The organism is Thermomonas carbonis, from assembly GCF_014396975.1.
Taxonomy (GTDB): Bacteria; Pseudomonadota; Gammaproteobacteria; order Xanthomonadales; family Xanthomonadaceae; genus Thermomonas; species Thermomonas carbonis.
On record NZ_CP060719.1, the window covers coordinates 3,059,229 to 3,115,544 of the forward strand.

At 65.1% G+C, this 56,316-nt stretch carries 51 protein-coding genes (2 of these 51 running past the window's edge); 27 read left to right on the forward strand and 24 right to left on the reverse strand.

The window, feature by feature from the left end; genetic code table 11:
* Positions 1-24 carry the final stretch of a vWA domain-containing protein gene (locus H9L16_RS14215; protein WP_187552304.1) on the forward strand. The gene continues 1,155 nt to the left of window position 1, outside the view, so only the last 24 of its 1,179 coding nucleotides appear in the window; the start codon falls outside the window, past its left edge; it ends in the stop codon at positions 22-24.
* A gap of 75 nt (positions 25-99) precedes the next feature.
* Positions 100-1,197, forward strand: coding sequence for an OmpA family protein (locus H9L16_RS14220; RefSeq protein WP_229796472.1), 1,098 nt, complete (start codon positions 100-102; stop codon positions 1,195-1,197).
* A 177-nt stretch (positions 1,198-1,374) separates the two neighbouring features.
* Here the strand turns inward: H9L16_RS14220 and H9L16_RS14225 are convergent, their stop codons facing one another.
* Entirely contained in the window at positions 1,375-1,800 is a 426-nt protein-coding gene (locus tag H9L16_RS14225; protein WP_187552305.1) for a helix-turn-helix domain-containing protein, read from the reverse strand.
* Between the two features lie 225 nt (positions 1,801-2,025).
* On the opposite strand from H9L16_RS14225, the gene H9L16_RS14230 reads away from it, so the two are divergent.
* A complete protein-coding gene (locus H9L16_RS14230) occupies positions 2,026-2,883 on the forward strand; it encodes a family 43 glycosylhydrolase (protein WP_229796473.1) in 858 nt (285 codons plus the stop codon).
* A gap of 143 nt (positions 2,884-3,026) precedes the next feature.
* Here H9L16_RS14230 and H9L16_RS14235 read toward each other — a convergent pair whose 3' ends face one another.
* From H9L16_RS14235 to H9L16_RS14245, 3 genes are all read right to left on the reverse strand, one after another.
* On the reverse strand, positions 3,027-3,551 hold the full coding sequence (locus tag H9L16_RS14235; protein WP_187552306.1) for a hypothetical protein: 525 nt from the start codon (positions 3,549-3,551) through the stop codon (positions 3,027-3,029).
* A 71-nt stretch (positions 3,552-3,622) separates the two neighbouring features.
* Entirely contained in the window at positions 3,623-4,381 is a 759-nt protein-coding gene (locus H9L16_RS14240; RefSeq protein ID WP_187552307.1) for a tetratricopeptide repeat protein, read from the reverse strand.
* A 71-nt stretch (positions 4,382-4,452) separates the two neighbouring features.
* The gene (locus tag H9L16_RS14245; protein ID WP_187552308.1) at positions 4,453-6,231 is read right to left on the reverse strand and encodes a tetratricopeptide repeat protein; all 1,779 of its coding nucleotides are present in this window, start codon (positions 6,229-6,231) and stop codon (positions 4,453-4,455) included.
* 245 nt (positions 6,232-6,476) lie between these two features.
* Here H9L16_RS14245 and H9L16_RS14250 point away from each other — a divergent pair, with 245 nt between their 5' ends.
* The gene (locus H9L16_RS14250) at positions 6,477-7,565 is read left to right on the forward strand and encodes an alpha/beta fold hydrolase (protein ID WP_187552309.1); all 1,089 of its coding nucleotides are present in this window, start codon (positions 6,477-6,479) and stop codon (positions 7,563-7,565) included.
* A 193-nt stretch (positions 7,566-7,758) separates the two neighbouring features.
* Here H9L16_RS14250 and H9L16_RS14255 read toward each other — a convergent pair whose 3' ends face one another.
* Positions 7,759-8,586: a peptidoglycan-binding domain-containing protein gene (locus H9L16_RS14255; protein WP_187552310.1), complete on the reverse strand. Its 828-nt coding sequence runs from the start codon at positions 8,584-8,586 to the stop codon at positions 7,759-7,761.
* A gap of 266 nt (positions 8,587-8,852) precedes the next feature.
* Between H9L16_RS14255 and H9L16_RS14260 the strand changes: the two genes are divergently transcribed.
* From H9L16_RS14260 to H9L16_RS14270, 4 genes are read left to right on the forward strand one after another with little or no spacing between them, the layout of a single operon-like run.
* Entirely contained in the window at positions 8,853-9,662 is an 810-nt protein-coding gene (locus H9L16_RS14260; RefSeq protein WP_187552311.1) for an N-formylglutamate amidohydrolase, read from the forward strand.
* Positions 9,659-10,675 carry a hypothetical protein gene (locus H9L16_RS16275; RefSeq protein WP_233449394.1) on the forward strand — a complete coding sequence of 339 codons (1,017 nt, stop codon included), beginning with the start codon at positions 9,659-9,661 and terminating at the stop codon, positions 10,673-10,675. Before H9L16_RS14260 ends, H9L16_RS16275 begins: the two co-directional genes overlap by 4 nt.
* Positions 10,573-11,571, forward strand: coding sequence for a tyrosine/phenylalanine carboxypeptidase domain-containing protein (locus H9L16_RS14265; protein ID WP_233449430.1), 999 nt, complete (start codon positions 10,573-10,575; stop codon positions 11,569-11,571). The genes H9L16_RS16275 and H9L16_RS14265 overlap by 103 nt, the downstream gene beginning before the upstream one ends.
* Positions 11,565-12,617 (forward strand): glutathione synthetase, encoded by a 1,053-nt coding sequence (locus H9L16_RS14270; protein ID WP_187552313.1) that lies wholly within the window; start codon positions 11,565-11,567, stop codon positions 12,615-12,617. The genes H9L16_RS14265 and H9L16_RS14270 overlap by 7 nt, the downstream gene beginning before the upstream one ends.
* 165 nt (positions 12,618-12,782) lie before the next feature.
* Here the strand turns inward: H9L16_RS14270 and H9L16_RS14275 are convergent, their stop codons facing one another.
* Positions 12,783-13,109, reverse strand: coding sequence for a four-helix bundle copper-binding protein (locus H9L16_RS14275; RefSeq protein WP_187552314.1), 327 nt, complete (start codon positions 13,107-13,109; stop codon positions 12,783-12,785).
* Between the two features lie 247 nt (positions 13,110-13,356).
* Between H9L16_RS14275 and H9L16_RS14280 the strand changes: the two genes are divergently transcribed.
* Positions 13,357-13,635: a hypothetical protein gene (locus H9L16_RS14280; RefSeq protein WP_187554241.1), complete on the forward strand. Its 279-nt coding sequence runs from the start codon at positions 13,357-13,359 to the stop codon at positions 13,633-13,635.
* Between the two features lie 105 nt (positions 13,636-13,740).
* Here H9L16_RS14280 and H9L16_RS14285 read toward each other — a convergent pair whose 3' ends face one another.
* The 3 genes from H9L16_RS14285 to H9L16_RS14295 form a co-directional block, all read right to left on the reverse strand.
* Positions 13,741-14,307 carry a DUF1453 domain-containing protein gene (locus tag H9L16_RS14285; protein ID WP_187552315.1) on the reverse strand — a complete coding sequence of 189 codons (567 nt, stop codon included), beginning with the start codon at positions 14,305-14,307 and terminating at the stop codon, positions 13,741-13,743.
* A gap of 33 nt (positions 14,308-14,340) precedes the next feature.
* Positions 14,341-14,760, reverse strand: a complete 420-nt coding sequence (locus H9L16_RS14290; RefSeq protein WP_187552316.1) for a VOC family protein — start codon at positions 14,758-14,760, stop codon at positions 14,341-14,343.
* Positions 14,761-14,906: 146 nt separating this feature from the next.
* The gene (locus H9L16_RS14295; protein WP_187552317.1) at positions 14,907-15,827 is read right to left on the reverse strand and encodes a hypothetical protein; all 921 of its coding nucleotides are present in this window, start codon (positions 15,825-15,827) and stop codon (positions 14,907-14,909) included.
* A gap of 171 nt (positions 15,828-15,998) precedes the next feature.
* Between H9L16_RS14295 and H9L16_RS14300 the strand changes: the two genes are divergently transcribed.
* Positions 15,999-16,703 carry a transposase gene (locus H9L16_RS14300; protein ID WP_187552318.1) on the forward strand — a complete coding sequence of 235 codons (705 nt, stop codon included), beginning with the start codon at positions 15,999-16,001 and terminating at the stop codon, positions 16,701-16,703.
* A 420-nt stretch (positions 16,704-17,123) separates the two neighbouring features.
* Here the strand turns inward: H9L16_RS14300 and H9L16_RS14305 are convergent, their stop codons facing one another.
* From H9L16_RS14305 to H9L16_RS14330, 6 genes are all read right to left on the reverse strand, one after another.
* Complete coding sequence (locus tag H9L16_RS14305; RefSeq protein ID WP_187552319.1) at positions 17,124-17,969, reverse strand: hypothetical protein; 846 nt, start codon at positions 17,967-17,969, stop codon at positions 17,124-17,126.
* Between the two features lie 213 nt (positions 17,970-18,182).
* Positions 18,183-18,860, reverse strand: a complete 678-nt coding sequence (locus H9L16_RS14310) for a hypothetical protein (protein WP_187552320.1) — start codon at positions 18,858-18,860, stop codon at positions 18,183-18,185.
* A 259-nt stretch (positions 18,861-19,119) separates the two neighbouring features.
* The gene (locus H9L16_RS14315) at positions 19,120-20,043 is read right to left on the reverse strand and encodes a protein kinase domain-containing protein (RefSeq protein ID WP_187552321.1); all 924 of its coding nucleotides are present in this window, start codon (positions 20,041-20,043) and stop codon (positions 19,120-19,122) included.
* Between the two features lie 161 nt (positions 20,044-20,204).
* Positions 20,205-21,011, reverse strand: a complete 807-nt coding sequence (locus H9L16_RS14320) for a pPIWI-associating nuclease domain-containing protein (RefSeq protein ID WP_187552322.1) — start codon at positions 21,009-21,011, stop codon at positions 20,205-20,207.
* Between the two features lie 2 nt (positions 21,012-21,013).
* Positions 21,014-21,562, reverse strand: coding sequence for a hypothetical protein (locus tag H9L16_RS14325; RefSeq protein WP_187552323.1), 549 nt, complete (start codon positions 21,560-21,562; stop codon positions 21,014-21,016).
* 172 nt (positions 21,563-21,734) lie between these two features.
* Positions 21,735-25,289, reverse strand: coding sequence for a methylmalonyl-CoA mutase family protein (locus tag H9L16_RS14330; protein ID WP_187552324.1), 3,555 nt, complete (start codon positions 25,287-25,289; stop codon positions 21,735-21,737).
* A gap of 84 nt (positions 25,290-25,373) precedes the next feature.
* Here H9L16_RS14330 and H9L16_RS14335 point away from each other — a divergent pair, with 84 nt between their 5' ends.
* Both H9L16_RS14335 and H9L16_RS14340 read left to right on the forward strand, forming a co-directional pair.
* Positions 25,374-26,960 (forward strand): tetratricopeptide repeat protein, encoded by a 1,587-nt coding sequence (locus tag H9L16_RS14335; protein WP_187552325.1) that lies wholly within the window; start codon positions 25,374-25,376, stop codon positions 26,958-26,960.
* Complete coding sequence (locus H9L16_RS14340; RefSeq protein WP_187552326.1) at positions 26,960-27,766, forward strand: ChaN family lipoprotein; 807 nt, start codon at positions 26,960-26,962, stop codon at positions 27,764-27,766. The genes H9L16_RS14335 and H9L16_RS14340 overlap by 1 nt, the downstream gene beginning before the upstream one ends.
* A 36-nt stretch (positions 27,767-27,802) precedes the next feature.
* Here H9L16_RS14340 and H9L16_RS14345 read toward each other — a convergent pair whose 3' ends face one another.
* On the reverse strand, positions 27,803-29,512 hold the full coding sequence (locus H9L16_RS14345; protein WP_187552327.1) for a serine hydrolase domain-containing protein: 1,710 nt from the start codon (positions 29,510-29,512) through the stop codon (positions 27,803-27,805).
* Between the two features lie 433 nt (positions 29,513-29,945).
* Here H9L16_RS14345 and H9L16_RS14350 point away from each other — a divergent pair, with 433 nt between their 5' ends.
* A complete protein-coding gene (locus H9L16_RS14350; protein WP_187552328.1) occupies positions 29,946-32,954 on the forward strand; it encodes a ligand-binding sensor domain-containing diguanylate cyclase in 3,009 nt (1,002 codons plus the stop codon).
* Between the two features lie 45 nt (positions 32,955-32,999).
* On the opposite strand, the gene H9L16_RS14355 is transcribed toward H9L16_RS14350, so the two are convergent.
* From H9L16_RS14355 to H9L16_RS14370, 4 genes are read right to left on the reverse strand one after another with little or no spacing between them, the layout of a single operon-like run.
* Positions 33,000-33,512 (reverse strand): group I truncated hemoglobin, encoded by a 513-nt coding sequence (locus H9L16_RS14355; protein WP_223158152.1) that lies wholly within the window; start codon positions 33,510-33,512, stop codon positions 33,000-33,002.
* A gap of 14 nt (positions 33,513-33,526) precedes the next feature.
* Positions 33,527-34,534 carry a DUF3034 family protein gene (locus H9L16_RS14360; protein WP_233449395.1) on the reverse strand — a complete coding sequence of 336 codons (1,008 nt, stop codon included), beginning with the start codon at positions 34,532-34,534 and terminating at the stop codon, positions 33,527-33,529.
* Positions 34,527-35,606: a hypothetical protein gene (locus tag H9L16_RS14365; RefSeq protein ID WP_187552329.1), complete on the reverse strand. Its 1,080-nt coding sequence runs from the start codon at positions 35,604-35,606 to the stop codon at positions 34,527-34,529. Before H9L16_RS14365 ends, H9L16_RS14360 begins: the two co-directional genes overlap by 8 nt.
* Positions 35,607-35,609: 3 nt before the next feature.
* Positions 35,610-36,521, reverse strand: coding sequence for a cupredoxin domain-containing protein (locus tag H9L16_RS14370; protein ID WP_187552330.1), 912 nt, complete (start codon positions 36,519-36,521; stop codon positions 35,610-35,612).
* Positions 36,522-36,844: 323 nt separating this feature from the next.
* Between H9L16_RS14370 and H9L16_RS14375 the strand changes: the two genes are divergently transcribed.
* Together H9L16_RS14375 and H9L16_RS14380 are read left to right on the forward strand one after the other, a co-directional pair.
* Positions 36,845-37,945: a Glu/Leu/Phe/Val dehydrogenase gene (locus H9L16_RS14375; RefSeq protein ID WP_187552331.1), complete on the forward strand. Its 1,101-nt coding sequence runs from the start codon at positions 36,845-36,847 to the stop codon at positions 37,943-37,945.
* A gap of 138 nt (positions 37,946-38,083) precedes the next feature.
* Entirely contained in the window at positions 38,084-39,241 is a 1,158-nt protein-coding gene (locus H9L16_RS14380; protein ID WP_187552332.1) for an isovaleryl-CoA dehydrogenase, read from the forward strand.
* Between the two features lie 116 nt (positions 39,242-39,357).
* On the opposite strand, the gene H9L16_RS14385 is transcribed toward H9L16_RS14380, so the two are convergent.
* Positions 39,358-42,303 (reverse strand): S8 family serine peptidase, encoded by a 2,946-nt coding sequence (locus H9L16_RS14385; protein ID WP_187552333.1) that lies wholly within the window; start codon positions 42,301-42,303, stop codon positions 39,358-39,360.
* A gap of 191 nt (positions 42,304-42,494) precedes the next feature.
* Between H9L16_RS14385 and H9L16_RS14390 the strand changes: the two genes are divergently transcribed.
* The 6 genes from H9L16_RS14390 (at position 42,495) to H9L16_RS14415 (ending at position 47,522) form a co-directional block, all read left to right on the forward strand.
* Positions 42,495-43,670, forward strand: a complete 1,176-nt coding sequence (locus H9L16_RS14390; RefSeq protein WP_187552334.1) for a thiolase family protein — start codon at positions 42,495-42,497, stop codon at positions 43,668-43,670.
* 140 nt (positions 43,671-43,810) lie between these two features.
* Positions 43,811-44,173: a hypothetical protein gene (locus H9L16_RS14395; protein WP_187552335.1), complete on the forward strand. Its 363-nt coding sequence runs from the start codon at positions 43,811-43,813 to the stop codon at positions 44,171-44,173.
* Between the two features lie 207 nt (positions 44,174-44,380).
* Positions 44,381-44,761 carry a hypothetical protein gene (locus H9L16_RS14400; protein WP_187552336.1) on the forward strand — a complete coding sequence of 127 codons (381 nt, stop codon included), beginning with the start codon at positions 44,381-44,383 and terminating at the stop codon, positions 44,759-44,761.
* 130 nt (positions 44,762-44,891) lie between these two features.
* The gene (locus H9L16_RS14405; RefSeq protein ID WP_187552337.1) at positions 44,892-46,502 is read left to right on the forward strand and encodes a carboxyl transferase domain-containing protein; all 1,611 of its coding nucleotides are present in this window, start codon (positions 44,892-44,894) and stop codon (positions 46,500-46,502) included.
* Between the two features lie 118 nt (positions 46,503-46,620).
* Complete coding sequence (locus H9L16_RS14410; protein ID WP_187552338.1) at positions 46,621-47,169, forward strand: bactofilin family protein; 549 nt, start codon at positions 46,621-46,623, stop codon at positions 47,167-47,169.
* A complete protein-coding gene (locus tag H9L16_RS14415; protein ID WP_187552339.1) occupies positions 47,166-47,522 on the forward strand; it encodes a hypothetical protein in 357 nt (118 codons plus the stop codon). The genes H9L16_RS14410 and H9L16_RS14415 overlap by 4 nt, the downstream gene beginning before the upstream one ends.
* An 87-nt stretch (positions 47,523-47,609) precedes the next feature.
* Here H9L16_RS14415 and H9L16_RS14420 read toward each other — a convergent pair whose 3' ends face one another.
* From H9L16_RS14420 to H9L16_RS14430, 3 genes are read right to left on the reverse strand one after another with little or no spacing between them, the layout of a single operon-like run.
* Positions 47,610-47,843 carry a DUF6587 family protein gene (locus H9L16_RS14420; protein ID WP_187552340.1) on the reverse strand — a complete coding sequence of 78 codons (234 nt, stop codon included), beginning with the start codon at positions 47,841-47,843 and terminating at the stop codon, positions 47,610-47,612.
* A 3-nt stretch (positions 47,844-47,846) separates the two neighbouring features.
* Positions 47,847-49,706, reverse strand: a complete 1,860-nt coding sequence (feoB, locus tag H9L16_RS14425) for a ferrous iron transporter B (RefSeq protein ID WP_187552341.1) — start codon at positions 49,704-49,706, stop codon at positions 47,847-47,849.
* Positions 49,703-49,966 carry a FeoA family protein gene (locus H9L16_RS14430; RefSeq protein WP_187552342.1) on the reverse strand — a complete coding sequence of 88 codons (264 nt, stop codon included), beginning with the start codon at positions 49,964-49,966 and terminating at the stop codon, positions 49,703-49,705. Before H9L16_RS14430 ends, feoB begins: the two co-directional genes overlap by 4 nt.
* 129 nt (positions 49,967-50,095) lie before the next feature.
* Between H9L16_RS14430 and H9L16_RS14435 the strand changes: the two genes are divergently transcribed.
* The 6 genes in view from H9L16_RS14435 to H9L16_RS14460 are tightly spaced (at most 4 nt apart) and all read left to right on the forward strand, a layout consistent with a single transcriptional unit that may run on beyond the window.
* The gene (locus H9L16_RS14435; RefSeq protein WP_187552343.1) at positions 50,096-50,881 is read left to right on the forward strand and encodes an enoyl-CoA hydratase-related protein; all 786 of its coding nucleotides are present in this window, start codon (positions 50,096-50,098) and stop codon (positions 50,879-50,881) included.
* A 4-nt stretch (positions 50,882-50,885) separates the two neighbouring features.
* The gene (locus H9L16_RS14440) at positions 50,886-51,281 is read left to right on the forward strand and encodes a VOC family protein (protein ID WP_187552344.1); all 396 of its coding nucleotides are present in this window, start codon (positions 50,886-50,888) and stop codon (positions 51,279-51,281) included.
* The gene (locus H9L16_RS14445) at positions 51,281-53,275 is read left to right on the forward strand and encodes an acetyl/propionyl/methylcrotonyl-CoA carboxylase subunit alpha (RefSeq protein WP_187552345.1); all 1,995 of its coding nucleotides are present in this window, start codon (positions 51,281-51,283) and stop codon (positions 53,273-53,275) included. Before H9L16_RS14440 ends, H9L16_RS14445 begins: the two co-directional genes overlap by 1 nt.
* Complete coding sequence (locus H9L16_RS14450; protein WP_187552346.1) at positions 53,272-53,916, forward strand: hypothetical protein; 645 nt, start codon at positions 53,272-53,274, stop codon at positions 53,914-53,916. Before H9L16_RS14445 ends, H9L16_RS14450 begins: the two co-directional genes overlap by 4 nt.
* A gap of 1 nt (position 53,917) precedes the next feature.
* Entirely contained in the window at positions 53,918-54,814 is an 897-nt protein-coding gene (locus H9L16_RS14455; RefSeq protein WP_187552347.1) for a hydroxymethylglutaryl-CoA lyase, read from the forward strand.
* Positions 54,814-56,316, forward strand: the 5' portion of a protein-coding gene (locus H9L16_RS14460; protein ID WP_229796476.1) for a sensor domain-containing protein. The gene runs 1,065 nt beyond the window's last position; the window shows 1,503 of its 2,568 coding nt (coding positions 1-1,503); the start codon lies at positions 54,814-54,816; its stop codon lies beyond the right edge, outside the window. The genes H9L16_RS14455 and H9L16_RS14460 overlap by 1 nt, the downstream gene beginning before the upstream one ends.

The following is a 56,316-nucleotide window of genomic DNA, read 5'->3' on the forward strand; positions in this document are numbered from 1 at the left end:
ATCCGCGTGGTCGCCAAGCCCTGACGCCTTTTTGCGGATGACATACTCCGGATTCCGCGCCCGCCGCATGCGCGCGCGACATCACCAGGGAGCAGCGAGATGAGCGAGCGGACGATGACGCAGCGGGTCTGGCCGAGGCATGCATTGCCGGTTGCCGCGTTGGTGTGGGTGCTTGCCGGGTGCGGCGCAGACAAGCCGCCGCAGGCAACGGCACCGACGCCGGCCGACCCGATGGTGGCCAGCCAGGATGCGGGCACCGACGACAGCACGGCTCAGGCCGTCGCGGAGGAATCGGCGGCACCAACAAGCGCGGCGAACGTCAATGCCGAGCCTGCCGGCTTCGACCCGGCATCGCTGGCGGTGAGCACCGCCGCGCTCGGCGCGTTCCCGTATTTCTCGCTGCCGGACGGCTATCTGGCCAAAGGCGAGAAGATGCTCGATTTCGGCCAGATGGCGGTCTGGACCGGCGAGCGCCATGAGATCGTGGAAGGCAAGGTCGCGGTGATCGGCATCGTCCACGATCGCAAGGCCGGCAAGGCGTTCTCCCTGCTGGAGGTCACCCGCAACTTCGAGCAGGTGATCAGCGAGGCCGGCGGGGTGAAGGTGTTCTCGGGCAAGGTGCCCAACGAGCACCGCAACGACGCCGATGCCAAGGCCGCGATGGCCGATTACCACCCGCAGGCGAAGTGCTGGCCGAATGACGACGTCCACGTGTACGCACTGCGGCGGCCGGACGGGCTGACCTGGGTGCGGCTGTGCGGCAACCGGGGCTTCGCCGGCCTGATGGTGGCCGATGTCGGCGCACTGAAAACGACGGCGGCGCTGCTGCCGGCGTCGGCGCTCAAGCAGCAACTCGACGGCACCGGCAAGGTGGCCTTGCAGGTCAACTTCGCCACCGACAAGACCGACATCCTCGCGGACTCGCTGCCGCAGATCGATCAGGTGGTACAGCTACTCAAGGACGACCCCGGCTTGCAGCTGGCGGTGAATGGGCATACCGACAACACCGGGGATGCCGCCCGCAACAAGCGCCTGTCGGAAGGCCGTGCGCAGGCGGTGGTCAAGGCGATCGTGGACAAGGGCATCGACGCGACCCGACTCGACGCCAAGGGGTTTGGCGATACCCAACCCGTGGCCGGAAACGACACCGATGCGGGCAAGGCACAGAACCGGCGCGTGGAGCTGGTGAAGCGCTAACCACGACGGCGCGTTCGCCACCGGTGACCGGCACAGCGCGATCGGCCGGCGTGCGCTGACGGTCGACACCCTGCGCTACAACGCCGACGGCACCATGAAGTCCGTCGTGCAGAAGGGGCCGGTGTCTCGGTTCCTTCGGATTAAAACGGGGTCGGCGCGAACCGACCCCTGTCTTGCTTATTGCATGGAGGCGAGGCGCTTCGCTGCCTCACGCTTGCCGATGCCTCGCACAGATGCCAGGGCCGGGAGCTGCGAGGCGCGGGGAACGCCCTTGCCGGTCTCCCACTTGTAGATCGACTGCCCGCTGGCGCCGACCAACAGGCCGAACTCCCCGGCAGACAGACCCAGTTTTGCCCGCAACGACTTCAGGCCCTTGGCCGAGAACCGCGTGCCTGCCGGCGCTTCACCTTCTTGCTTCACAACCTTGGAAGGCTTGAGCGATGCCTTCAGGTCTCGCTGCAGGGCCGCCATCTGGCGCTTCAGCTCGGCGATCTCTTTTCGCTGGCCGGCATTGGCTTTGCGAACCGGATCCACCGCCGCCTTGATCTCCTTGCGGGCCAGGCGGGTGATCTCACCCTTGAGGATCGTGCTGAGATTGGGCATGAGCGGCTCCGATGAGTGTAAATATTTCACATCGTAGCAGCGCTGGCCCGCCCCATTAAGGGCTCAGGCCAATTCGAGCGTTGCGGGCAAACCGGGACGAAGGCAGTGAGGCCGGCATCCCCACCGCGAAAATGGTCCCGACCGCTCTCGCGGCCTTGCCACCCTCAACCATCTGGTTTGCGAGGGCACGCCATGCAGCACACAGCTCGGCGCGCGGCGCCACTGATGGCGATGCTCCTGTCCACATGGATGCTCTGGCCGCATGCGGCCTGCACCCAGGCGGCCGCGCCCGGCTCGAATCCCATCATCCGCGACAAGTTCACCGCCGACCCTGCCCCGCTGGTCGTGGGCGACCGGCTGTATCTCTACGTGGGGCATGACCAGGCGCAGCGCGACGAGATGTTCGACATGCGCGAGTGGCTGGTCTATTCCACCACCGACATGACGACCTGGACCGAACATGGGCCGATCATGACGGTGGCCGATTTCAAGTGGGCGAAGGCGGACGCCTGGGCATCGCAGGCCATCGAGAAGGACGGGCGGTTCTGGTTCTACGCCGCGGTCGAGCACGATGCCAGCCATCCCGGCAAGGCGATCGCCGTCGCCGTGTCCGACCGCCCGACGGGCCCGTTCGTGGACGCCAAGGGGTCCGCGCTGATCACCAACGCGATGACACCCAAGGGCACGCACAGCTGGGAAGACATCGATCCGACCGTGCTCACCGACGACGACGGCAGCACCTGGATCGCATGGGGCAACCGCCAGTGCTACATCGCCAGGCTCAAGCCCAACATGATCGAACTCGACGGCCCGATCACCGAGATCACCCCGCCGCACTTCGAGGAAGGTCCGCGGCTGCACAGGCGCGGCGACCTGTACTACCTGACCTACGCCTCATTACCGAGCGACGCATCGGGACGAAAAAGTGTCCTGCGCCACCGCGCCCTCGATCCGCGGGCCGTGGACCTATCGCGGCGAACTGACGGGCTGGGGCAAGTACAGCTTCACCATCCATCCCGGCATCGCCGAATTCAAGCGCAACTGGCACCTGTTCCTGAACAACGCCGCGCTCGCCATCGGTGACCAGCACGGTGCGATCGGACGGTGTGCGGTAATGGTCGAGCACCTGCACTACAACCCGGACGGCACCTTGAAGCCCGTGGTGCAGACGGAGGCGGGTGTCTCGGTTCCATCGCCATGACACCTTTCTTCCTGCTCCGCGGCACTCAGCGTTTCGCGCGTTCCTCCGCCAGGCATGCCTTGATCCACTGGTAGGCCTGCCCCGGCATTCCGAACTGGACGCTGCCTGCCTTCTTGCCCGCGATGAAAATCTCCGCGCTGTTGTTCCCGCGCAACATCTCGAATGCGTCCAGCGAATCCTGCTCGACACCCTTCTTCTTGCTGTGCCAGGTTCCCCAAATGCCCTGCGAGAACCCATCGGTGTAGCCACCATGGCGCGACGTTGTCTCTTGTCCGTCCGCAAACCTGATGGTGACCGGCTTGTCCGTAGCGTCGGCGTCCTGACCGTCAGCGATGTCCCAGCTCGGACGAGTGGCCGCCAGGGTGAACGTGTTGTCGGCGATCCCCAGGCCGAACATGACCTTGGTACCGTCGTCGGTCTTGCCCCCGGCCATGCAGTCGTTCTTTCCCGTATCGACGCTCATCGACGAAGAACTCGCCGTCTGGCGCACCGGTTCAGCCTGATGTGTCCCGAGTGCCATCAGTGCAGCGATCACGATTGTTGAATACACGGCTTATCTCCTGTGGTTGATGCATCTGGATCGACAAACTTGTTTCGAGAACCTGCCTCCAGGCCCGTCTTTCACAACGCGCTGTACGCACGCTCCAGTGCATTCGCGAAATTGCCGGCTTCGAGAAGTTCGAATGAAAGCGTCTTGCCCGCGTCCATCTCGTCCTTGCTCATCGTCTTGATGAGCTTCGCCCGGTTGTCGATCGCCTTGTTGTCGGGTGCCGGGTCCGATGCCGCCGACAGCGTCAGCAGCGCGAATGCAACCACCTTGCTTGGCTTGACGCCTTGACCCGTCATGAACAGGTAACCCAGCTGACCCGCGCCACGAACGTGCCCTTGCGCCGCGGCTTGGGCGAACCATTTCGCCGCGCTGCCGAAATCCTGATCCACGCCATTGCCAGCCGCGCAGTAAAGACCCAGCGTGTATTGCGCAGTCGCATCGCCCTGCTTGGCGGCCTTTTCGTACCAATAGGCTGCCTCACCGGCATCCTGGTCCACGCCCTGGCCCTTCGAATACATGACGGCGACCAGAACTTGCGCCTGCGCGACATCCTGGCCGGCCGATTTGCGTGCCCAGGAATACGCTTCATCCAGGTCCCGGGGCAGGCCTTCACCCAGGTAGTACATCTTGGCCAGGCGCACTTGCGCGGCGGCATCTCCTGCCTGCGCAGCCGCCTTGAGCTCCTGGACTTCAGGCGCCTGCTGCGGTGCCAGCATCGCAGCGCTCACCGCGATGGCGCCCGCGTGCGCCGGCTGCGAGGCAAGCGGCATGCCCGCGATTGTGATCCCCAACAATGCGGTCATGAATGCAGTGCGGCGCGTGTCGATCATGTCTACTCCCCGGATGGTGGCGATTCGATAGTCGACGCGTCTTGGTCGACCAGCGTCTGGTTCTGGATGCCTTACCGGCAATAACTGCCAACGCACGCCGTTCCGTGAACGATGTTGTTGACCCGGCTGTTGAATGCGGCGTTGTCGGCGGCGCGTTGGTACCTGGACCAGCTTGCCGCGGCCATGCTGGCGCTGGACGAGCTTCCCGAACCGTTGATGGCGCTCGAGCCTGCGCCACTCGCGGCCATCCGCTTCTGCTGCGCGAAATAGGCTTCCCAACGACGCAGGCCCTCTTCGTAGGCCTTCGCATTGGCGATGCGGGTCTTTTCCTGCTTCATGGATCGCAGGATCGCGGCGGCGGAACTGCTGCCCCTGTCCGACGCAATCGCCATGTAGCTCCTGGCTTTCTTCTGGTCAACGGCAACGCCATTGCCTTCCCAGTACGCCATGCCCATGAACTCCGCAGCGGCAACATGACCGACGCGCGCGGCGTTTTCGATGAGGATGATGCCGTCGCCCTTGTTGACGTCGAACACGCCCGGCAGTCCGTAGAAAAACCAGTTGCCGAGCAACCAGCTTGCTTCTTCGTCGCCCTCTTCCATCAGGCGCGCAACACGCATCGCGCCGTACTTCCTGTCGCCGCCATCGACCTGCTTCAGCGCGGCGGCGAGTTGGCGTGCGACAGGCCAAGCCGGATCGATGCGGGTCTCTCGCGCATATTCGACGGGATCCGGATCAAGCAATGGGACGGTTTCACAGGCAGTCTTGTCGCCAAGTGCACATGCGCGCCTGGTGAGGGCAACCACGAAGTTGTAGTTTTTCCTGACCTCGATGCCGTCGATGTAGGCATCGACAAGCAGGTTGCAGGCACCGGATGCACCGAGGTCGCAGCCCCGACGCGCCATGCCGACCGCCTCCAGCAGAGTGGTCGTCGCACCCCGCAGCTTGCGAAACCCGACACTGGCCATCTGCTCGCACGCAAACGCCTGTCCATCAAGGCAACCGTGATAGAGCAGTTGCTCGCCGCGATTCACGGAGGCAGCGTCGCCCGACCTGACCAGCGCCGCGCCATGCACGGCGCAAACGTGAATCTTCTCGCCGTCGCTTTCCAGGCAGCCTTTGCGGGCGAATTCCTCGGCCTTTGCCCGATCCAGCGCGACGCCTCTTCCACTCAGGTAAGCGTCTGCCAGGCCGCTGCAGCCCCAGGCCTGTTTGCGCGAACATGCAGCCTCGAACAACGGGATGGCTCCAGCCCGGGTCTTGGCATCGGCCGATTCGTAGAACAAGGCGCCGGCTTGCAGGCGGCACCCGTCATCCTCCCCTGACGCGCAGCTCTTTTGCCACAGGTCTCGTGCGGTCGCAGGACTGCTTGCAGCAGCAAGACCGCGGAAATGCAGCAGTCCCAGCGATGCGCATGCCGCCTGATTGCCGAGCTGTTCGCATCCGCGCGTGGCGGTCGCGAGCGCCAAGGCCTTGTCGGTGTATTCAGCCCAACCCTCGCGCACGATTGTCGTAGCGCTCGCGCACGATGGACCGTCGCCGAGCGTGCACGCTTTCAGATAGAAACCCACTGCGATTCGCACGCTCGCATCCAGGTCGCCGAGGCCCGCGTCGAATGCCGAGCCCAGCCGCATGCAGGCCTTCGCATCACCCCCAACGCACGCTTTGTTCCAGTCCTGCGCAACGCCGTAGAGCACCGTTGGCATGTTCTGCTTGCCATTGAATATCTGGCCATTCGCATAGCCATCGACGGCACGCGGAATGGCGTTGTCCTTCGCGTACGCCATCGCCGGCAGGAATAGCGCAGCAAGAACGAGCGCGAACGCCGTGCCGGCCCTTGCTTCAAGCATCTCAGCACTCCAGCGATCCCAGTCGTCTGGAGTCTAGGCGGCCCTCTTCCGGCACCACATCCCGCGAATGCGGGGGGTCGCGAAAACCGGGGGCAGAGTCGACTTTTAGAGCCGGCCAACCTCAACCTGCCTGACTTCTGAAAAAGTCGACTCTTGCCCCGTTTTTTGACCCCGTTTTTTTAGTGCCCCCGGCACTTTTCTCGCCGCGGTCTGTTAGCGTGATGGACGCTTCCCGAGTACCTCCCATGCACGCTTTCGCTGTTGTTGCCGCCCTGCTCCTCGCCGTCGCGCCCTTCCACCCGTCCTCCGCCAGCGACGCGCCCGCCACTGCGCTGGCGCCTGCATCGCTGTGCGCCTCGCCCGCGACGCCAGTGGCGTTTTCCGGCTACGTGCCGATCGGGGGCATCGAGCAATGGGTCACGATCCGCGGTGATCGCTGCGACCAGCCGATCGTGCTGGTCGTGCATGGCGGCCCAGGCAACCCCCTCACGCCCTTCGCCGATGCGTTGTTCGGCGACCTGGAGGCCGAGTTCGTCGTCGTGCAGTGGGACCAGCGCGGCGCCGGACGCACCTTCCGGCGCAACCCGCAGCTGGCCGAAGCACCGCTGACGCTGGCGCAGATGACGACCGATGGCGTCGACGTGGCGACGCGGGTTGCCGCTGCCCTCAACCAGCCGAAGGTGATCCTGCTCGGCGGCTCCTGGGGCTCCGCGCTGGCGGTCCACATGGCGAAGGCGAAGCCAGCGGCCTTCCATGCCTACGTCGGCGCCGGGCAACTGGTGCAGGAACTCGATAACGACATCGACACCGTCGCGCGCCTGCGTGCACTGGCCGAACCGGCCGGCGACACCACCACGCTGGCGATGCTGGACGCGCTGGGCGCGCCGCCGTGGACCAACCCGCGCGCATTCGGCCAGTTGCGCCGCGCGACCCGTGTCTACGAGTCCAAGACCAGCACGCCGGCGCCGGCGCACTGGTGGCGGCCGTCCGCCGAGTACGCAACGCCGGCCGACGCCGCGGCCACCGAAGCCGGCGAGGAGTACTCCTACATCGAGTTCGTCGGCATGACCGGCGGCGGGATGCTCTCTCAGATCGACCTGTGGAAGCTGGGAACCGATTTCCCGCTGCCGATCACGCTGATCCAGGGCGAACACGACCTGGTGACCACCAAGGGCGTCGCCCGCCGCTGGTTCGATAGCCTGCAGGCGCCGCAAAAGTCCTTCGTCCTGCTCGCCCACACCGGCCATGATCCGAACGAGGAGATGATGGCGGCGGAAGGCGCTGCGTTGCGCCGCATCCGGGCATCACTGGTCGAGGCTGGCGCGCCCAAGTAGGACGGGCCATCCGAAAAAAAGAAAAAGGGACGAAGGGAATTAAGCGTGCTTGATTCCCTCTGGCGTGGCCCGGGTTCTACAGACACCTGAAAATGGGGACAACCCCGGGGGTGTTTGGTGGCAAGACAGCGATTCAGTGCAGACGCAGGCCGGTGTCTCGGTTCCACTTATTTGCGTGCTTTCCTCGACCCGCTCACTTGAGCTGCTTGGTCAGCCATTCCATGGCCTTGTTGATCCCCTCCGCGATCGCTCCGGAATTCGCGGCATGCGCACCGCCAAGGCCAATCGGCGACATCATCTGGAAGAAGCCGAGGAACATCTGGTAGTTCAGGTCCTTCTGGATCGAGAGCAGGCGGTTCCTGGCCACGCCCGGGCACATCTTGCGGGCCACCACGTAGTCGCGGTAATCCATCAACGCGGTGGTGGCGATCGTCTTGCGGATATGGAACTCGGTGTTGTTCCTGGCGCGTGCACGCCAGTACGCCTCGTCGTTGCGCAACATCAGGATCCCCTGCACACGCTTGTTGGGGTCGGAGACACATTGCGTGTTGGATTGCGCGGATTTCCACAGGAGGATCGAGGTGTAGTGCTGCGCAAGCGACCCCGTGGCCGGGAACTCCCGGGCCTCGGCGGGGGCGGTAGGCGTTTTCAGCACCCACGCGGCCGCCTCATGGCCGAAATCCCGGACCAAGCTCGCCTTTTCGGCGTCGGAAAACGTCCAGCTGGGTCCCGAGGGTGGCTTGGGCGGCACCGGCTTGAGATGGGCGGCAAACAACGCCGCCAATGTCTGCCCCGCCTTGTCCACGCGCTTGTCGGGGTTCTGGTAGCCCAGGAAGCGCCGCTGGAAGCTGCCGATCGCATCCTTCGTCTTGGGGCCGCACTGCCCGTCGACCGTCAGCGGAGCCAGGCCAGGCAACAGGCCGTCGTTGATCAACGTGGTCAGGCGCGACTGGATCACGATCACGTCCACCTGGCGATTCACGCCGTTCTGTCCCACCGATGCATCGATATATGTTTCCACGGAGATTCTCGTCACGAATAAGTTATGCCTGCGAAGGCGTGCAGTCTCGGGCCAGGCATCGCGCGTGCCTATATCGCGAATGGCGTAGGCCGCGCGGAAATGGGAAAAATGGCCCGGCATCGACCTGCGGCATCGACCTGGATATTGTCCAGCGCGGCAATGATCGACACACCTGCTTCGCGGATGACGCCGACTAGGCGCTGATCCTGGATTGAGCAGCGGCGGCCTACACGCGTCGGCGACGCCGATTCGGCGAAGGTGCGTGCATGCGTTCCGTCCACCCGCCCTCGCCACCCGCCTGGTGGATCGTCCAGCAAGGCGACGATCCGGTGATTGCCACCGCGATCCACGACGGGCACGCCGTGGCTGCAACGACCCGGGCGAGGATGCGGCTTGCGGAGGACCAGCGCCTGCGCGAGGAGGATCCGCATACCGGCCAGGCGATCGTCGATGTGCCGACCCACGTCATCGCCCTGCGCTCCCGGTTCGAGGCCGACCTCAACCGGGGACTCGCGCAGTCCGTCTACATGGATCCCAGCCAGTGCTGGGGCCTGCAGGTCTGGAACGATCCTCCCGACGGCACCTTGTTGCGGCAGCTGCACGCTTACCACCGCGGCTTCTACCGGATGCTGGGGGAGACGCTGGATGGCATCGTCGCCAGGCACGGACGCTTCGTCCTGCTGGACGTGCACAGCTACAACCACCGGCGCGATGGTGCCGATGCCGCGCCGACGCCGCAGGCGCAGGCACCCGACATCAACATCGGCACGTTCTCGATGCCGCGCGATCGCTGGTCCTTCCTGCTGGATCCGCTGATCGACACGATGCGCGCGTTCGCATTCAATGGCCGTCGCCTGGACGTGCGCGAAAACGTGGCGTTCCAGGGCAAGGGCGAGCTGACGCGCTTCGTGCACGCACGCTATCCGGACAGCGGGTGCGCCATCGCCCTGGAGTTCAAGAAGTTCTACATGGACGAATGGAGCGGCACGCCCTATCCGGACGAACTGGCGGCGATGCGTACCTTCATCGCGCATGTCGCAGCGCGCGCGCGGATGCTGCTGGTCGACGCGCCTTGAAGGCGGTCGCGCCGACGCAACGGGAGCCTTCGCCCGACCTCGACGGTGAACACGCCTATCGGCGGGCGCTGCCGGCGGGCGGGCGCGTCCACATCGACCGCCCCCTGCCATTCCTGCTGCTGGCCAGGCATCCGGACGCTCCCTTCAGCCTGGCGCGGCGCATCGCCTCCATCAGCGCCGCCAGCGTGGTCTGGCCCGAAGCCGGCGGCGAGCAGGCGGATGCCGACGCCGGCGCGGAAATCGGCGCGCTGCTCGACCACCTGGCAATCGCCTATCCGCGCTTCCTGGTCATCGTCCTGCACGACCTGCCCCGCGATGCCGGCCTGCGCGAAGAAGGCCCGGAGCTCGAGGCCTTCGAATTCGTGCTTGGCTCCAGCGGAGCGGCCGCGGCCACCACGGTGGTGCGCACCCTGGCCGAAGCCCTCTCGGACGTGAAGCTGGACCTGCGGACACCGACCGTGCTGGAGCGGCAACGGGCGGCGCTCCCCCCCGAGGTCGAATCCGCCCTGCGTGGACGCAACGGGCTGTCGATCGTCTCGCTCGGCGTGCCGCAGATCCACCGCATACCCGGCGATCGTCGGCGCGTCTACTCGCAGGTCTACCACCACATCGAGAGCGCCGTGCACGACGCGCTCCTCAAGAGCGCCGCGCGCTTCGTCGCGCTGGCGGCCGCCGATGCGCCGCCCGGCCCGGGCCGCGCTGATCGACCGCACTACCGCTCGCTCGGGCGCAGCCGCTTCGTCCAGGCCGCGCGCCGCGCGGACGCGGCGCTCGCACGCATCAGCGCCTCCTTCGATTTCCTGCTGGGGGTCTCGCCGATCAATAGCGTGCAGGCCTGCGACGCCTTCGAGGCCGGGGCTGCAGGACGCAGCCGCAGTTCCAGTACCGGCCATTGCCGGTCAATCCCGACATCGTCAAGCGACGGCTGTACGCCATCGACCTGCGCGCGGTGGAAGACCCGGTGCTGGAGCACCTGTTCGCCGAGAAGCGGATGGAGCTGGACCAGCAGCTGACGATGCTGCAGCGTCGCAACACGCCGGCGTTCCGCTACGTGTCCCTGCTCCAGTACGGACCGGTCGAGCCAGACTTGCTCGCCCTGGCGAACACCTTGCTCGAGGCCTTCCCGCCCGGCACCGGGCGCTGCGGCGAGCGCCTTGGCGCGGCTGCGGTCCAGGCCGAGGCCACCCGCATGCTTGCGCGTTACGCGCGTCGCGCACCGGCATTTGCCGCGGCGGAAACGAGCCTGCGCTCCGACACCGGTCCCGGGCTCATGGTCTCCGGTTCCTCCCTGCTGATTTCGACCGCGACCATGGTGCCGCGCGACCGCCTGGATCCCCTCCTGCAGCACGAGATCAGCGTGCATGTGCTCACCTACATCAACGGCAGCCAGCAGGGGCTGGGCATCTTCGGGGCCGGCCTCGCCGGTTACGAAGGCTTGCAGGAAGGCCTGGGCGTGTTCGCCGAGTTCCTGGTGGGCGGGCTGACCGTGGCCCGCCTGCGCCTGCTGGCGGCGCGCGTGGTCGTGGTCGACGCGATGCTGGGCGGGGCCGATTTCATCCAGTGCCACCGCCTGTTGCAGGGCAAGCACGGCTTTTCCAGCGGCGGCGCGTTCAACATCGTGGCGCGCATCTTCCGCTCCGGCGGGCTGACCAAGGATGCGATCTACCTGCGCGGCTTCCAGCAGGTGCTGCAACGGGTCGCCGACGGCGGCTCGCTGGATCCGCTCTGGTACGGAAAGATCGCCGAACACCACGTGCCGGTGGTGGAGGAACTCAAGGCGCGCGGAATGCTCCGCTCGCCGGTTGCCACCCCCGAATTCCTCGAACGCCCCTGCGCGCAGGCCAGGTTGTCGCACCTGCGCCAAGGCCATTCCTTCATCGACGTGCTCAAGGATCCCCCGCCATGCTGATCGCTTTCTTCGTCAACTCGCTCGAGTCCGAGTACCCGCGCTACACGACCACCGTGCTTGCCCACGAGGCTTCCCGCCGCGGGCACGACGTCTGCTATCTGACCCCGGGCGACTTCGTGCTCAACCCGGACGACACGCTGCAGGTGCACGCGCGCATGATCCCCGCCGGCAAGGGCAAGGCGCGCAGTCGGGAGGAGTTCTTCAAGGCACTCAAGGGAGTAGGCAAGAAGAACACCCTGATCGACATCGCGGACCTCGACGTCCTCATGTTGCGCAGCGACCCGTCCACCGAGGCCAGCGAGCGCCCCTGGGCCGAAACCATCGGCGTCCAGTTCGGCCAGCGCGCGACGGAAGCTGGGGTGCTGGTGCTCAACGACCCGACCTCGCTCTCGCAGGCGATCAACAAACTCTACTTCCAGTCGTTCCCGCGCGAGGTTCGCGCGAAGACCCTGATCAGCCGCCACATCGCCGACATCAAGGCATTCGCCAAGGCCAATGGCGGCAAGATCGTTGTGAAGCCGTTGCAGGGGTCCGGCGGCCAGGGCGTGTTCGTGGTCAATTCGAAGTCATCGGGCAACCTCAACCAGATGGCGGAGGCGATCGCGCGCGACGGCTACATCATCGCCCAGTCGGTGGTTCCGGAAGCCGACAAGGGCGACATCCGCCTGTTCATGATGAACGGCAGGCCGCTGCAGGTCGACGGTAAATACGCCGCGATGCGGCGCGTCGGTGCGGAGGACGACGTACGCAGCAATATCCACGCGGGCGGGACCGCCAAGCCGGTCAAGATCACGGAGCGTGAATTGCGCCTGGCCGAACTGATCCGACCGAAGCTGCAATCCGACGGCATGTTCCTGGTGGGCATCGATATCATCGGCGACACCATCCTGGAGGTGAACGTGTTCACCCCGGGCAACCTGTTCACCTGCAGCGAGATGGCCGGCGTCAACTTCGCCGCGCACATCCTCGCGTCGATCGAGCGCAAGCTGGAGATCCGCGACGAGTACCCCGGCCAGTTCACCAATGCGGAACTTGCGGTGATGTGAGCGCTGCGCGCTCGCGGTGCATCCCCGGCAGCTGTCGACAGACCACGCTACCGGGCCGTGTCTGCATCCGTGCGCATCGAGGGCGATGCGCCTGCAACACGCACCCTTGCCGGGCACACCGGCGTGTTCGCGCCGGACATCGCCGGCGGCATCACCTTGCGGCGGTTACGCCATCGCGCGGCATGCCTCGGCACAACGGCGGCAGGCTTCGGCGCAGCGCTGGCAATGCGCCATGTCGTGGGCACCGCACTGTTCGGCGCACCAGTCGCAGACTTTCGCGCACAGTGCGCAGAGTTCGTTCGCGAACGGGCTGTGGCGCGCCATGGCATCGGCGCACAAGCGGCATAGCGCCGCGCAGTCGATGCAGCAGGCCGGGCACGCGTTGTCGCTGTGCTTGCCGGCCATGTGGCTGAAGCACTCGGCGCACGCGGTCGCGCACGCGTTGCATGCGGCGATGCAGTCGCGGATCGCCTGGTCCAGGTGGTGGCTCATGGGGGCTCCTTGCGTCTGTGGAAAGACGGACCCCTGCACGGGGCATCACCGTCATCCTCCGCCTCGCATCGATAAGCCCGCGTCGAGAAACCGTTGGCGCGACGTGAGCCGGGGCGATGGGATGCGTCGGGTCAATGAAGCATGTCCCTGCCCCTTCTTTTCTTGTCCACGCATGCGGCGCGACTTCACACCGGGCAATCACGTCGATGGATACGGTGCCGTCACCCACTGAAGATCAGGACTCTCCATGACCGACGAACGCAATATCGCCCACGACAAGAAGATCGCCGACGAGAAGCGCGGACGCGGCGAAGACGTGCAGGACAATGCGGCGGTGCAGCCGCAACCCGGCAAGAAGCCGCCGCTGGTCGACGACGACACCGATCCATCCAACAGCCGTGCGCGCGAGATGTACAAGGACGGTGATGCGCCGCGCGACCATTCTCACGAAAGCACCGAGAGCCCACCCGAAGGCGAAGAGCGCATCAAGCCGGATGCGCCGAGGCGGGATGCGGGAGCGCGTTGAGTCGAAGCTGTCTCCGGCGCGCCCTTAAAACCCGAAACCAAGGTCAAGCAGACCTTGGCCTAGACATTCGACAGAAGAGGACGGAGGGAATCAGGCGTGCTTGACTCACCCCGTCCCCGATCGTTCTGACATGTTCCCCGAGTCGCTCATTGGTATACGGGCGACGCGGAACCGCAGGCCCAATGACGTCGCGACGGCGTAGCCCAGCAGGATCCCGGCCACGCCGATCAATCCTCCATGCGTGGCCCATGCCGTCATCCCGGTGTCCGGTCCATCGCGCCAGGCCAACCAGAGGCCCAACGCGATGCGTGCGGCGAGCAGCAACGAGACGCCGAGTACCAGCCACTGATTGGGCGTGCGGAACAGTCCTTGCGGGGTCACTTCGAATCGATCGAGGGACAGGCCGACCACGCCGATGACGCCACCCACGCCCAGCCCAAGCACGGCGTCCAGCAGGGCGCGGTCGACCCAATTCGCTGCCACCCAGGACGAGGCAACGAAGGCAACCACGGACATCGCCAGCAACCAGGCATTCAGGCGCACCGCCCAAGGCAGCACGCGGCGACGCGCCTTGCCGTAGCGATAGCGCTGGACGATCGAGATCGGGAGCAGCAGCACCCACAGCACGAACAGGCCGGCGACCAGCAGGGGAATAATGAGCAGCAGCGGCATGGCCGAAACGCGCCGGTCGTCGTCGCGTTGCGCTTACTTGCCGGTCGTATTGACCATCCACGGCACGCCGAAGCGATCGACCACGCTGCCGTACCCCGGCGACCAGAAGGTCTCGGCGAAGTCCATCACCACGGTGCCGCCTTCCTTCAACGCATCGAACCAGCGTCGCGCTTGCTCGATGTCCTCGGTATGCAGGGTCACGTCGAAGCCGTTCTTGGGCTTGCCGATATTGGGAGCCCACTGCTCGTCCATGTCGGCCCCCATCAACGCCTGGTCGCCGACCTCGAGCCAGCAATGCATCAGCCACTCCTTGTACGTCGGGTCGACCGGCATGTCCGGCGGGCCCTCGCCGTAGGGAAAGGCGGCGGTGATCTGGCCGTCCAGGACTTTTGCGTAGAACTCGAAGGCCTCGCGGCACTGGCCGCGAAAGCTGAGGCTGGTGACGATTTTCATGGTGACTCTCCCGCTACGGGTCGTCGGGGAAAAGTACGTCCTGCGGCATTAAGCCTGCGCGAGCAAACGCGTCACAGGGGCGTTCCGGCGAACTCAGCCCGACGGAATCTGGAAAAGTCGACTCTGACCCCTGTTTTCTGTTTTTGTTAATTACACAGCTCGTTCGTTCCGCGCATCCACTTGTTGCCGTTTAGCATCAGGCCATCTGAGGCTTCACGAAGATTGAATCGCGATACAGAGCCGTCGGATGCCGAAAGCACAAGGCTTCCTCCTGAACGACCGCCGGTCGCACTCCAATTTCCTTTATTCGCGCCAGCAAACGCGCCGCTCGCCACACCCTGGGTAAATCCACCGCCGTCAAAACGGCTACGGAATTCACCGTTCGAGCAAAGCCACATTTCGTGTTTTTCGCTGTAACCACTTCCCGAATAAAAACGTACAAGGTAGCGTCCCTTCAAATAGGTCGCCAGCTCTCCAGATGAACGGGGGGCAGCCGCGGGTGACACTGTCGCGCTTGCAATCATTGGCGCCATGGCTCTTATCACCATTTCCATTCGTTCTGGTGGCGCTAAACCAATCAAGGTAACCAGGCGGCCACCATTTGCTGCGCGAATCATTACCACGCCAAGTGCTTTTGTGGGCGTTCCGGTAGCAACGAATGTATTGCTATAGACACCACCCGCCTGTTTTGGCGTGCCCGTCGGGCGCAAAAATACGCCATTCCCCATTGGAAAACCATTCGTCAGCTCGGGCCCAGCAAGGCTTATTTCACCGGAATCAAGACTGCCGACGATTAAACTGTCATTCGCCGCGTTCACCAACACCACTTTGGTCGCCGCCGGTGGTTGTGCAGTCCAACCAGCAGGTGCGTACAGGGTTAAGCCGCCTTGCAATGTTACCGGAGTTGCTTTCGCTGCAGCCGCTTGAGCATTTGCCGTTGGCACGTTGAAAGCAGCCAGTACAATGCAATACGCCAGCAAAACAGTGAAGATCATTTTTTTACACATGCCGTCGGCTCTCGATAATTTTGCTGCAAGGCAGGCTTTCGCTCGCAGAACAGTAAGCATTACGTAATCGGCATGAAACACCGGCCGCGAAAACCGGGGTCAGGGACAAAAGGGGACGACAAAAGGGGACGGAGGGGATTAAGCGATCCCCTACCGACGAACCGGCATCTCACCGATGTCGGCCGGCCACTTGGCGACGGAGACTGCGAGCATCCCGACAAGGTCAGCGCGATGCCACGCCAAGCCAGAATCGAAGTTCCCGGCATTCCCATGCATGTCACCCAGCGAGGGGTGAACCGCTGCGCGATCTTCCTCGACGACGAGGACCGTCACCACTATCGGCGGCTCCTGCGCGAGGCATGCACGAAGCACGACGTACTCGTTCACGCCTACGTGCTGATGGACAACCATGTGCACCTGCTGCTGCATGCCGCACAGGCCGGTGCCATCTCGCGTGCCATGCGCGGCATCGGACAGGCCTACGTTCAAGCATTCAACCAGCGCCATGGACGCATCGGCACGCTCTGGCAAGGACGCTACAAATCCAGCCTGGTCGATTCCGATGCCTACACCCTTCGCGTCATTCGCTACATCGAGCTCAACCCGGTACGGGCTGCAATGGTCGATTTGCCCGAGGCGCACCGGTGGTCAAGCGTGCACATGCACCTTGGCCTCAGGCCAGACGCTCTGATGACCCCACATGCGCTTTATCTCTCGCTTGGCGATACGCCCGCGGCACGGGCCCACACCTATCAGGCTTGGCTTATGTCAGGAACAGACGACGAAGAACTGACCCGAATCCGCGCGCACATGAGGCAGGAGAAGGCTCTGGGCCATCCTCGTTTCCAGGCCATTCTGGAAAAAACCTTGAATCGCCCGGTAGAACTCAAACCTCGCGGCCGCCCTGCCCTTTCAAAAGGGGACGGAGGGAATTAAGCGCGCTTAATTCCCTCCGTCCCCTTTTGTCGGTGGATCCCGCCGATGTCGAAACCATCCGCCGCCACCTGCAGCGGCAACACGCCTATGGCTCGAATCGATTCCGTGAAGCCATCGAAGCGCAGCTTGGCCGCAGCGTCGGACCACAGCGGATCGGGCGACCCAGAAAAGAAAGGAGATCGGGACTCAGATTTCGGCTACGGGCTCAGACAGCCTAAGCCTGCCGGGACTCTGAAAAAGTCGACTCTGACCCCTGTTTTTCCTTTCCGCCCGACCCGCGCATCGGCCAGCACGCAAGACCACTGGCATCGATAACTGAACCTGATCCCGTTTACGTTCCCAAAAAAAGCGGCCACTTCTATCGCAGCGTGCCGCCTAAGTTTACCCCTGTGAGACGTGTGGTGTCGGGTTTGCGTCGTGTTATTTTTTGGCCCGCAATTCCTCTATTTGCACGGTGACCTCTGCCTCTCGAAAAATGTGTTTTTTTTGCTCCTCACTGACAGGCCCGCCGCCTCGGTTCAGCGACTGATAGTGCGCCAAAAATTGCTCTTGTTTTTGCTTGACATATGCCGCTCGGCCTGCCGCGTCTGTGTAAGGAAGGGTGCGTGGAGCCAATCTCTGTGCCTCTTCCTCTCGGTATATTTTGATCTTTTCTTCGGATTCACGCGCATCGTCTTCGGCTGAACTGCGCATGTATTCTTTTTCTTGCTCTGTCAGTGCCCGACCCACACTTTTCTGATATCGGATCTCGCGCTGGCGAGATTGGCTTTCTATGTAGGCTTCGCGCTCTGCTTCATTCTCGAAGACTTTGTACTTTTGAATATCCACCTGCGTTTCTTTGATTTTGTTGATGGAATTCACTCTCTCCTCTCTTTCGAGGCGGTCGTACTCTGACCCATAACGGCTTGGAGGCATATTGCGCACGACAAAAAGTGCGAACTCTTTATTAATTTGAAGGCCCCGCTTTGTTGGGCGATCAGTGCGAGCTTCGTTCTTGTAAACTTCTTGTCTTTCCTGATGGGATAAGTTGGGGAGATTTCTCTCTAAAATCTCTTGGAGGGCTTTTTCTGCCTCTGTTTCTTTCTGCTTTAGACTTGCTTCTTGCTGCTTTTGACTTGCTTCTTGCTGCTTTAGACTCGCTTCTTGCTGGGATGCTTTTTGCGACGGCGTCGCTGATTGACTGCCCACGTTTTGCTCTAAACCTGAATTTTGCTGCCCGCATGCTGCTAAACACAACAAGCCGGGAAGGGCGGTTATTTTTATCATGATTAAGTCCTTTTTGATGTTCGTCTTATGGGGCTGCAAGAAGACGTCACGTTATTTCTTTCTCGGTTCTGCCGACGGAACAGCTATCAAATATTCAGAGTGTGGCATTTGTATGCATACCAAACTCTATAAAGTTAGCGATAAATGTACCTGACCCCTTTTTTACGTCCGCCACAGCGGTGAACCACGCGCCGTCACTCCCCATAAGGACGACTACCTGCGTTCCAGCTCGCCATTATTACCGGCGTAGGACGGCTCGAACAATGCGATGTGGGATTCAATGGCGCTCCGATCAGCGGGAGTAAATGGATCAGCCTGCCAGTAGGAAAGTTGCGAGTAGATATTCACGGCGCGCCTCGTGCTGAACTCCGCCGCGTTTGGCCTTATCTTCAAGCACACGTCAGAGGTTCTGAGCACATCCTCGTTACCCGCCGACGGCCCGCACTTTTCCAGATAGAAATCACCCAACGCCGTATGCACGAGGTTGTGCGACGCTCCGTACACGTCGTAAATCCAGGCGAAGTCGGCAGGTTCTCCGCCAGGGTCACGCACCGTGCCCGCAACGTAGAGCATGGGAAATGACTCCCCCTCGTAGTTCTTCAAATATCGTGCGATCACCGCGATAGTCGTTAGCCGGCCGTCCTTCCTGAACGCGAAACGCCTGTCCATCTTGCTTGCGAAATCCGAAAAAAACTGCCGCCCTTTCAGAGTTGTCAGTGGATGGGTCGAAAAGTCCGTTCGATTTTCGTTTCGTTGCGCCGAATCGCTCTTCATCTCGGCTGCGTCTCGGTAGCCCGAAAACTCGGCTTCCTTGTCCTCGACACTTTTGCCACACCCGCAAGCGAGGCACACGAGAAGGCTTAGATAGAACGTTCGATTCATGAAGCCCATCGATGATGATCCTTAGTGGGTAGTGGTTAATGCCGGAACAGACGTCGACCTCACGAGCGGAACGTGCTCCACTCGCGTGACCGGATGCAAGATTGGAAAATCGCCACTCGAGTGACCGCCGCCGTGTCGAGTCGGGAGCGCTGCTGTTCGTACGGTTCGATTAAAGAGGGGACGGAGGAAATTAAGATCGCTTAATTCCCTCCGTCCCTTTTCTTCGCTGTTTTTCGTACCTTTTTCCCCTTCACCGAAACGGAACCGGTTAACCTGAAATCATTTTGATTTCGTACGCCCGTCGAACCGACAAATCGGAGTAAATCTCTCGCGACTCCGGAGTCCACTCCGTCGCAGCATCAAGAACATTAGTGATTCGATGAAGCTTAGCGTTCAATCGCCGCACCAGCCTCTGCCCTGTGGTAACTCCTGACTGTTGGACTTGAGCGATCACCGTTTCAATGTCAAAAAACGGATACCTATAAATCAGGTCCGCCAAATTGGTAGCAACCAACGCCTGCATATCCTGATCCGCATTTTGAAATGCAATTGAAAGGTATTTGGCACACTCATCCAGAACATCAAGCGAGTGTCCATAACCAAACGCCTGAGGGTGAATCCATAGCGCATCGAAACTCTCAGCCACAAAAATTCGACTCGCCGTCTCGAGAATCAGATCAGCCTCTCTCTGGTCGAACTCAGTGTGATCATTCCAGTAGCGACTTGTACCCGCATCAGCTAGCTTTAAGCTCAGAGACTCGCGCGAATCTTGTCTAGACACGTCTAGGCGAATAAGAATATTGCCTAGATGCGGATCTCCGTGCACTGCGCCGACGTGGTGAATATGCCTCAACGCAGTGGTGTACTGCCGCCAAATTTCCAAGCGCTCCGAAAGTGGAGGGCCCGCGCGCAGCCAAGATTTCCCGTCCTTACCAGCTACATATTCCATAACGCAGAATGGGCGTTTGCCTACTCGTCCAAACAAAAACGTAGCCACAATGAGATGATGGCTGAAACTGGCGATCTTCGACGCCTCCTGCTGGGCGCGCTTCTCTCCGCGCCGGTTCCAAACTTTAACCGCGACTTTTCGATTGAGCCGTTCGTCTTGCGCTAAGTAAACAGTGGCGTTTGCGCCTCGCCCAAGCACCTCGAGCAACTCATATCCGGGAACATTCAAATCTTGCGGATTCATTTCATCTCAAATCGAAACATCGTTAGAGAAACTACCATGACGCCCTTTTCAATCAAAAAGGGTCCCAACGGTCATTGTCGATTTTGCACCGGCCAACCTAATCCTACTTGAACTCTGAAAAAGTCGACTCTGAGCCCTTTTTTACACTTCGCCTGGAAGACTCACCTAACTTCAAGTAGCTCGCTCAAAACAACGCGTACGAGATCAAGGACGCGGAGAACTTCGCCCTTTTCGGTCGGTGTATGTGTTGAGACTGAAGAACGAGTGTAGACCGACCTCACGAATGACCCGATGGCCTCATCGACGGACTTGGTGGCATCTTCAGTAGTTGCTGCAAGTGCCTTCGATGCTTGACGATTGCGCAATATGAAGCGCACTTTTTGCTTCATGGTCGGCCCTCGCGCGTCTGGCTCATCTTTGTAGCCGGGGGTCGCCTTGACCTCGTCGTCCGGTGCGAGGCGGTCCAAGGTTTCGCGCAACGCTTCTCGAAGATCTGTCGCGGGACCTCGCCATGAGAGGCGTTCAGGCTGGGTCAGATCCTGCAACGCTTGTTCGTAGGAAAGAGCCGCGCTCGGCACAAGCGCTCGCAGCGTCGTGATTATGCGGATATCAGTAGGCGTTCTTTCTTGCTGTGCACCAGACTGTTGGTGACCCGATGAAATTAGTGCGCTATCGAGGTGAATCAGATGCCCTTTCGCGTTGCGCAGCAGATCAATGTACGAAGCAGACACACCGCGCTTATGGCAAATTTCAACCAGACTTTGCATCGCAGAGTTTACTGCCGCGATATGAATCTGATCATCGGAATGATCAATCAAAGATGGCCGAATATCCGCGAAATATCGTTCAGCCAATGCCCGAAGCTCACCTCTGGTTTTTGCGGAATGCACTTGCCCACCGCCCAATGCGTTCAGCGCCTTTCGTAGTTTCTCTATCTCTGAAATGAAGCTAGTGACATGAGTAGACATTTCTACTCAACACCGTTAGGCAAGTTGTGCGCCACCAAGTTGTAACCCACGGCGTTCAACTTGTACTCGCCTCGCGATTGGAGATCGAAATAACCTGCCAACTTCGCATCTGAAAGGATTTGATTAATCTTGCCAGGTAGCTTGAAGCCAGCTTGCTTGAAGTACTTTTCAAGGTCCTGCGTATTAATTGTGTCTTTTCGCTCGTTTACGGGGGCAAGCTCCTGTAAATAGAAGCTCACAACGCACGCCATCTGGCGCGCACTGGTGGGCTTCTTCTGTTCCTTAAATGCGCGGATATCGACCTGCTTTTCTTGGTGACGTGCTGGAACCTCAAAACTCACCGAACCGGAAGAGTGATCGTGCATCTGAGTGGGATGATTTAACGCGCCGCCAGCTCCTTTCACGCCTGACGTGCGGAAATCGGCAGGCGAGATATCTAACTGCATGCATGCCGCGGCCAGTGCGGTACGCCGTGCGCCATCATCCAATGGCCCCAGGGCCCCAAGGATTTGATCTATTGCTTGCCCCAGTGTTGGCTGATTCCCTGACATAACTTCCCCCTCCTCTTGAGTACATAGATATGTACGGCGTGCAACCGCGAAACTCAAGGCCATCGTAAGAAAGCAGCTCGAGATCATTTCTCTTTGTGCGCAACCAAGCCCAGTCCGCGCAAAAAAAAGGCCGCCTGTTGGGCGGCCTTTTGTATTCCTGCCTGTAAATACTTCACATATTCCGCCGGTACTCCCCACCCACATCGTACAACGCATGGCTGATCTGCCCCAACGAATGCGTCTTCACCGCCTCCATCAACGCCGCAAACACATTCCTGCGGTCACGCGCCGTCTGCTGCAGATACCCCAGCCCGTGACCATCATGGACCTCAGGCTCAACAACCTCATCGGCATCCGCCATATGCGAATGCGAGGTCTCCCCTGACGGCGCCAGCGCATTCCGCGCCTTCTGCCAGTTCGCCACGTTCGCGATCTGCTGTCCCTTCTCTTCCTCGGTGCTGCGGATCAGCTCGATCTCGGTGGCGATCTCGCCGGCGTGTTCCTTCGGCAGGAAGGTGTTGACGCCCACCAGCGGCAGGCTGCCGTCGTGCTTCTTGTGCTCGTAGTACAGCGACTCTTCCTGGATCTTGCCGCGCTGGTACATGGTGTCCATCGCGCCCAGCACGCCACCGCGCTCGCTGATGGCCTCGAACTCCCTGTACACCGCTTCCTCCACCAGGTCGGTGAGGTAGTCCACGGCGAAGCTGCCCTGCCAGGGGTTCTCGATGAAGTTGAGCCCCAGTTCCTTGTTGATGATCATCTGGATGGCAACCGCGCGGCGCACGCTTTCCTCGGTGGGCGTGGTGATGGCTTCGTCGTAGGCGTTGGTGTGCAGGCTGTTGCAGTTGTCGAACAGCGCATACAGCGCCTGCAGCGTGGTGCGGATGTCGTTGAACTGGATCTCCTGCGCGTGCAGGGAGCGGCCGCTGGTCTGGATGTGGTACTTCATCATCTGGCTGCGGCTGGACGCGCCGTAGCGCTCGCGCATGGCGCGCGCCCAGATGCGGCGGGCCACGCGGCCGATCACGGTGTACTCCGGGTCCATGCCGTTGCTGAAGAAGAACGACAGGTTGGGCGCGAAGTCGTCGATCTTCATGCCGCGCGCCAGGTAGTACTCCACGATGGTGAAGCCGTTGCTCAGGGTGAAGGCGAGCTGGCTGATCGGGTTCGCCCCGGCCTCGGCGATGTGGTAGCCGGAAATGCTGACCGAGTAGAAATTTCGGACGGCGTTGTCCACGAAGTACTGCTGGATGTCGCCCATCATCCGCAGCGCGAACTCGGTGCTGAAGATGCAGGTGTTCTGCGCCTGGTCTTCCTTGAGGATGTCCGCCTGCACGGTGCCGCGCACGGTGCTGAGCGTCTGCGCCTTGATGCGCGCGTAGGTGTCGGCATCGACCAGCTGGTCGCCGGACACGCCGAGCAGGCCAAGGCCCAGGCCGTCGTTGGTCGGCGGTAGCTCGCCGGAATACTGCGGTCGTGCTTTTCCTGCGAACAGCTCATCGAGTCTAGACTGGGCGGCGGCCCAGCGGGCGTCGTCGGCCTTCAGGTATTTCTCCACCTGCTGGTCGATGGCGCAGTTCATGAACATCGCCAGGATCATCGGCGCCGGGCCGTTGATGGTCATCGACACGCTGGTGCTGGGCGCGCACAGGTCGAAGCCGGAGTACAGCTTCTTCATGTCGTCCAGGGTGGGGATGTTGACCCCGGAGTTGCCGATCTTGCCGTAGATGTCTGGGCGCGGCGCCGGGTCTTCGCCGTACAGGGTCACGCTGTCGAAGGCGGTGGACAGGCGCGCGGCGGGCTGGCCGACGCTGAGGTAATGGAAGCGGCGGTTGGTGCGCTCCGGCGTACCCTCGCCCGCGAACATGCGGATCGGGTCTTCGCCGGTGCGGCGGTACGGATACACGCCGCCGGTGTACGGGTAGCTGCCCGGCAGGTTTTCCTTGCCGAGGAAGGTCAGCAGCTCACCCCAGCTGCGATAGGTGGGCGCGGCGATCTTCGGGATCGGCTGGTGGCTGAGCGAGGTGCGGTAGTTGTCGACGCGGATGGTCTTGTCGCGCACCTGGTACTCGGTGACTTCATCGGTGATCGACTTCAGGCGTGCGGGCCATTCGCGCAGCAGCTTGAGGGAGTCGTTGCCGAGCGACTGGACGGCGTCGTTGTAGCGCTGGCGCAGGGTGAGCAGGCTGCGGTCGCCCTCTCCGGTCAGGGCGTCGTCGGCATACAGCGCGAGCTGTGCGGGCAACTTGTCATCGCCGATCTCCTGCAGCGCCTGCCACAGCGACTGCGCGCGGTCGGCGATCTCGGCCTGGGTCTCGATGCGGCGGTTGATGGCGCGGCCCTGCTCGGCGATCTCCGCCAGGTAACGCACTCGCGCGCCCGGGATCAGCACGGTGGCGCGCGGTTCCTTGAGGCTGGTGTCGAGGCTCGGCGTCCACGCCACGCCGACCTTCTCGCGCAGCAGGCGGCACAGGTTGGCGAACATCCAGCTGATGCCGGGGTCGTTGAACTGGGAGGCAATCGTGGGATACACCGGCACGTCGACATCGGCGGTCTGGAACGCGACGCGGTTGCGCTTCCACTGCTTGCGGATGTCGCGCAGCGCGTCCTCGGCGCCGCGCTTGTCGTACTTGTTGAGCACGATCAGTTCGGCGAAGTCGATCATGTCGATCTTCTCCAGCTGGCTGGCCGCGCCGTAGTCGCTGGTCATCACGTACATCGGGAAATCGACCAGGTCGACGATCTCCGAATCGCTCTGGCCGATGCCGGCGGTTTCCACGATAACCAGGTCATAGCCCAGCGACTTGAGGAAGCCGATGCAGTCCTTGAGCACCGCGTTGGTCGCCACGTTCTGCCGGCGGGTGGCCATCGAGCGCATGTACACGCGATGGCTGCGCAGCGAATTCATGCGGATGCGGTCGCCCAGCAGCGCGCCACCGGTGCGGCGCCTCGTGGGATCGACGCTGATCACCGCGATGTGCATCTTCGGGAAGCTGGCGAGGAAACGGTTGAGCAGTTCATCGGTCACCGAGGACTTGCCGGCGCCGCCGGTGCCGGTGATGCCGATGACCGGGGTCTTGCCGCCGGCCAGCTGCCATTCCTTGCGCAGGCGCGAGAGTTCGGCGTCGGCGTAGTCGCCGTCCTCGAGCGCGGACAGCACGCGGCCGATGGCGATTTCGTTCTGAAAACCGGGGTCAGAGTCGACTTTCGACAGACCGTCCGGATCGCTTGATGCATGGCTTGACGAAAGTCGACTCTGACCCCGGTTTTCTCTTCCTTCGCCGGCGCGCGCGACCACGTCCTCGATCATTTCCACCAGCCCCATCTTCATGCCGTCGTTGGGGTGGTAGATGCGCTCGACGCCGTAGGCTTCGAGTTCGCGGATTTCTTCCGGGGTAATCGTGCCGCCGCCGCCCGCGAAGACCTTGACGTGGCCGGCGTCGCGCTCGCGCAGCATGTCGACCATGTACTTGAGGTATTCGACGTGGCCGCCCTGGTAGCTGGATAGCGCGATGCCGTCGGCGTCTTCCTGCAGCGCGGCGCGGACCACGTCCTCGACGCTGCGGTTGTGGCCCAGGTGCACCACTTCCGCGCCCTGCGCCTGGATCAGCCGGCGCATGATGTTGATCGCGGCGTCGTGGCCGTCGAACAGGCTGGCGGCGGTGACGAAGCGCAGCGGGCTGGCGTCCGTCTGCTGCTGCGGGAGGGTCTCGGCCGGGGTGCTCATGGGGCGCATCCACATCGTTTCAGGTGAAACACGATTGTAGCGCGCGGGTTAGGATCGCCCGGACGCCACCGTACGCCGAACGCCATGACTCATCGCCCGATTCGCATCACGCTGCTTGCCTTCGCGCTGGCAATGCCGGTAACCGGGTGTCCACAGACCCAGGCCTCTCCGCAGGTGCCGACCACGGAAGCCGCAAGAAAGCCTGCGCAGGAGAATGCCGGCCAGTACACGAAATTGCTGGCACGGATGCAGACCGCTGATGCAGAGCAAGACGCGGTCCGCCGGTGCCTGGACTATCCCGCCCCGCCCGGCGTGAAGTGGACGGCCGAAATCATCCGGGCGCGGTGCGACTTGCTGGCACCTGCCCCGACATTCATCCACGACGGTGCCGCGGCGAAAGCTCCCGCGGACGCAGCTGCGAAATTCGATGCCGGTTTCGCCGCGTTGATGGACGAAGCGCACGCGTCGCCCGCCATGAAAGACGGTCGTATCAACCGTGCAGTCGGCGTTTTCTCCGATGGTGCCGCACTACCCTATGCGGACAAGTGGGTGCAGCACAGTCCACGAAGTGCATTTGCCCACGCGGCACGCGGGGCAAGCCTGCTGGCGAAGGCAGGCAGCACGCGCGGGGGCGCTTATGCGCGCCAGACCGAACCAGCCGACCTGGATACCGCCGCGGAACAAGCGCAGGCGGCCGCAGAAGAACTACGCCAAGCCTACGAGTTGGAGCCTCGCCTGTCCGCTGCATGCGCATTGCGCACCACCGCGTTGATGCTGTCCGATGGAAACGCTTCCGCGATCGCCCAGGGACGCACATGCGCACGGGCGCATCCGGAATCGTATTTCGCTTCCGCGGCATGGGGGAGCGCCGCCGAGCCACGCTGGGGCGGAAGTCAAGAAGAACTCGACGAGGTAATGCGCTTCCTGGAGGCCAACCGTGCGAAGAATCCGCTTCACGGGACTGTCGTTGGCAAGATCAAGGCCTATGACCTGCTTGTCGCCGGAGCTATTGGGGAAGAAGACGTCAGGCGGCTCGAGCAGTACGCCTCCCATGGACCCAGTTCCTACTTGTTGAATGTCATTTCCACTGCGTGGGGCGAGCTGGGAGAGCGCGAGTTGTGGATGGCCTACCTGTCTTCCGCGGTGCGCTTCGATTTCGACCCGGGCGATACGTACCGCAACATGCGGGCGCAGTTCAACATCGTGGCCCGACCCGAGTGGGCGGTCATCGACTACCGGTTCCTGAAGGAGAAATACAAGGGCGATCCGGCCATCGAGGGGTTCCTGTCGCAGGCCGAACAGAATGTGCGCGATGGAACGGGAGTCGCTTACGCAAAAAGCGGAGGCGTCAGGTACAAGGGCGACCATCAGTACAAGGCCATCCTGATGTCGGAGTGCCTGTCGTTCGGCACCAGCGACAGGAAGCTGGAGCCGGTGATGGAGAACTGCAGCGACCGCCTCGTAGCCGAATGGCCGGATGACCCCGGCGCTTGGTTCGTTCGCGCGCGGGTCCAGCAGCATCGCGGCCATGCAGGCTGGCAGGAGGCAGCTCGACGCTATCTGGCAATGGCCGACGCCACTGTTGCCGGGGAAGCGGAGAGGATCGGACTTGTCACGACCTTGCTGGAGCAATCCGCTGGTGCGCAGTCACAACCGCCAGGGCAACCATGATGCCGAAGCGATTCCTCTTGATGATGCTGGCGACCGCCATCGCGGGTTGTGCCCACCGTGCGCTGCCGCCATCCGGGCCGGACCTCCTCCTGCTCGGCGAAGTCCACGACAACATGGCCGGCCACGCCGCACGCGCGGCGATCCTGCGCAAGCGCGTCGAAGCCGGCTGGCGGCCGGTCATCGCGATGGAACAGTTCGACACCGGCCAGCAGGCCGCGCTGGATGCTGCGATGCGCGACTGCGTCAGCGCCGAGTGCGTCGTGTCGAAGGTGGCACCCGCGAAGTCCGGTTGGACGTGGGCGTACTACACGCCGGTGATCGCGCTGGCCATGGAATACAAGTTGCCGCTGCGCGCGGCCAACCTGTCGCGCGGCGATGCGTCGAAGATCGTCAAGGGCGGGTTCGCCGACGCGTTGCCGGCAGAGCTCATCGCGCGCTACCAGTTGGACGCCCTGCCCGCTTCGCTGCTCACCGCTCAGGAAACCGAAGTGCGCGACAGCCATTGCGGGGCGCTGCCCGAGTCGATGGTCTCGCCGATGGCGAAGGCGCAGATCGCGCGCGACGTGGTGATGGCGGAGACCATGCGCACGCATGCCGCGACCGGCGTGGTGCTGATCGCCGGCAACGGGCATGTGCGCAAGGACATCGCGGTGCCGTTCTGGTTGCGCCGCGATGGGATGGCGCCGCGTGCGGTCGGCTTCCTGGAGCCGGCATCCGACGCGACCGCATTCGATGACATCGAGCGCATCCCGGCCACCGAGCGGCCGGATCCCTGCGCGGGCTTCAAGGCGCCGAAGGCCGGTTGAGCCACCCCGCCGCCGAAGCGGCGGAGCGACCCGACGTCACTTCACTTCGTCGAAGACGTACTCGTGCTGGCCGTCGCGCACGATGAGCTTGCGCACGCCGTCCTTGTCGGCACGGATGAACATGAAACCGATCGCAACCGGGTCGACGGTCACGAAGGCCAGGCTGCCATCCGGCTGCGGCATCGTCGCGACTTCCGAACTGAAGGCGCCGACATCGAACCAGGCCTTGCCGTCCTTGCGGGTCACGTTGACTTCGCCCAATGCATCGTTGCGATAACGCGCCGCCAGTCCGTCCAGCGCCTTGGCATCCGCCGGCCACTGCATCAGCTTGACGAAGGCATCGAAGCCCTCGCGGTTGGCCTTGACCGTGGCGGCGGCAGCGGGCTGGGCCTGTGGCTCGCCATCGAACATCAGCTCCATCAGCCGGCGCTTGAACGGGCCGCGCAGGTACACGCCTTCATCGGCATTGGTCAGGATCACCGCACCGACCTTCTGCTCCGGCCACCACATCATGTTGGAGTGGAAGCCGCCCATGTCACCGCCGTGGTCGATCACGGTGACGCCGTCGCTCTTGTTGACCTCCAGCGCCATCGCGTAGTTGCGGTCCACGCCGGTCGCGATCTGCGGCTCGCGGCGCTGCAGCAGCGCGGCCTCGCCGATGTAGCGCGTGCCGTCCGGCAGCAGGCCGTGGTCGATCTCCATCTGCACGTATTTCAGCAGGTCGTTGACCGTGCCCCAGGCCGCGCCTGCGGGGCGCGACGACACGACGGTGTTGTTCAGTCCCATGCCCATGACCTCGACCTTGTGACCGATGTCGTAGCCATGCGGCGCCGCGAAGTTGCCGGTCTGCGCCTTGGCGTAATCGAACGTGGTGTCGTTCATGCCCAACGGATCGAACACCAGCGCCTGCATCGCCTGGTCGTAGCCGGCGCCCAGCTCGGTGCCGGGATAGGCGACCTGGCCGCCGATGTAACCGGCCGCCGCTGCCATCGGATTCGAGTACTGGAACAACTCGCCGAAACCGCTGGTCGGCTGCATGGTGCCCAGCGTGGTCATCACCGTCTCCGGCGTCTGCTTCTCGCCTTCGAACAACCATTCCATGTCCTGGCGCGGCACGCCGGTGCAGGCGCAGATCAGGTGCTTGACCAGCACCTTGTCGGTCGTGGCCGCGTCGCCGAGCTTGAACGTGGGGTACACGTCCTTGGCGCGTGCGTTCCAGTCGAGCTTGCCCGCATCCACCAGCTTGGCCAGCATCAACGTGGTCAGCGCCTTGGTGTTGGAGGCGATCATGAAGCGGGTGTCGCCATCGACCTGGTCCAGCTTGCCGAGCTCACGCACGCCGAAGCCGCGCGACAGCACCACCTTGCCGTCCTGGACGATGCCAATGGCGACGCCGGGGACCTCGTAGTCCTTGCGCATCTGCTCGACGAAGTCGCTGACCTGTTGCAGGCGGGCGGCATCGAGCTTGTGCGCGGTGCGTCCGGCGAAGGTCTCGCGGGTGTAACCGGCGGGCTGCAGGCGCTGGAAGATCTTGCCGTACTGGGAGCCACGTTTTTCGCCGATGGCCTGGTCCACGTCCATCGCCACCACGGTCCAGCCCTTGCCCTTGCGGAGGGCGCTGGCATTGACCACGCGCTTGGCGTTTGCGGGGATGTCGTAGTCGTAGAAGCGGCGCTGGTCCCAGCCGTCGCGCGGGCGGCGTCGGTGGCGAGCAGGAACTTGGGCGACAGGCCGAGCACCTTCCACGCTTCGGCGACGGCCTCGTCGGGCGTTGCCGCGCCGGTGTCGACGATCGCCGTGCGCGAGCCGTCCGCTTCCGGCGGCGTGACGATCACCGCATTGCCCTGCACGGTCTTGCCCCAGGCGGCCGGCAGCAGGAAGGTCGCCTTGCCGCCCGGGGTGGTCACGGATTGCTCGCCCGATTGTGCGGCTGCGGCAGGCGGTTCCGCGGCGCGGGCGGAGACGGGGATGAAGCAGGCAAGCGCGACGGCCAGTGCCGTGTGTTTCATGAGGACGAGCATTGTGGTCTCCAGGCAGGATCGGGCGCAGGTTGGCGGGTGCCTGCAAGCATGCACGACATCCGCGACAACGCACCGCCCTGCCGGAATAGCCCGCCTGTCGGCTTGTCCACCGGGTGGCATGGAGTTTGCTTGTGGATTCTTGGAGAATCCGGAGACTCATGCGCCGCACCCTGTCCGTTGCAGTCCTGCTGACCTGTCTGGCGCCTGCGTCGGCCGGCGCACCTGCGTCACCAGCAAACGCGAATCTGCACGGGATGGGCTGGTTGCCGTCCGACGTGTACGACACCGGTGAAGGCCTGCCCGATCCCACCGTCAACGCGATCGCCGCACTGCCCAATGGCCAGGCCTGGCTGGGGACGATGCGTGGCCTCGCCCGACTCAACGGGGCCCGCGTGGTCGCCGAACCCGGTCCCAACGGCGTGCTGGGCAAGCCGATCCTGAGCCTGGCCAGTACCGCCGATGGCGACCTGCTGGCCTCGGTCGATGGTGCCGGCGTGTATCGCCGCCACGATGGCGAGTGGCGTTCGCTTGGCTCGCCGTTCGGAGGCGATCGCACTCAGCGCCTGCGCGTGTTTGGCAAGGACGGCGACACGCGGGTGTTCGCCACCGGCAGCGGCATCGCCGAATGGACCGGCACGCGCTGGGAGCCGCAACGTCTGCCCGCCTCCCTCGCCGGGCGCGAGGTCTTCGATGTCGGCCTGCAACCCGCGGGCGACGGCATCGCCGAAACCCTGTGGGTCGCCAGCTTCGGCGGCGGCCTGCATCGCTGCGTGGGCAAGGCCGACTGCGTACCGGTGGCGATCGATGGCAGCGGGCCGCGCACGGACGAGATCCGCACGCTGCAACTGCAACCACGCGCCGGCAAACCGGCCGTGTTGTGGCTGGCCCTGCAAGGCGGCGGCGTGGCGCGCCTGGCCGATGGCAGGTGGACACGCTGGCATGCCGGCAACAGCAGCCTGCCCAGCGACTTCGTTTCCGACCTGGTGCTGGTCGAGGTACCGGGCGCGGGCCTGGATGTCTGGGCCGGCACCCGCAGCGGGCTGGCGATCCTGCGCGAGGGGCGCGAGTGGGTCGGTGCCGATCCGCGCATCCCGCAATTGCGCGAGCGCGTGCGCACTCTCGCGCTGACCAGGACCAGCCAGGGCGTGCCGGTGATGTGGGCGGGCTCCGACACCGGCGCGGTGCGCACCCCGCTGGACGGGCCCTGGCGGCTGGTGAGCCGGCTGGGCAGCAGCGGCAACGGGATCTGGGATGTGTGGTTGGAACCGGCCGCGGATGGCGGCGAGCGGGCCTGGCTGGCCAGCGACGGCGAAGGCCTGGCGCGTTACGAACACGGCCACTGGCGCCACTACGGCCGCGCCGACGGCATGCCCAGCGACAGCGCGCGCAGCATCCGCCGCGTGCCAGACGGCAGCCGCGAGGGCAGCTTGTGGATCGGCACCTGGGGCGGGCACATCGCCCGGCTGCAGGGCGACCGCTTCGTCGAATTGCCCACGCCTTGGAAGAAGCTGCCCGGCGATGCGGTCAGCCTGCTGCTGGCCGACGACGACGGCGTCTGGATCGGCACCCGCGAACAGGGCATGGCGCACTGGGATGGCCAGCGCTGGAACTGGTTCCCGCCCGCCCGCGACATGCCCGGCTGGGTCTACGCCGCGGTGCGGGTGGGCGACACCCTGTGGTTCAGCAGCGCCGGCAAGGGCCTGGTGCGTCGACGCGGCGGCGAGTGGCGTTTCTTCGGCAAGGATATCGGCCTGCCGGTCGACCGCTTCTACGACCTGCGGCTGATCCCCGATGCCGAAGGTCGGCCGGTGTTGTGGATGGGCAGCAGCGGCAGCGGCTTGGTCCGCGTCGATGTGGGCGACCCGGACAAACCACGCATCGTCAGCGAACCCGCGCTGCCCGTGCTGCCGATCCCGAAGGCCTACGGCGCGGTGCGCGACGGCCGCGGCGACATCATGGTCTGCACCGATTACGGGGTCTTCAGCTGGCGACCCGTCGGCGAGCGCTACATCGCCACCGCCTACCACCGCGAGGACGGCGTGCCGCACGACGAATGCAACGGCAAGGCCTTGCAGGTCGATGCGCGCGGCCGGGTGTGGATCGGCACCGTCGGTGGCGCTGCGGTCTACACCCCGCCCGAGACCACCCCGCGGCGGCCGTCGCCGCTGGAACTGAACGGCCTGCGCGTGGACGGCAAGGCGGCGCGTGCGGTCGATGGCGTGCTCGCCCTGCCGCGCGCCGACAGCGCGCTGGAACTGCATTACGACCTGCTTACCGGCGAGAAGGAAGCGGCCTCGCGCTATCGGGTCAGCCTGCTCGGCGGCGATGGTCCGCCCGGGTCCTGGGAACACCTGGAAAGCCATGCGTTCGCGCGTCTGCCCGCAGGCCGTCAGCGCGTGCGCATCGAAGCGCAGGATTTCGCCGGGGTACCGGCGGAGCCGCTGGAGCTGGTGGTCGAGGTGCCGCACGTCTGGTGGCAGACCCCACTGGCGCGCGCCCTTCAAGTGCTGGGCGCGCTGGCCCTGTTCTGGTGCGTACTCAAACTGCGCGAACGCCAGTTGCGCCTGCGCGAACTGCAACTGCGCGACATGGTCCGCGAGCGTACCAACCAACTGCAGGCCAGCGACACCGAATTGCGCCGCGCCAACGACGAATTGCGCCGGCTGTCGTACACCGACCCGCTGACCGGGCTGGGCAACCGTCGGCGCCTGTTCGAGGCGCTGGAACTGCATTGCCGACATGGCCACGAACAGCAGCGTCCGCTGGGCTTGTTGCTGATGGACCTGGATCACTTCAAGGCGATCAACGACAGCCACGGCCACACCGCCGGCGACCTCTGCCTGCAGTCGGTCGCCCGCGCCATGCTGGTCACGCTGCCCGGCGGTGCCGTCGCCGCCCGCTATGGTGGCGAGGAATTCTGCGTGGTCCTCCCGGGCCTGGACCTGGCCGCAACGATGGCGGTGGCGGAAGACCTGCGCGCCGCCGTGCAGGCGATCGCGCCGCTGGACGGCCAGGCCGATGGCCAGGCGGTGACCGCCAGCATCGGCGCGGTGTCGCGGGTTCCCGATGGCATCGACTGCGCCGACCTGCTGCTCAGCCTGGCCGACGGTGCGCTCTATCGCGCCAAGGCCGCCGGGCGCAACCGGGTGGAACCGGCCACGCCCTGATCCACGCACGCTGCATGAAGCACGCATGCAGCGTCACGCGATCGCTCAGTCGTTGACGATCTCGCGATGCATCGGCGCCAGCACGGCGAGCAGTTTGTTCTGCGCGCGGAACGGGATGCCGCGCTTGTTCATCGCGACCTGCAGCACTTCCACCAGCGCATTGAAGTGCGCGCGCTCGATCTTGAACGCCGCATGCGCCTCGACCATGTCGCGGCCGCTGTAGGTACAGCCACCACCGAGCACCGCGCAGAACTGTTCGGTCAGCTGGCGGGTCACGCGCGGGTGGTCCACATTGCGGAAATACGGTTCCAGCCGCGGGTCGGCCAGCATCAGCGCCATGAACTCTTCGTTGAGCGCAGTCAGCCCGGCGACGCCGCCGAACTGCTCGAACACGCCTGCAAGCTCGGGATGCACGGGAGCCGGATTGGGTGCGGCGCTGGCCGTGGCCGCCGGGGTCTCGGCCTGCGTTTCGGTGGTCGACTGGGCAAAGGCCGGCGTGGCGAACTGGGCGGTGCCCAACATGCCCGCAAGTACGAAGTGGAGGGATCGGATACGCATGAGGTTCTCCATGTTCAGAAGCCGACTTGCAGCGAGGCGTACCAGCCACGCTGGTTGTCGCGGATGACGATGTTGCCGAGGTCCACGTAGGCCACGGTCAGCGAAACGTGCTTGTTCGGTGCCCACGCCACGAAGGCGTCCCAGGCGTTGTCTTCGCGGGCGATGCCCAGGTTGTTGGGCTTGCTGCGGAATTCCGCGCCAACCGCCACGTGGCGATTGAGCAGGAATGCGGCGGAACCTTCGAGCTGCGGCTTGTAACTGTCGTTGCGATCGCCGCCGAAGCCGAGGATGCCGAACTGGTTGGCCTTGGTGAACCGCAACGTGGTGTTCAGCAGCAGGCTCTGGTCGAGATAGAGCTTGGTCGCGCTGAGATAGACATCGGTGCCGCTGTCGTCCTTCGCGCCGATCGCCGACAACAACGCGCCGCGGTTGTTGCGCTTGTGCTGCAGGCCGATCGCCAGTTGCGGCATCCAGCGGTCCTGCTCCAGCACTGCATCGCCGGCGAGTTTCACCTTCACTCCGACGATGTCCTGGCGGATCACGTAACCCTGCCCCAAGCCCAGTGCGGTGCCCACCGCGCGGGTGTCGAATGCCTGCCGCGCCACGCTGATTTCGACCCGGTCGTGGAGGCCAACCAGCGCGCCATAGCTGTCCAGTGCGTAATCGCCCACATCGACCCGGGTGTAGTAGGCGCTGCCGCCGATCTGGTCGCGGGTGCCCTGGCCGCCGATCACCGCCCAGGGCGCAAGGCCGCCACCAGCCGCGCCTTCGACCTGGGTCACGCCACCGGTCAACAGCAGCTTGCCGCTGGGCGCGGGCGGCGGATCCTGCAGTGAAGGTTCGTCTGCCGGGGCATCGAGCGCGGCAGCGTCCTGCGCGGATGCGACGCCGCTGCCGAGCAGCAGCAAGCTGGCACAGGCGAGCGAAAGCGCGGTCAGGCGATGCGTTCGCTCGGCATGGCAGGCAGATGTCATCGGGATCTCCGTGGAAGAACGTTGGGTAGCGGGTTGCAGGTCAGTCATGGCGATCCGCCTGCTGGCTCTTGGCCATGAGTTGGTTGAAGGCGGCAGCCACACGGTTCACGTCGGTGCTGCCCGCCTGGTCCATGTGCAGGTTGCGATCCGGGGTGGTCGCGGCCCGCTCCAGCAGGCGCTCCAGCGCCTGCAACGGACTTGCGACACGGCGGCCGTACCAGACGATCGCGGCAAGTAATCCCGCCAGCGACAGCAGGGCGAGCAGGACGCTGGGAACATGCGCGGCCAGCGTGGCGGACAACGGCATGCGCCGCGCGATCTGCACCACGCGCACCTCCTTGTTGCCGAACAACGGCGCAAACTGCGCCTGCGACGACCCCGCGGCCAGGCCCAGGTGGCCTGCCGATGAGGCGTCATCGGCAGGCGATTCCGCGATCGACCTCGACAAGGCATCGGCATCGGTAGCTGGCAAGGTCGAGGCCAGCACGACCGGACGTCCGGAGGCGGACGACGCCACCAGCGCGACATCCGCCGCCGCGATTCCGGCGATGGTCTTCACGTAAGCCTGATCGACTTCTTCGGCGACCAGCAGGTAGGCATCGCCGGCGTTGTAGCGGGCCAGCGGCAGCATCGCCACGTGCAGCAGGCGCTCGCCGTCGCGCCACAGGCCGGTGCCCACCGACTGCGTCTTCTTCGCCTCGACGAACACCGGATCGTTGGCGAAGTCGTGGCCTTCCGCATACGCATCGGTCACCGCCAGCGCGCGGCCATCGGCAGCCACCACCGCGGCCAGGTCGAGATCCAGCTGCGAGCGGCGCTCTTCCAGCAGGTCGACGATCGAGGAATAGTCCACGGCCTCGCCCGGCAGCAGGCTGCCCAGCGCCTGGGTCATGTAGGCCACCACCGCCTGGTTGCCGGCGATCAACTCACCGCGAATGGTGAGATTGCGATTGGACTGGTCCTCGACCAGTTGCTGGGTCTTGGCCAGGGTCGCCAGCGTGCGCGAGGCCTCGCGCGCATCATCGCGGGCGAACTGCAAGGCCAACAGCGCGAGCAGCGCCGGCAGCACGATGGCCAGCGCCAGGAGGATGCGGATGCGGGTGCCGTGGATCGCCGACATGGCTCAGTGCTCCCGACGTGCGGGACGGATCGCGGTCATGCGGCGCGTCACCGGCGCGGCCACCGGCATGGCCACCGCGACCGACTGCGCCTGCGCGCGCGGATGCCAGAACACCAGCGTGCCCGGTCCCGCCGGCAAGCCCGCCAGCGTGTAGCGACCGTTGCGGTCCGGCCGCGTGTAGTACGGCGTGGACAGGACCACCACGTCGGCGCGCATGTTGTGGTGGACGTTGCAGTTGACGATCACCAGCCCGGGTTTGTTGAACACGTATTGCTTGCTTTCGCCGGGACCGTAGTGACCGAAGTCGAAGGTGCTGCCCGGCGTACGCGAGAACACGTTGTGCAGGATCGTGTCGCGGTTGGGGAAGCGGACCGTGCTGCCCTGCGGCACCACCAGCAGTGCCGGCGAGAAGCCCTTGCTGCGGGTATCGATGGTGAACGTGCCGGGTTTCGGCTTGGGCGCACCGGCCTTGGGCAGGAAATACACCAGGCCGTCTGCAAGCTCACCGGGCATGACCGCGCCGGCCGATCCCGCGACCAGTTCCAGGCGACCGCTCACGCTGCTGCCGATGGCGACGGGCTTGGCGTCCGCCTTCGGCGGCGCTGGCTTGGCTACCGGCTTGGGCGGAGGTGGCTTGCGCGCGGGCGCAGGCTTGACCGGCACGGGCACGGGCACGGGTGCGGGTGCGGGTGCGGGTGCGGCGACATGCTGCTCGACGGCCTCGGGCATGGCGGCCGCAGGCGCGGGCGCGACCGCTTCGGGTACCTGCACCGGTGCTGGCGACGGTGCCGGCGCAGCCGCGACAGGCGCGGCATCGGCCATTGCCGGCGACGGGCGCTCGGGTGCAGGCGCGGTGGCACAGGCCATCAATCCGCCCAAGGCAATGGCCCCGGCGACGGCGCGGAATCGGTTCATGGTGTTCCCCCTGGACCGAACCGCAAGCGCCCCCCGCTTGCCCGGCATTCGTCCCGATGACCGTGCTTACGGGCACTGGCGCGGCGCGGATGCAGCCCACGTCGATTTATTTTTCTATGCCGTACCCGGCTGCAGTGGCGCGGCATGCCAGCTCCGTACCACGGCGTATTCAAGCCCCGGCAATGTCGATGGCTTAGAATGCGCGCCCTGCGCCGCCGGCCTTGCCGCATCCGGTGCAGACGAGCACATCACATCCGTTTCCGTCCCTTCCAGACCGTCGGCGCCATCGCGACACGCGAGCGGTTCCGGCTGGAGTTCCCGCAATGATCTTCGAAACCCTCGATACCTACGGCCATGAACAGGTCGTGTTCTGCCACAACAAGGACGCAGGCCTGAAGGCGATCATCGCCATCCACAACACCGTGCTGGGCCCGGCCCTGGGCGGCACCCGCATGTGGCCGTACAAGACCGAGGCGGAAGCGCTGAACGACGTGCTGCGCCTGAGCCGTGGCATGACCTACAAGAACGCGGTCGCCGGCCTGAACATCGGCGGCGGCAAGGCGGTGATCATCGGCGACCCGGCCACCGACAAGTCCGAGGCGCTGTTCCGCGCGTTCGGCCAGTTCGTGGAATCGCTGGGCGGCCGCTACATCACCGCCGAGGACGTCGGCATCGATGTCAACGACATGGAATACGTGTACCGCGAGACCGAGTACGTGACCGGCGTGCACCAGGTGCATGGCGGTTCCGGCGATCCCTCGCCGTTCACCGCCTACGGCACCCTGCAGGGTCTGATGGCGACGCTCAACAAGAAGTACGGCGACGAGGACGTCGGCAAGTATTCCTACGCCGTGCAGGGCCTGGGCCACGTCGGCATGGAGTACGTGAAGCTGTTGAAGGAACGCGGTGCCAAGCTCTTCGTCACCGACATCAACAAGGCGCTGGTCGACAAGGCCGTGAACGAATACGGCGCGGAAGCGGTGGGCCTGGACGAGATCTACGATGTGCCGGCCGATGTGTATTCGCCCTGCGCGCTCGGCGGCACCGTCAACGAGCAAACCCTGCCCCGCATCAAGGCCAAGGTCATCTGCGGCGCGGCCAACAACCAGCTGGCCAACAACGCGATCGGCGACGAAGTCGCGCGCCGCGGGATCCTCTACGCGCCGGACTACGCGGTGAACGCGGGTGGCGTGATGAACGTGGCGCTGGAACTCGATGGCTACAACCGCGAGCGCGCGATGCGGATGATGCGCACGATCTACCACAACCTCACCCGCATCTACGAAATCAGCGACCGCGACGGCGTGCCGACCTACCAGGCCGCCGACCGCCTGGCCGAGGAGCGCATCACCACGATCGGCAAGCTCAAGCTGCCGCTGGGTCGCGCGCAGCCGCGCTTCCAGGGCAGGATTCGCGGGCATTGATCCAGGCTGCGCCTGGATCAGCCCAAAGTTTGTTGCACAAACTTCGGGTCCCGCTATGTCCCTCCAAATCCCCGCCGCTGTCGCGGCGCCCCCTTTACCAAAGGGGGCTGTGGGAATCCAACAGAAACGAGGTTCGTAATGCGTCCATTTCCCCTCGGCGAAGACATCGATGCCCTGCGCGAGGCGGTCCGCCGCTTCGCCGACAACGAGATCGCGCCGCGTGCTGCGCAGATCGACGAAGACAATGCCTTCCCGCAGGACCTGTGGCCGAAGTTGGGCGAGATGGGCCTGCTCGGCATCACCGTGCCGGGCGAGTTCGGTGGCAGCGAGATGGGTTACCTCGCCCACTTGGTGGCGATGGAGGAAATCAGCCGCGCGTCGGGCTCGGTCGGGCTGAGCTACGGCGCGCACTCGAATCTCTGCGTCAACAATCTTTACGCCAACGGGAATGCCGAACAGCGCGCGAAGTATTTGCCCAAGCTGTGCAGCGGCGAGTGGAAAGGCGCGCTGGCGATGAGCGAACCCGGCGCGGGCTCCGACGTGGTCGGCTCGATGTCCTGCCGCGCCGAATTGAAGAACGGCATGTGGGTCGCCAACGGCAACAAGATGTGGATCACCAACGGCCCCGAGGCCGACGTCCTCATCGTCTACATGCGCACCGCCAGCCGCGAGCTGGGCAGCAAATGCATGACCGCCTTCATCGTCGAGAAAGGCATGAAGGGGTTTTCCACCGCGCAGAAGCTGGACAAGCTGGGCATGCGCGGCAGCAATACCTGCGAGCTCGTATTCGAAAATTGCGAGATCCCCGCGGAGAACATCCTCGGCGATCTCAACAACGGGGTGCGCGTGTTGATGAGCGGCCTGAACACCGAGCGGCTGGTACTCAGCGGCGGCCCCATCGGGCTGATGCAGGCCGCGATGGACCTCGCCCTGCCCTACGTGCGCGACCGTCGCCAGTTCGGCCAGGCGATCGGCACCTTCGGGATCATGCAGGCCAAGATCGCCGACATGTACACCGCGCTGCAGTCGTCGCGCGCCTTCGCCTACCAGGTCGCACGCGACTACGACGCCGGCCACAAGAGCCGCATCGACGCCGCCAGCTGCCTGCTGCATGCATCGGACGCTGCCGTGCAGGTCGCGCTGGAAGGCATCCAGGCGCTCGGCGGCAACGGCTACATCAACGAGTACGCGACCGGCCGGATCCTCCGCGACGCCAAGCTGTACGCGATCGGCGCGGGCACCAACGAAATCCGCCGCATGCTGATCGGACGCGAGCTGTTCGCAGGGAATTCCTGAGACTCATAGCCGTCATCCCGGCGAAAGCCGGCATCTCTTCGCAGAGCTTGTGTCTGTGTATCCAGCGTTTGCCAGGAAGTGCTGGATCCCGGCTTTCGCCGGGATGACGAGCATTTTCAGAATCGCCAGAATGCCTGCAACGACGCCAGCGCGTTGTCGCCGACCGGGCTCGAACGGCGGCTGAGGTCGAAGCGGAACGTCGCACGGTTGCCGATGTTCGCCGACAAGCCTGCGCCAAGCAGGCGCCCGAGATCAGCCAGCCCGATCCCCTGCAACGGCGCCCACTGTTGCAGCCCGGTGTAGCTGGCATCGAACGCGAATCCGTCGGCCGACAACGTGCGCTGCCATTCGGCACGGGCGTCCGCGCGCAGGTCGATGTCGCCCACTCGCCAGCCACGCGCCGCACGCAGGCCGGCGAAGCCCTGCCAGCGCGTGCTGTCCCACGCCTTCGCGCGCAGACCGAAACCGCTCGCGCCGCCTTCACTGAAACCATCGTTGGCGATCTGCACGTACTGGCTGCCGACATACGGCGTCAGCGTGATCCCGCCCGCATCGAAACGACGGCCGATCTCGCCGAACGCGCCGACGTAGTCGCCCGACAGCTGCGTCGCCACCGCATCCTGCATCGCGCCCAGCAACAGGTTGCGCTGCATCTGCCGCTGGAAGGAACCGGATGCCAGTTGCGCCTGTCCGTACCAGTCGCCATGCCAAGCCGACGCGTACACCTGCAGCTCGCGCTGGCGCCCGCGGCTGCGGTCGCCGAAATCGCTCAACCAGCTGGATTGCTCCATCCGGTTCATGGCGATGCCGACGATGGCGTTGCTGCCGACGCGCCAGTCGTTGCCGATCATCTCGCCCGCGGCATCGATGCCGACGCTGTCGAAGCCGCCCTGCGCCAGGGTGCCGCCGCTGGACAGGTCTCGGTACCAACCGCCCGCGGCCTGAGGCGCATGCGACAGCGCGTCGAGCCGACCGTTCAGTGCACGACGCCCGGCATCGATCGCATCGAAGGTCATCGCCGCCGACGCGCCGTGCAGCTGGCCCGACAGGCTTCGCAGCGAGACGTCCGCATTGGCGACGCTGGACGACTGCTGCAAGGCTCCTGCGGCATCGATGAAGGCGCTGCCGATGCCCATCGGCAGGTTGTCGGCCAACTGGCCGTCGATCGCGGTCATCGCCGATTCCACCCGTGCCGCCGAGACCTGGGTGATCGTGGACAGGCTCATCCCCGCGACCGCGGTGGCCACGTTGATGCGGTTGATGTTGAGGAAGACGTTGTTGGGGTCATAGGCCAGGCTGGCATCCAGGAACACATTCGGCGCAGCCCTGAGCGCGGAGAACGTGCCGGTCACGCCGCCGGTCGCGTTTAGCAGGGTTTCCTTGGCGGTGGTGGTGTAGCCGGACTTCACGCCAAGGATGGACATCTGCCCGTCGATGGTGGCGGTGCCGGTCACCCGCAGGCTGCTCCCCAGCCACACGCCCAGGTTGCCGGTCGAAGACTGCAGGAAATTTCCGCTGATGCTGGCCGGACTGCTGGCACCGCTGTAGAAGCGACCGTTGTTGCTGACGTTGCCACCGAAGGTGCCGCTGCCCCAGACCGTTGCACCGTTGGCGATGCCGAGGTTGGAGCGCAAGCCCTTGCGCACGTCGAGACCGCCGGCATCCACGCGCGTGGCACCGGTGAAGTTCGCGGCTTCGGCCAGGGTCAGGTTGCCGCTCCCGCCCTTGATGAGGCCGCCGCTGCCGATGATCGGATTGCGCCACACCGAGTTGCCGCTGAACGACACGCTGAAATCGCCCCAGGCGAAATTGGCGGGACCGTTGATCGCCTTGCCTACATCCAACACACCCCAGCCGAACACTTGGTCCACGCCCGTGGCACCGATGTCCCGCGCTGTCCCGAGGATCGTCTGGCGCACCAGGTCATTATTGAAATAGGGGAACATCGACCACACCGCCGCCGCCGCACCAGATACCAGAGGTGCTGCAAACGAAGTGCCTTGCACCCGATAGACCTTGTCGTCATCGGTGGTCTCGTCGTTGCTATCCGGCGGCGATGCACCGACGACATACACCGCTCCCGGTGCAGACAGGCAGTAATTCATCGAACGACCGCAGTACTGCGAAAATGCCAGCAGTTGGGTCGGGTTGTCCGGATCGAGCGCCGCCACCGTCAGCCAGCCACGCTCCAAGCCGAATGACGGTGCCAGCGTGGGCAACGATGAGGTATCGGACGGATCAGCGCGATAGCGATCGTCGCGGCCATAGTTGCCATTGGCGAAGACGATCAAGCCGTTCTTGTTGAGGATGAAATCGGTATAGCCCGCCGCCATCGCCGCCGCACCGGATGAATCGTCCTGGAAATAGACGCCACCCCAGGAGTTGTTGATGATCCGCGCGCCATGCGCGTGCAGGTCTGCATGGACGTCATCGAGGAACTCCGCGAACCCACTCGCGTCCGCCGTACTGATCTCATTGCCTTGCCCCGACCCATCATCTGGCGGCGAGACATCGGAGAGAAAGCGCCCGGACACGATGGTTGCTGCCGGCGCGACACCGCCCGGCCATCGCCCCACTGCCGATCCAGCCGCAGTCAAGGCCACCCAGGTGCCGTGCTCCTTCACATAGTCCACATTGGGATTGTTCGGCGGGGAGTTCAGGTAGAACTCGTTGTAAGTGACACGCGGACTGAGCTGCGGATGGTTCCGGCGCACGCCTGTGTCGAGAATTCCGATACCGACGCCGGCACCGCGTGCGCCCGCGGCCAGCGATGCACCGGCATTGATCACCTGCATCTGCACGCCGAGCTGCGGATCGAACGCAAGAGCTGCGGGCAATGCCGCAAGGGTCGGCGGATTCACCACGATGCCGCTGTCGTTCGCCACCGTCGGCGTGAAATCCAGGGCATTGCCGCCCGGCGTGACCGGAGGCGCGGGCGGGCTGGGCCGCACGTTGCTGCCACCACCCCCACCGCAGGCCGCCAGGGCCAGCGCGATCGCGCAGGGAAGGAAGGCGCGCGCGAGCCGGCGCTCGCTGAGGATGCAATCGGGATGCTGGTTCATGGTCGTTCCTTCGGTGCGCCGCCGGTCCCTCGCCAGCCTCATGCACCCTCCGCGTGTTGTATGCCCGGCAAGCCGTTTCCGCAACGCCGAAAAACTGAATCGGCCACGGATGCGGCAGCGCAGCATGGATCGCGGTTTCGCGCCATAATCGGGAACTCGACCCAAACGGCCAACCGGCCCGGAGCCCCCCAATGAGCGACGTCGTCATCGTCGGTGCCAAGCGCACCGCCATCGGTTCCTTCCTCGGCCAGTTCACCGGCGTTCCCTCGCCGACGTTGGGGACCGCCGCGATCCAGGGCGCGCTGGCGCAGGCCGGCGTAAATGCCGACCAGATCGACGAAGTGATCATGGGCTGCGTGCTGCCGGCCGGCCTGGGCCAGGCCCCGGCACGACAGGCCTCGCGCGCGGCCGGCATCCCCGATGCCGCCGGCTGCACCACCATCAACAAGGTCTGCGGGTCCGGCATGAAGGCGGTGATGCTGGCCCACGACATCATCAAGGCCGGCTCCGCGAAGGCGGTTGTCGCTGGTGGCATGGAATCGATGACCAATGCGCCGCACCTCCTCAACGGCTCGCGCACCGGCATCCGCTTCGGCAATGGCGAACTGCTCGACCACATGGCCTGGGACGGCCTGACCAATCCCGACGACGGCAAGGCGATGGGCGTGTTCGGCGATGCAGCCTGCGCCAAGTACGGCTACGACCGCGCGGCGGTCGACGCCTTCGCCGCCGAAAGTGTCAAGCGCGCCCAGGCCGCGCAGGCGAGTGGCGCATTCGCTGGCGAAATCACCGCGGTCACCGTCAAGACCCGCAAGGGCGAGTTGGTGGTCGACAAGGACGAGGAGCCGGGCAAGATCGATCCGTCGAAGATCCCCGACCTGCGCGCGGCCTTTGGCAAGGACGGCGTGCTGACCGCGGCGTCCTCGTCGAAGATTTCCGACGGTGCCGCCGCGCTGGTGGTGATGTCGGCCGATGCCGCCGCAGCTGCCGGCGCGACCCCGCTGGCGCGCATCGTCGCCCATGCCACCCACGCGCAGGCACCGGAATGGTTCACCACCGCCCCGGTCACCGCCCTGCAGAACGTGCTGGCCAAGGCCGGCTGGTCGGTGGCCGACGTGGATCTGTTCGAGGTCAACGAGGCCTTCGCCTGCGTGGCCATGGCACCGATGACCGACCTCGGTATCGCGCATGAGAAGCTGAATGTGAATGGCGGGGCGCTGGCCTTGGGCCACCCGATCGGCGCTTCCGGCGCACGCCTGCTGGTGACCTTGCTGAATGCGCTCCAGGCCCGGGGTGGCAAGCGCGGCGTGGCATCGCTGTGCATCGGCGGCGGCGAAGCGGTCGCCCTGGCCATCGAGCTGGTGTAAAAGTCCCGTTAGGCGGTGAACGGCCGATTCAAAAAAAACCGGCCAGCCGCTTGACACGCGACACGGGCTTGTCATCATGTTACCGGCGCGCAGTATGCGCGTTCTCAAAACACCCTATTCATAGACGAGGAATACGCATCATGTCCATCAACAAGATCCTGCTGGCGATGGCGCTGGGCCTGGCCCTGACCGCTTGCAGCAACCAGGAGCAGGCTGCCGACGCCGCCGCCGACGCCACCGCCGCTGCCGGCGAAGCCGCTGCCGCCGCTGACGCCGCCGCTGCCACTGGCGACGCCGCCACCGCCGAAGCTGCCCAGGCCGCTGCCGACACCGCCGCGACCGCTGCTGACGCTGCCGCCGCTTCGGCCGACGCGACTGCCGCTGCTGCCGGTACCGCTGCTGCCGGCGACGCTGCCGATGCCGCCATGGACGCCGCTGATTCGGCCGAGCAGGCTGCTGCTGCTGCCGAGAACGCTGCTGCTTCGGCTGAAGAGAAGAAGTAATCGGGCTGGCGAGGCCACTCGCCGGAGCGTTACTGTAGTATCGGAGAAGCCGTCGGTACGCCGACGGCTTTTTCGTGCCCCAAATCACCGGGGCTGTTGTGAGTCAGTGAACGCCCCGCCGGCCACCTGCGCCGGATCGCCAAGCGCACTGGCGTTGCCTGATCCGAACCCGTTGCATTTCAGACAACCCCTACCCAGGAGATTTCCATGAACACCAAGCTTTACGTGCTCCTCGCCGCTGGCGTCCTCGCTCTGTCGGCCTGCAAGAATGAAACCGCGACCGCCCAGGACGCCGCTGCCGACGCCGCTGCCGCGACCGACACGGCCGCCGCTGCCGCTGGTGACGCCGCTGCCGCCGCTGGCGACGCCGCCGCTGCTGGCGTCGACGCCGCTGCCGCCGCCACCGGCGAAGCCGTTGGCGAAACCGCCGCTGCCGTCGAAGGCGCTGCCGATGCCGCCGCCGCTGCCGCCAACGAAGCCACCGCTGCCGCTGCCGACGCCACCGCCGACGCCGCCAATGCCGTTGCCGACTCGGCTGCTGCGACCGCCGACAAGGCCGAAGCCGCTGCCGCCGAAGCCAAGAAGTAATCTTCTTCGCTTTGTTGTATCCGGAAAGGCCCGCTTCGGCGGGCCTTTCTCTTTCTGGCGTCATGCGCTTCGGCGGACCGATCCACCGCAGCGGTTATGCTTTCGCATTGTCCGTATCGTCGATGACCGCATGCCCGCGCTGACTTCGCAGATCGACCCCCGTTCGCAGGATTTCCTCGACAACGCCGCCTGGCATCGCGACCTGGTCGCCGAACTCGACCGTCGCCTCGCCCGCGCCGCGGACGGCGGTGGCGGTAAGGCGCGCGTCAAGCACACCGAGCGCGGCAAGTTGTTGCCGCGCGAGCGCATCGACGCCCTGCTCGATCCGGGTTCGCCATTCCTGGAAATCGCCCCGCTCGCCGCCGAAGGCATGTACGACGATGCCGCACCCGCCGCCGGCATGGTCTGCGGCATCGGCCGGGTGATGGGCCAGGAAGTGGTGATTGTCGCCAACGACGCCACGGTCAAGGGCGGCACCTATTTCCCGATGACCATCAAGAAGCATTTGCGCGCGCAGGAGATCGCCCGCGAGAACCGCCTGCCCTGCGTCTACCTGGTCGATTCCGGCGGCGCGTTCCTGCCGCTGCAGGACGAGGTCTTCCCGGATCGCGAGCATTTCGGCCGGATCTTCTACAACCAGGCGCGGATGAGCGCGGAAAACATCCCGCAGATCGCCGTCGTCATGGGGAGTTGCACCGCAGGCGGCGCGTATGTGCCGGCGATGTGCGACGAGTCGATCATCGTCAAGGAACAGGGCACGATCTTCCTCGGCGGCCCGCCGCTGGTGAAGGCCGCCACCGGCGAGGTGGTGGATGCCGAAACCCTCGGTGGCGCCGACGTCCACACCAGCATGTCGGGGGTCGCCGATCATTTCGCCGAGGACGACCGCCATGCGCTGGAGATCGCGCGCGGCATCGTCGGCACGCTCAACCGCAACAAGGTGCTTCCGGTCGCCACGCAACCGTCGCGTGAGCCAATGTTCGCGACCGAGGAGCTGTACGGCATCGTCCCGAAGGACGCGCGGCGTCCGTTCGACATCCGCGAGGTAATCGCGCGCATCGTCGATGGCAGCGACTTCCAGGAATTCAAGGCGCGCTACGGCAAGACCCTGGTCACCGGCTTCGCCCACCTGCATGGCTATCCGGTCGGGATCGTCGCCAACAACGGCATCCTGTTCGCGGAGTCCGCGCTGAAGGGCGCGCACTTCATCGAACTGTGCAACCAGCGCGGCATCCCGCTGGTGTTCCTGCAGAACATCACCGGTTTCATGGTCGGCAAGAAATACGAGCAGGCCGGCATCGCCAAGGACGGCGCGAAGATGGTGACCGCGGTCGCCTGTTCGCACGTGCCGAAATTCACCGTGGTGATCGGCGGCAGTTTCGGTGCCGGCAACTATGCGATGTGCGGCCGTGCCTATGGCGCGCGCTTCCTGTGGATGTGGCCAAACGCGCGGATCAGCGTGATGGGCGGCGAACAGGCAGCAAGCGTGCTGGCTACGGTCAGGCGCGACGGCATCGAAGCCAAGGGCGGCAGCTGGAGCGCCGACGAGGAAGAGGCCTTCAAGGCCCCCGTCCGCGAGCAGTACGAAACCCAGGGCAATCCGTACTACGCCAGCGCACGGCTATGGGACGACGGCATCATCGATCCCGCCGATACCCGCCGGGTGCTGGGTTTGGGATTGTCTGCGTCGCTCAATGCGCCGATCGAAGATCGGACGCGCTTCGGCGTATTCCGGATGTGACCGAAGCTGTGACTTCCATCGCGCTCAGGCACTTGCGCCAGCTTCCTCCCGGATTCATGCAGGAAATCATCGCAAATCGGTGATAGCCTCGACGGCCACCCCCGTGGAGTCACGTTCGATGGCTATCTGGAAAGACCCGACCCCGGCCCCCAAGGCCAATGAGCCCTCCCGTTTCGACCTCGCCTCTCCGGCGCCGACACCCGCCCCGACGCCCGAGCCGATTGCAGCGGTTCCTGCTGCGCCCGCGCCGATCCGTTCGGTGGACAACGGTGCCGCGGCCCGCGAATCGGTGATCGCAGCCGACCTCACCATCGAAGGCAAGATCGAAGGCAGCGGCCACGTCCGCATCGCCGGCAAGTTCAAGGGCGACGTCAAGGTGCAGGGCAACCTCACCATCGAACCCGGTGCCAAAGTGTCCGGCGGCGTGGCCGCGAACAAGGTCACCCTGGCCGGCGAACTGGACGGCAACATCCATTCCGCGCAGCAGGTCGAACTGCAGCAGAGCGGCGTGATCAACGGCGACCTCAAGGCTGGCACGCTCACCGTCGCGGCGGGCTCGCGCATCCGCGGCCATGTCGAGTGCGGCTGGGACAAGGACGGCAAGTCCGTTGCCAAGCCGGATTCTCTGGACAAGACCGACAAAGTGGAGAGCGCCGGCGCTGCATGAGCGCCGTCCGCCCTGGCACGGCAGGCGCGACGCGGACCTGCCCACACTGCAAGGCCACGATCCTGGAAAGCTCGTCGGTCTGTCCGGCATGCCGCGGGCACCTGAAGTTCGATGCGCCGGCCAGCGACGCCGCCCAGCGTTTCGTGCCGTTGAAGGTGGAAGGCACCGTGAGCGCGCCGGATGACGGCGCGTTCGAATACTCGATGGTGATCGTCATCCGCAATGAACGCGGCGAGGAAATCAGCCGCCACGTGGCCGGCGTCGGTGCGGTCTTCCCCGGCGAGTCACGCAGCTTCGAAGTCAGCGTGGAAGCGGTGCCGGCGTCGCCCGGCAAGCGGCGACTGAGGCACTGAGTCCCGTAACCACGACGAGAGCAGCGGGTAATCGCGCAGCGGCATTTCGAGCCACGAAGCGAGCCCGCCACGCTCGACCTCGTATCGCTAGTCGCAGCTGCTGCAACCGCCGCAGGCTGCTCCACCACCGCGCGGCGCGGGCGCGAGCCGACGACCCAACGCCTTCACCCACCCCGGCATGCCATCGCGCAGCAACGGCAACGCGATGGCGATGCGCAGCTTGCGGGTGGCCGCCGGGAACTGCGAGCGCGCGACGATCACAACGCTGAGAATCGTCACCAGCGCGATGATCAGGTACTGCGCGAGCAGGCCAGCATCCATCGCTCAGCCGCCACCCAGTGCCACCGCGACCCGATAGGTCACGAACGAGGCCAGGTAGGCCAGCACGAACAGGTAGCCGGCAGCCAGCGCCATCGTCTTCCATGAGCCGGTCTCGCGCTTGATCGCCGCCCACGTGGCCAGGCACTGCGGCGCGTAGATGAACCAGACCAGCAACGACAGGCCGGTGGCCAGCGACCAGCCATCGGTGATCAGCGGCGTCAGCGCCTGCGCGGCGGCATCGTCGTCCACCGCGGACAATGCATAGACGGTGGCGAGAGAGGACACCGCGACCTCGCGCGCCGCCAGGCCCGGGATCAGGGCGATGCAGATCTGCCAGTTGAAACCGAGTGGCGCGAACACCGCGGTCATTGCATGGCCGATGCGGCCGGCGAAGCTGTAGTCGATCGCCGGCATGGTCGCGTCCGCCGGCGCGGCCGGGAATGTCAGCAGCACCCACAGCAACACGGTGAGGGCGAAGATGATCCCGCCCACGCGCTTGAGGAAGATCAGCGCGCGTTCCCACAAGCCGATGAGGACGTCGCGCGGGTTGGGCAATCGGTAGGACGGCAACTCCAGCATCAACGGATGCTCGCCCTTGTCGCTGCGCCACTTCTTCATCACCCACGACACCGCCAGCGCGCTGAAGATGCCGGCCATGTACAGGGCAAACAGCACCAGGCCCTGCAGGTTGAAGCCGCCCCACACCTCGCGCGACGGGATGAACGCACCGATCAACAAGGCGTACACCGGCAAACGCGCGGAGCAGGTCATCAGTGGTGCGACCAGGATCGTCGCCAACCGGTCGCGCGGATCCTGGATGCTGCGCGTGGCCATGATCCCCGGGATCGCACAGGCGAAGCTGGACAGTAGCGGGATGAAACTGCGCCCGGACAGGCCGGCGCCAGCCATCATCCGATCCAGCAGGAACGCGGCACGTGGCAGGTAGCCGGATTCCTCCAGCGCCAGGATGAAGGCGAACAACACCAGGATCTGCGGCAGGAAAATGATCACCCCACCAAGTCCGGCAATGATGCCGTCCACCAGCAGGCTGTTGAGCGGCCCGTCGGGCATTCGCGTACCGACCCACTCGCCCAGGGCAACCGTGCCGGCGTCGATCAGATCCATGACCGGCGTAGCCCAGGCATACACCGCCTGGAAGATCAGGAACATCACCACCGCCAGGGTCAGCAATCCGAACAGCGGATGCAGCAGCCAGCGGTCGAGTGCGTCGTCGATCCTCGCCGTGCGCGCAGGCATGCGCACCGCGGCCGCCAGCAGTCGGCGCGTTTCCTCGTGCAGATCGGTGCCTTCGGGCAATGTGGTGACGTCGGCGTGTGGGTGCGCAACCACGCCATCCAGCCTGGCAAGCAACGCATCGGCACCACCGCTGCGCACTGCCACGGTCTCGACCACCGGCAAGCCCAACTCGCGCTGCAGCGCTTCGATGTCGATGTCGATGCCGCGCCGCTTCGCCGCATCGGCCATGTTCAGCGCGACCAGCATCGGCTTGCCGACGGCGCGCAGTTCCAGCACGAAGCGCAGGTGCAGGCGCAGATTGGTGGCGTCGACCACGCAGACCAGCAGGTCCGGCGCGGCCTCGCCCGGATAGAAGCCGCGGATCAGGTCGCGGGTGACCGCCTCGTCCAGGCTCGCGGCATTGAGGCTGTACGCGCCCGGCAGGTCGAGCACCGCGTAGTGCTTGCCGGACGGCGCATGCAGGCGGCCTTCCTTGCGCTCCACGGTAACGCCAGCGTAGTTCGCGACCTTCTGGCGACTGCCGGTCAGCAGGTTGAACAAGGCGGTCTTGCCGCAGTTCGGGTTGCCGACAAGCGCAATGCGCGGCGTTGCGACAGCGGCGTTCATGCGGCGACTCCCGCATTGCCCGAATGCAGCGTGCGCAGGCGCACGCGCGCGGCCTCGGCGCGACGCAAGGCGAAACGAGTGAAGCCGACCTGCACCAGCAACGGTTCCGCACCGAACGGCCCGGCCGCGACCACCACGACTTGCTCGCCAGCCACGAATCCGAGTTCGCGCAGGCGACGCGCAATGGGGTCGTTGGGCATGCGCTCTTCGACGCTGTCGACGATGGCTGGGGTACGCCGGGTGAGTTCGGTCAGAGTCATCGGTCGCGGGCGGGCTAGAGCCAAATGGGAATTGTTCTCGATTGTAGCATCGCACCGACGCAACGCCGGGCTGGCGCGCGCCGGCGGTTATCATGCGCATTCACCCGCGCCAGGCTTGCCGGATCCCGCATGAGCGAACCCTTGCAATTGCACCGCGATGGGCAGGTCGCCCGCCTGCGGATGGCCCGCGCGCAGGTGCACAACGCCTTCGATGCCGCGCTGATCGCGGGACTGACCGCCGCACTGGACGAGGTCGCCGCCGACACCGCGATTCGCGTGCTGGTGCTGGAGGCCGAAGGCACTTCGTTCTCCGCTGGAGCGGATCTGAACTGGATGCGTGGCATGGCCGCCGCCAGCGAGGCCGATAACCGCACCGACTCGCTCGCCCTTGCCCGTCTGATGCGCACGCTGGACGAACTGCCGAAACCGACCATCGCCGCCGTGCAAGGTTCGGCGTTTGGTGGCGGCGTGGGCCTGGTGGCCTGCTGCGACATCGCCATCGCCGCGCGCGGCGCGAAGTTCGGCCTGACCGAAAGCAGGCTCGGACTACTACCAGCCGTGATCTCGCCCTACGTCATCGCCGCGATCGGCGCACGCAACGCGCGACGCTATTTCGCGACCGCGGAACTGTTCGATGCGGATGAAGCCCTGCGCATCGGCCTGCTGCACGACGTGGTCAATCCGACCGCGCTGGATACCGCCGTGCAGCGGCAAATCGAGTTGTTGCTGAAAGCCGGCCCGGTCGCCAGCGCCAACGCGAAAGCCCTCGTGCGCGATGTCTGCGCGCATGCCGATGGCGCGAAGCACGACGCCGACAACGCCAGCCTGATCGCCCGCCTGCGCGTGTCACCGGAAGGCCAGGAAGGCCTGTCCGCCTTCCTCGACAAGCGCAAGCCGCGCTGGATCACGGAGTAACGCCATGCTCGACCACGTAGGCATCCCCGTTTCCGATTACGCACGCAGCCTCGCGTTCTACACGCAGGCGCTGGCACCGCTGGGCATCGGCCTGATCATGGAAGTGCCGCAGGAAGAGATCGCCGGCGCCAAGGCCGCGGGCTTCGGCCACCAGGGCAAGCCGTACTTCTGGTTCGGCGATGACGGCGCGCCCGGGCAGCACACGCATGTCGCCTTCGCCGTCGACAGCCGCGCGAAGGTCGATGCCTTCCATGCCGCCGCGCTCGCTGCCGGTGGTCGCGACAACGGCGCGCCCGGCCTGCGCCCGCATTACCACCCGGATTACTACGGCGCGTTCGTGCTGGACCCCGACGGACACAACGTCGAAGCGGTCTGCCACCTGCCGGACGCCAGCGCCTGATGTTCCACACCATCCTCATCGCCAACCGCGGCGAGATCGCCTGCCGGGTGATCCGCACCGCGCGCAAGCTCGGCATCCGCACCGTTGCGGTGTTCTCCGACGCCGATGCCGACGCGCAGCACGTGCGCCTGGCAGACGAAGCGCACCACATCGGTGGCGCGCGTCCGCAGGACAGCTATCTGCGCGGCGAGGCGATCATCGAGGTCGCGAAGAAGAGCGGCGCGCAGGCGATTCATCCGGGTTACGGCTTCCTGTCCGAGAACGCGGATTTCGCCGATGCAGTGCTCGCCGCCGGCATCGCCTTCATCGGCCCGTCCGGCGCGTCGATGCGCAAGATGGGCAGCAAGGCCGGTGCCAAGGATCTGATGGCGGCGGCCGGCGTGCCGGTGGTGCCGGGTTACACCGGCGAAGACCAGTCGCCCGATCTGTTGCAGCGCGAAGCCGACGCCATGGGCTATCCGCTGATGATCAAGGCCGCGCACGGCGGCGGCGGCAAGGGCATGCGCATAGTGCGCACGCACGACGAATTCCTGCCGAACCTTGAAAGCTGCCAGCGCGAAGCACGCAACGCCTTCGGCCGCGACCGCGTGCTGCTGGAGCGCTACATCGAGCATCCGCGGCACATCGAGATCCAGGTGTTCGGGGATTCGCATGGCGGCGCACTCCACCTCAACGAACGCGAATGCTCGGCGCAGCGTCGCTACCAGAAGGTGCTGGAAGAATCGCCCTCGGTGTTCCTCACTCCCGAGCTGCGCGCAAAAATGGGCGCGGCCGCGGTGCAGGCGGCGCATGCGATCGATTACGCGAACGCCGGGACCGTCGAATTCATCGTCGGTGCCGACGGCGGTTTCTATTTCATGGAGATCAACACGCGGCTGCAGGTGGAGCATCCGGTCACCGAGGAAGTCACCGGGCTGGACCTGGTCGAATGGCAGCTGCGGATCGCCGCCGGCGAGAAACTCCCGTTGACGCAGGAGCAGATCGAACAGCAGGGCCACGCCATCGAAGTGCGGCTGTATGCCGAAGATCCGGACGCCGGCTTCCTGCCCGGCTCCGGCACGTTGCAGACGCTGCGTTTGCCTATGCCATCACGCAATGTGCGTATCGATTCCGGCGTGGTCGAAGGCGACACCGTGACGATCTTCTACGACCCGATGATCGCCAAGCTGATCGTATGGGACGAGGATCGCCCGCGCGCCCTCGCCCGCATGCGCGAGGCGCTGGCCGCCTGCGAGATCGCCGGCCCGAAATCCAACATCGCGTTCCTGGAGCGGCTGGTGCGGCATCCGGCGGTGGTCGGCGGCAGCATCGACACCGGCTACCTGGATCGCCACCTCGACGAATTCCTGTCGCCTGCGCAGACCGATCGCGTGCTGCTGCTCGCCGCGGCCACCACGCGCCTGCTGGCGCAGGAAGCGGATGCGCGCACCGCCGCCGCGATCGGCAGCGATCCGGGCTCGCCGTGGGCGATCGCCGATGGCTGGCGGCTGGGCTACGGCGGCAGCCGGCGGCTGGCATTCGCCGAGGGCGGGACGCGGATCGAACTGGTTGCGCGCGGCCACAGCGGCGATTACGTAATCGAGCTGGACGGTGCATCGCACACGGTCTCCGGCGCGCGCCTGGATGATGAAGCGCTGAGCGCGCGCATCGACGGCGACATGCGTCGCTTCCGCGCGTTGTCGGATGGCGACGACGTACTGGTCCACGATGGCCGGCAACGGCTGCGCCTGCACGCCGAGGCGGTGTATCGTCGTGAAGGCGGCGATGGCGGATCGTCTGAACACCGCATCCGCGCGCCGATGCCGGGCCGCGTGGTGGTGGTGCAGAAGCAGCCGGGCGATGCGGTCAGCGCAGGGGACGTGGTGCTGGTGATCGAGGCGATGAAGATGGAACTGGCGCTCAAGGCACCACGCGATGGCGTACTGGCCGAGGTGCGCGCGCAGGCCGGCGACTTCGTCGAGGGCGATGCGGTGTTGGCGACACTGGAGCAATGACGATGCATCGAACCGCCTGCCTGGCCTTGCTGACCCTGTTGCTGTGCCTCGGCGGCTGTTCGACCACCGTGTTCGAGTCCCTGCCTACTGGCAGCACCACCGACTGCGACCCGGCCTGGCCTGGCCGCTGGGAACCGGTTGGCACCGCAGATGACCCGATGAAGCCGCGGGGCGTGGTGGAGATCGCCGCCGATTGCAGGAGCGCGACCACCAAGGGCGAAACCAAGCCGGTGCATCTGACCCTGATCGACACCGGCGCAGGCCAGTACCTGCAGTTGCACAACGACTCCGGCAAGCCGGACTGCGTCGGCGACGGCAACGCGCACTGCGGCGCCGCCCTGCTCCGCTACGAACGCGACGGCGACAGCATGCGCCTCTACGACGCCGACCATGCGTGGATCGCCGCAGCGATCAAGGCGAAGAAGATCGAAGGCACCAGCACGCGACCCGACACCAAAGGCCTGAAGACCAAGGAGCCGACGTACAACAATTTCATCGCGGGCGATGGCAAACGCATCGCCAAGCTGTTGCGGCAGCATCCGCAATTGTTCGTGCGCGAGCCGCTGATGATCCTGCGACGCGTTCCGGCCGAAGACGCCACGGCCGTCGACGCCACGCCTGCACCTGCGCAGGAGCCGTGAGATGGGGTTTCCCGCGGACGTGCGCATCGTCGAGGTTGGCCCGCGCGACGGCCTGCAGAACGAAAAAATCGACATCGGCACCGCCCACAAGATCGAACTGATCGATCGGTTATCGAAGACCGGCCTGCGCAGCATCGAGGCCACTGCGTTCGTCAGCCCGAAATGGGTACCGCAGATGGCCGATGCCGCAGAGGTTCTGGCCGGGATCACTCGCGCGCCCGGGATTTCGTATCCGGTGCTGGTGCCGAACGAACAGGGCTACGAACGCGCGCGCGCAGCCGGCGCGGCCGAAGTCGCGGTGTTCACCGCCGCTTCCGAGGCATTCAACCTGAAGAACACCAACGCCACCGTCGCGCAGTCGCTGGATCGCTTCCGGCCGGTGCTGGAACGGGCACATGCCGACGGCGTGCGCGTGCGCGGCTACGTCTCCACCGTGCTGGGCTGCCCCTACCAGGGCGAAGTACCGCTGGCCGATGTGGTGCGGGTCGCCCGCGAGCTGCATGCGATGGGTTGCTACGAAATCTCGCTGGGCGACACCATCGGCATCGGCACGCCGGTGAAGGCGCGGGCGATGCTGCAAGCGGTCGCCGCGGAGGTGCCGATGGCGGCGCTGGCGATCCATTTCCACGACACCTACGGGCAGGCACTGGCGAACGTGCTGGCCTGCCTGGAAGAAGGCGTGGCGGTGGTGGACAGCGCGGTGTCGGGTGCCGGCGGCTGTCCGTACGCGAAGGGCGCCAGCGGCAACGTGGCAAGCGAGGACGTGGTCTACATGCTGCACGGACTGGGCATCCGCACCGGTATCGACCTGCCCTTGCTGGCCGAGACCGGCCGCTGGCTGGCCGCCCTGTTGGGACGCGACACCGGCAGCAAGGTCGGCAAGGCGTTGGGGGCCTGATGAACGCCCCGTCCGTGCCGCCGCATCCCGCCGCAACGGACGTGGCATCGAGCGATGCGCAGGCGCTGGCGCTGGCCTTGCGGGACGCAGCCGCCGATCCCGGCCTGTCGCCCGCGATGCACGCCTTGCTGCTGCAGGCTGGCGATGCGCTGGTCGGCGCGCAGCTGACGATCGAGGCCGGCAACCTGCGCTACCGCGCGCTGTTCGACGCGGTGCCCGACCCGGTCAGCGTGCTGGCCCGCGACGGCACCGTGCTGGACCTCAACAAGGCCGGCATGCGCGCCTACAAGCGGCCGCGCGAGGACATCATCGGCCAGCCGATCGAAGTGCTGAACCCGGACCTGCCGCGCGACCACCTGGTGCCGGTGCTGGAAACCCTCGATCGCGGCGAAACCTACGTCATCGAAGTCACCAACATGCGCGCCGATGGCAGCCGCTTCCCGGTGGAAGTGCATTCGGCCAACCTGCTCTATGACGGCCAGGATGCGATGGTCGCGGTCGCCCGCGACCTCAGCGCCCGGCACGATGCCGAAGTCCGCTACAACAGCCTGGTCGAGGGCATCGACAAGGCGATCACCCTGCAGGATCGGCAGGGCCGGGTGCACTACATGAATGCCGCGGCGAGCCGGATCTACGGCATCGGCGGCGACGATTCCAACCATCGCGAGCCGGACTGGAACGACTGGCTGGTGGTGGACGAAGACGGCCGCTTCCTGCCGTTCGAGTTGCATCCTGCATCGCGCGCGCTGGCCACTGGCCAGGCAGTCAGCAGCGTCGTGATCGGCCTGTTCCGGCGGAGTACGCAACGGCTGCTGTGGCTGTCGGTGACCGCGGTGCCGCAGTTCGCGCCGGGTGCCGACCATGCGGAGCTGGTGCTGACCCTGAGCAGCGACATCACCGAGCTGCAACGCGACAAGGCCCTGTTCGACCGCGTGCAGGAACTGGCCCAGATCGGCGGCTGGCAATGGGATCGCGCCAGCGGCGCGCTCTACCTCACCAGAGAAGCGCACCGGATCCTTGGTGCCGCCCGCGCGCTCGCGTCCATGCACGAAGTCCTCGCGTGTCTACTCGAAGACGACCGCAAGCGCCTGCATCGCACCTTGCAATCGATCTGCGACGGCACCGGCTTCGAGCTGGAACTGCAGGGCGCGCAGGCCGATGGCACGCCGTTCTGGGTGCGCATGATCGGCGAGCCCGATCCGCACGATCCGGGCAGCGACCGCCTGAGCGGCACCCTGCAGGACATCACCGAACGCAAGCATGCGGAGCAGACCCTGCGCATGCAGGCGCAGACCGATGCCCTCACCGGCCTGATGAACCGCGACGCGATCCTCGAACAGATCGAATTGCGCATGCGCAATCCGGCCCATTCCGGGTTGTGCCTGCTGTACATCGACCTGGACCGCTTCAAGATCGTCAACGACGTGCTGGGCCACAACGCCGGCGACACCCTGCTGGTCGATGCCGCGCAACGCATTGCCGGCGCGGTTGGTACCGAGGGC

What these genes read in the sequence shown, in the direction of transcription:
- H9L16_RS14220 (WP_229796472.1), top strand. Translation starts at nt 100, where the DNA reads ATGAGCGAGCGGACGATGACGCAGCGGGTCTGGCCGAGGCATGCATTG.
- H9L16_RS14225 (WP_187552305.1), bottom strand. Translation starts at nt 1,800, where the DNA reads ATGCCCAATCTCAGCACGATCCTCAAGGGTGAGATCACCCGCCTGGCC.
- H9L16_RS14230 (WP_229796473.1), top strand. Translation starts at nt 2,026, where the DNA reads ATGGCGATGCTCCTGTCCACATGGATGCTCTGGCCGCATGCGGCCTGC.
- H9L16_RS14240 (WP_187552307.1), bottom strand. Translation starts at nt 4,381, where the DNA reads ATGATCGACACGCGCCGCACTGCATTCATGACCGCATTGTTGGGGATC.
- H9L16_RS14245 (WP_187552308.1), bottom strand. Translation starts at nt 6,231, where the DNA reads ATGCTTGAAGCAAGGGCCGGCACGGCGTTCGCGCTCGTTCTTGCTGCG.
- H9L16_RS14250 (WP_187552309.1), top strand. Translation starts at nt 6,477, where the DNA reads ATGCACGCTTTCGCTGTTGTTGCCGCCCTGCTCCTCGCCGTCGCGCCC.
- H9L16_RS14260 (WP_187552311.1), top strand. Translation starts at nt 8,853, where the DNA reads ATGCGTTCCGTCCACCCGCCCTCGCCACCCGCCTGGTGGATCGTCCAG.
- H9L16_RS14270 (WP_187552313.1), top strand. Translation starts at nt 11,565, where the DNA reads ATGCTGATCGCTTTCTTCGTCAACTCGCTCGAGTCCGAGTACCCGCGC.
- H9L16_RS14275 (WP_187552314.1), bottom strand. Translation starts at nt 13,109, where the DNA reads ATGAGCCACCACCTGGACCAGGCGATCCGCGACTGCATCGCCGCATGC.
- H9L16_RS14280 (WP_187554241.1), top strand. Translation starts at nt 13,357, where the DNA reads ATGACCGACGAACGCAATATCGCCCACGACAAGAAGATCGCCGACGAG.
- H9L16_RS14285 (WP_187552315.1), bottom strand. Translation starts at nt 14,307, where the DNA reads ATGCCGCTGCTGCTCATTATTCCCCTGCTGGTCGCCGGCCTGTTCGTG.
- H9L16_RS14290 (WP_187552316.1), bottom strand. Translation starts at nt 14,760, where the DNA reads ATGAAAATCGTCACCAGCCTCAGCTTTCGCGGCCAGTGCCGCGAGGCC.
- H9L16_RS14295 (WP_187552317.1), bottom strand. Translation starts at nt 15,827, where the DNA reads ATGCTTACTGTTCTGCGAGCGAAAGCCTGCCTTGCAGCAAAATTATCG.
- H9L16_RS14300 (WP_187552318.1), top strand. Translation starts at nt 15,999, where the DNA reads ATGCCACGCCAAGCCAGAATCGAAGTTCCCGGCATTCCCATGCATGTC.
- H9L16_RS14305 (WP_187552319.1), bottom strand. Translation starts at nt 17,969, where the DNA reads ATGATAAAAATAACCGCCCTTCCCGGCTTGTTGTGTTTAGCAGCATGC.
- H9L16_RS14310 (WP_187552320.1), bottom strand. Translation starts at nt 18,860, where the DNA reads ATGGGCTTCATGAATCGAACGTTCTATCTAAGCCTTCTCGTGTGCCTC.
- H9L16_RS14315 (WP_187552321.1), bottom strand. Translation starts at nt 20,043, where the DNA reads ATGAATCCGCAAGATTTGAATGTTCCCGGATATGAGTTGCTCGAGGTG.
- H9L16_RS14320 (WP_187552322.1), bottom strand. Translation starts at nt 21,011, where the DNA reads ATGTCTACTCATGTCACTAGCTTCATTTCAGAGATAGAGAAACTACGA.
- H9L16_RS14325 (WP_187552323.1), bottom strand. Translation starts at nt 21,562, where the DNA reads ATGTCAGGGAATCAGCCAACACTGGGGCAAGCAATAGATCAAATCCTT.
- H9L16_RS14330 (WP_187552324.1), bottom strand. Translation starts at nt 25,289, where the DNA reads ATGAGCACCCCGGCCGAGACCCTCCCGCAGCAGCAGACGGACGCCAGC.
- H9L16_RS14335 (WP_187552325.1), top strand. Translation starts at nt 25,374, where the DNA reads ATGACTCATCGCCCGATTCGCATCACGCTGCTTGCCTTCGCGCTGGCA.
- H9L16_RS14340 (WP_187552326.1), top strand. Translation starts at nt 26,960, where the DNA reads ATGCCGAAGCGATTCCTCTTGATGATGCTGGCGACCGCCATCGCGGGT.
- H9L16_RS14350 (WP_187552328.1), top strand. Translation starts at nt 29,946, where the DNA reads ATGCGCCGCACCCTGTCCGTTGCAGTCCTGCTGACCTGTCTGGCGCCT.
- H9L16_RS14355 (WP_223158152.1), bottom strand. Translation starts at nt 33,512, where the DNA reads ATGCGTATCCGATCCCTCCACTTCGTACTTGCGGGCATGTTGGGCACC.
- H9L16_RS14360 (WP_233449395.1), bottom strand. Translation starts at nt 34,534, where the DNA reads ATGACTGACCTGCAACCCGCTACCCAACGTTCTTCCACGGAGATCCCG.
- H9L16_RS14365 (WP_187552329.1), bottom strand. Translation starts at nt 35,606, where the DNA reads ATGTCGGCGATCCACGGCACCCGCATCCGCATCCTCCTGGCGCTGGCC.
- H9L16_RS14370 (WP_187552330.1), bottom strand. Translation starts at nt 36,521, where the DNA reads ATGAACCGATTCCGCGCCGTCGCCGGGGCCATTGCCTTGGGCGGATTG.
- H9L16_RS14375 (WP_187552331.1), top strand. Translation starts at nt 36,845, where the DNA reads ATGATCTTCGAAACCCTCGATACCTACGGCCATGAACAGGTCGTGTTC.
- H9L16_RS14380 (WP_187552332.1), top strand. Translation starts at nt 38,084, where the DNA reads ATGCGTCCATTTCCCCTCGGCGAAGACATCGATGCCCTGCGCGAGGCG.
- H9L16_RS14385 (WP_187552333.1), bottom strand. Translation starts at nt 42,303, where the DNA reads ATGAACCAGCATCCCGATTGCATCCTCAGCGAGCGCCGGCTCGCGCGC.
- H9L16_RS14390 (WP_187552334.1), top strand. Translation starts at nt 42,495, where the DNA reads ATGAGCGACGTCGTCATCGTCGGTGCCAAGCGCACCGCCATCGGTTCC.
- H9L16_RS14395 (WP_187552335.1), top strand. Translation starts at nt 43,811, where the DNA reads ATGTCCATCAACAAGATCCTGCTGGCGATGGCGCTGGGCCTGGCCCTG.
- H9L16_RS14400 (WP_187552336.1), top strand. Translation starts at nt 44,381, where the DNA reads ATGAACACCAAGCTTTACGTGCTCCTCGCCGCTGGCGTCCTCGCTCTG.
- H9L16_RS14405 (WP_187552337.1), top strand. Translation starts at nt 44,892, where the DNA reads ATGCCCGCGCTGACTTCGCAGATCGACCCCCGTTCGCAGGATTTCCTC.
- H9L16_RS14410 (WP_187552338.1), top strand. Translation starts at nt 46,621, where the DNA reads ATGGCTATCTGGAAAGACCCGACCCCGGCCCCCAAGGCCAATGAGCCC.
- H9L16_RS14415 (WP_187552339.1), top strand. Translation starts at nt 47,166, where the DNA reads ATGAGCGCCGTCCGCCCTGGCACGGCAGGCGCGACGCGGACCTGCCCA.
- H9L16_RS14420 (WP_187552340.1), bottom strand. Translation starts at nt 47,843, where the DNA reads ATGGATGCTGGCCTGCTCGCGCAGTACCTGATCATCGCGCTGGTGACG.
- feoB (WP_187552341.1), bottom strand. Translation starts at nt 49,706, where the DNA reads ATGAACGCCGCTGTCGCAACGCCGCGCATTGCGCTTGTCGGCAACCCG.
- H9L16_RS14430 (WP_187552342.1), bottom strand. Translation starts at nt 49,966, where the DNA reads ATGACTCTGACCGAACTCACCCGGCGTACCCCAGCCATCGTCGACAGC.
- H9L16_RS14435 (WP_187552343.1), top strand. Translation starts at nt 50,096, where the DNA reads ATGAGCGAACCCTTGCAATTGCACCGCGATGGGCAGGTCGCCCGCCTG.
- H9L16_RS14440 (WP_187552344.1), top strand. Translation starts at nt 50,886, where the DNA reads ATGCTCGACCACGTAGGCATCCCCGTTTCCGATTACGCACGCAGCCTC.
- H9L16_RS14445 (WP_187552345.1), top strand. Translation starts at nt 51,281, where the DNA reads ATGTTCCACACCATCCTCATCGCCAACCGCGGCGAGATCGCCTGCCGG.
- H9L16_RS14450 (WP_187552346.1), top strand. Translation starts at nt 53,272, where the DNA reads ATGACGATGCATCGAACCGCCTGCCTGGCCTTGCTGACCCTGTTGCTG.
- H9L16_RS14455 (WP_187552347.1), top strand. Translation starts at nt 53,918, where the DNA reads ATGGGGTTTCCCGCGGACGTGCGCATCGTCGAGGTTGGCCCGCGCGAC.